The sequence below is a fragment of the Roseateles asaccharophilus genome, assembly GCF_004362405.1.
Lineage (GTDB): Bacteria > Pseudomonadota > Gammaproteobacteria > Burkholderiales > Burkholderiaceae_C > Kinneretia > Kinneretia asaccharophila.
Map to the genome: position 1 here is coordinate 1 of NZ_SNXE01000002.1, position 54,333 is coordinate 54,333.

Here is a 54,333-nt window from a genome sequence, read left to right on the forward strand (position 1 = left end):
GTTTGTCGGCACGATGGCCGTGACGGGGAACTGGCTATGAGTTTTAACCTGTCATTGGAGCGGACCGCCTTCGGCGTCCGCTCACTTTCACGTTATACGTCTCACGGAAGGTTCGCGGCATGAGCACGAAGTTCCTCTTACGGGCGGACGAGATTCGAGAAATCGCTCCCGGACACGGCGCATGCTATGCGTCCGATCACATCACGGTCGACGGGCAGAAGGTTGGTTTCATGTACCGTGAAGAGCCGGACAACGACGTTGACAGTGGCTGGCGTTTCTTGTCTGGTAATGAGAGCCAGGAGTACTTGGACGATTCCAAGAACTTGCAGATCTACGACGTCAACACTATCGCGAACTATGACCAGGGCATCGTTGCCCTTTTGTCTGCGCCTTGTGGATCGGCCTTTGCAAGAACGGCCTCTGGCGAGTTTGTCGTGGATGACCAGCCGCATGACGATGACGTATAACCTTTTGGTCAAGCGGACCTGCGCCAGCTACGCTGGCTGGTCCGCTTACCGCAAACGTTATGCCGCATGAGAGAGGTTTCCGCCGGGCGTTGCGTCCTTGAACCCCAAGTCGCTGCGCACGCACAGGAGATGTTCTGCGTCCTCAGCGACCCGGCCATCTACGAGTTCGAGAACGTGCCACCGGAATCGGAGGCATGGCTGCATCGCCGATTCAAGCTTCTGGAAAGCCGAGGACCCGCGGATGGATCCGAAGACTGGCTGAACTGGGTTGTCAGGCTGCCCAGCGGCCAGCTTGCTGGTTATGTTCAAGCAACTGTCTCGCGTGAGGGTTGGGCGTACGTGGCGTATGAGCTGAACAGCCAGTACTGGCGGCAAGGCATTGGCAAGGCATCGGTGAAGGCCATGCTGCAAGAACTCAGTCTGGCCTACGGAGTGCGTGAGTTCGTCGCGGTACTCAAGGCCAGAAACTTTCGCTCACGAGCGCTGCTGCTTAGTTTGGGCTTTCGGGATGGTTCAGCCGAACAAGTTGAGAGGCATCGCGACGAGCAGGACGAGATCGTCATGGTGTTGGCGTAGCGGAGGGTGGACCATGCGGCATAACCCCTCGCTCGAGAGCGGACTGTCCACGGCAGGCCGTCTTGCCCGCGCTATGCGCCGCGAGCATCATGCATGTCGCGGGCAAGCCGTCCTGCCGCGGCCAGCTGGAACAATCCTTGCCGGCTTCCTGTACGTGTCAGTCCGCAAGAGCCTCGAGCGCAAGAACATGGAATGATCACAGTGGCAACTGTTCTGCCTGGTGCACAACATCGAGAAACTGGCGCACAGCGGCTGGAGGCCGTGAGGGCCAAGGCCAGGGCCCTGATATCCCCCATCAGCAGGCCTTGGTCGCGCTCACGGGCGCCCGCAGTTGGCGCCACAATCACCCGCAATGAAAACCCTGCTGTACCAGCGCCTGTTCCGCCCGCTAACGTCCGTGACGCGTCGGCCATGGGTTATTGGACAGCCTCGTTAGGCGGCTAAGGAGGCAACCAGTGGGCTTCGATGTTGAAAGGTTCAAAGATCAACCCGATGTCTTTCTTGCCGAACACAGCCGCGCTATTCGCGAGATCGAAGCCGGCGGACTCAAATGCACGAGGTTCATTGACCGGGAAAGGTCCTCGGTACTCTATGTATTGAGAATTGACGGGGTGCTGAAGAACCTGGACGAACTCGAAGGCCTGCTGTTTGTTGAATCCATCCCCATCTCATTCAAGGCGAGCCGCTACGGTGGCCATGCCGCCAACAAGATTGAGATAACAAGCGTAGAAGTGCCAACAGGCCTAAAGATCAAACAAGCTGAGGTTGTTAGCCTTCTCGCAGAAGGGCTGGAAACATATAGGCTCTGGTTCGCAGGTGCCTTCTGGGAAGAGTGGTCGTGCTAGGTCCGCGTATCGCGCAACTGTTCTGCCTGGTGCACATCATCGAGAAACTGGCGCACAGCGGCTGGAGGCCGTGAGGGCCACGGCCAGGGCCCTGATATCCCCCATCAGCAGGCCTTGGTCGCGCTCACGGGCGCCCGCAGTTGGCGCCACAATCACCCGCAATGAAAACCCTGCTGTACCAGCGCCTGTTCCGCCCGCGAACGTCCGTGACGCGTCGGCAATGGGTTACTGGACAGCCTTGTTAGGCCGCTCAGGAGGGATTGCGCATGCTGTTCCGCTCGAAGATCGACGCTTGGCTGCTCATTGTCCTTTTGGGCGCCGCGATCCTCACTGTTGTCGCAGCAGGTGCGGCCGTGCGGCAGGCTTCCGGCATGGCTGTGCTGGTACCTGTTCTGGTCATCGCCATCGGCGCGGCACTTCCGATCTGGATCCTCGCGTCCACAAGCTACACGGTCGACGGCGGAACACTGAACGTACGCAGCGGCCCGTTCACCTGGCGCATCCCCGTCTCGTCCATTACAAGCATCAAGCCAAGCAACTCGCCCATTTCAGGGCCCGCCCTCTCTCTTTCCCGTCTTCGCGTGGAGTACGGGAGAGGAAAATCCATCCTCATATCGCCCGCAGACCAGCAAGCCTTCCTGCGGGCGATCGAGAGTGCCAAGAGTGCGGCCTCTCAAGTCGCTGGTGCTGAGCCATTGATTTGAAGAGATTTTTTCGTGCGACTTTCGGGCGATTTGCGGCCTTGGCCCGATTGTTTCGCAAACTAGTCGCTCGAGCCGCCTCGCATCGGCAACCCGTCCATCGAGCGGAGGCGTTGACCTGAGCATTGCATCGTCGAACGCAGGTCTGCGAGGAAGAGCCTGGTCCCCCGCGGATGGCGTTCAGGACGACCAGGCGGCCCCGACGAGCCAAGCCCTCAATGCCTCGACTCTGGCAACAACATCTCATGCTGCAGTCCCCATTGCTCGACCGCGGCGACGAGTACGGCCGATTCGCCGTCATCGACTTTTGCGTCGATCTCGGCGAGGTCCACGCACAGCCGCAGCAACTTGCGCTGAAGCTCAGGATCCTGGATTTCGCCCAGCAGCTTCGTCAGGGTGTAGTCATCGACTGGGCAGGTGTCTGCCCACCGCAGCTGACCGCTAGACAGCAGGTCTTCCAAGAAGATGTCCAGCTGTGCATACAACTCATGCTGGGGCAGGCCCAGCCGGTCGTGTACGGCCAATCGGTCCAGCCACAAGGCCTCTGCATGGCCGATGTCGCCGTCCGCGATCACGATCAGTGCCACGATGCGGGCGACGGCCTCCGGACTGTTGGTGGGATAGCTGCGCATAGTGAGTGCTCCTCGCGAGACGGACTCGCATCGAGTTCAGTGGAGGTTGCGTAGGGGGCGGCGGCGTGGGGATGCCTGCAAGCTCGGTGTGCTCACGAGGTGGCTCCATGAAGCGGTTCTGATCCAGCCATCCGGCGTTCATGGGCGATGAATTGCCGATTCACGCGGCGGGCATCATGGCCGCGGCGCCACAGGCGCATCAAGAGCCGTGCCGCGCGCTCCAGGGCGTTGTCCAGCGCGCTTCGCCAGTCAGCGGCGACGGCGGTGACAAACACCGAGCCCGCGCCATCGGTGCGCAGTTCGACTTGGCAGCGCTTGTCGAGCCCCCCGCGCGGGCCGTTCAGGTCTGACATCTGGACCTCGGCCCGAGGGATGAGCCAGCCCAGACGTCGCAGCACAAAGCGCACGCGGCGCTCGGTCTGCTCTTGCATCTGAGCGGCATGCGGATGGCGGGACTTGAACAGCACTTGCATCATGGGTCTCCAAGGGACGTCGGCAGTGAACTGTTGGATGTTTGAGAACTTCGGAAAAGCAGAGCGCGGAGAAGTCGGGGATCGGTAAAAACTGAGCTTCTCGCGGCGGCGTGGCCTCACACTGTGAGGCTGCGCTTCAGTGCCCCTGGCCCCCACACAGGCCTCTGGTAGATTTCACGCCCCGCTTCGATTTCAGGTAAGCAAGCATGGAAAAAATGCTGTCGAAGGTTGGATCGCTGCTCTACGGCATGCGGTTCACGATGTTGTTCTTCTATGTCGGCCTCGTCACGATCATTCTGGGGATCCTCGGGAAGTTCCTGCTGGAGACCTTCCGGTTGATGAACACCTTGCTCTTTGGCGAGCTGGAGAAGATCGACCTGATCATCAAGGTGCTGGAGCTGGTCGACATGACGATGGTGGCGCAGCTGGTCTGGGTGGTGGCGCTGGCCGGTGTGTCGCTTTTCGTGACCACGGGCCACTTCGATACCAAGGACATGAAAAAGCCCGACTGGCTGGATCACGTCAACACCTACAACCTCAAGTTGAAGCTCGCGTTTGCGATCATCTCGATCTCGGGCGTGCACGCCTTGAAAACCTATCTGGGGGGCGACCTCAGCCTGGAGAACATCCAGATCGTGACCATGGTGGCCATCATCCACTTCACCTTCGTGCTCTCCGCCATCGGGATTTCCTTCGCAGAGCGGCTGACCCGGGAGAAGCCCTGAGGATCTGCCAGCCCATGAGCGCTCCTGGAGATCGGCCTCTCGGCGGCTGGGCTCAGAGCGCGCCGCGATGGCCGGGCCATCGATTCAAGGTTTTCATGGATGGCGCGCAGCTCAGCGTGGGGTGAGTTCGCTTTTCTCTGATTCGGCGTCCATTCAGCCTCGCTTTTTCCGAGATCCTGCTGCGTGCATATTGCGGGCTGTCCTTACGCTTGGAACTCGTCACCATGAAGCTCTCGAAACACCTGGGCCGCCTCCTGCAGCGCTGGCTGGGCCAAGGTCTGTACACGCTGCAGCAAGCTCGCGCTGCCTTGAGCCTGCAGCCGGAACCCAGACTCGTGCCGATTCCGATCGAGCGTGGCCGTGGGACCCGGCGGTGCCAAGGCCAGCTTCCGGGCCGCGGCCGCTGAGTCCGGAACGCCAGCCTGATCCTCAGTCTGAATGTCGGCAACGGAGACTCAATTTGCGCCGCTACCCCCATAACAGTCCGGAGGCCGCTGCTCGCATCGTCGCCCTGGTCCTGCTCTCGGATGGAAAGGTCTGCAGTTCCGAGTTCGAAACCCTGCGCAAGCTGGGCGCGGAGCGGGAGCTCGGCTTGGAGCCTCAGATCCTGCCCCATATCGTTCATACCCTGCGCGAGGAACTGGGCGTGGGCGCCAGCGAGATGGCGTCCCGGATTCAAAGCTTGGATGCGAGCGCATTGGCGGCGCTGATGGCGGAGATCTCGGACCCGGCGCTGCAGAGAATTGTGCTGCGCCTGTGCCTGGCCGCCGCGCGCGCCGATGGTCAGGTGGCGCAGGGCGAGGCCCAGCTTGTCGATGCTGCGCGGCGACACTGGCAGCTGGTCGATGGGGAAGAGCCCATCGGCCGCAAGTCCATCCATCGCCGCGCCACCGTCTGACCGGCTTCGATCAAGATGCGAGCGCGTGCGAGTTCCGCAGGCGCGCGGTCGGTGTGTCAGGAACAGGGCCCTAAGGCACGACGCTATGCTGGCCTGGATTCGGGCCCCTACAGGAAATGACGATGCTTTACGCGACGCTCAAGACGATTCATCTGCTGTCCATCATCGTGTGGATCGGCGGCATGGTGTTTGCCCACTTCTTTCTGCGTCCGGCTGTCGCGCAGCTGGAGCCACCCTTGCGACTGCGCCTGATGCATGAGGTGCTCGGACGCTTCTTCAATGCCGTGCTGGCGGCCTCGCTGCTGACCCTGGGCACCGGTGTGTGGATGCTGGGGCGCGTGGCCAAGCAGGTGGTGCAGTCGGTTGGGAGCTTCGAAATGCCCCTGGCCTGGACCCTCATGGCAACGCTGGGCGTGGTGATGGTGGCGATCTTCATGCACATCCGTTTTGCACTCTTCAAGCGGCTGGGACGCGCCGTGGCCGCGTCCGAGTGGGAGGCCGGTGGGCGTGCGCTGGCGCAGATCCGCACCTGGGTCTCGGTCAATCTGGGTTTGGGTGTCTTGGTCTTGCTGGTGACCTTGATGCCCTGGCGGTCCTGAACTGCTGCTGCAGCTGCTGGGCCCTGGCCCCCACGCAAGCTCAGTAACCCAGGGCCAGGCCGCTGTTGCGGCGCGGGTCATTGGCGCCGTAGAAGCGGTTCTTGCCCACGGGCTTGCCGCCCAGGCTGGGCGCGCCGATCAGGATGGCGGCCATGTGGTTGGGGGGCTGCGGCGCGCCGAATTTGTGGCCCATGGCTTCCAGCAGGCGGGTGGTGTCGGGCGAGAGCGCGAAGCGCTCCAGATTCGTGGCCTCGGGCAGCCACTGCTGGTGAAAGCGCGGCGCGTCCACCGCCTCCTGCACATTCATGCCGTAGTCCACCACGTTCAGGATGCTGTGCAGCACCGCGGTGATGATGCGGCTGCCGCCGGGCGTGCCCACCACCATCACCGGCTGGCCGTCCTTGCTGAGGATGGTGGGGCTCATGGACGAGAGCGGGCGCTTGCCCGGGGCGATGACATTGGCCTCGCCCTGCACCAGGCCGTAGATATTGGGCACGCCGATCTTGACGGTGAAGTCGTCCATCTCGTTGTTGAGCAGCACGCCGGTCTCGGCGGCCGTGACCTTGGCGCCGAACCAGTCGTTCAGCGTGTAGGTCACCGCAACGGCATTGCCCCAACGGTCGGCAATCGAGTAGTGCGTGGTGTTGCTGCCCTCATGCGGGGCCACGCCGGGCTTGATGGCCTGGGAGACGCCGGCCTTGTCCGGCGCGATCACGGCACGGATCTGGGCGGCATAGGCCTTGTCGGTCAGGCGGGCGATGGGGTTCTTGACGAAGTCGGGGTCGCCCAGATAGCTGTTGCGGTCCACATAGGCGTGGCGCATGGCCTCGATCTGGTGGTGCACGGCCTGGGCCGAGCGAAAGCCCCAGTCCTTGAGCGGGTAGCCCTCCAGGATGTTGAGCATCTCGCAGATGATCACGCCGCCGGAGCTGGGCGGCGGGGCTGAGACCATGCGGTAGCCGCGGTAGTCGCATTCCACCGGCGCCATCTCGCGTGTGCTGTATTGGTCCAGATCGGCCTGGGTGATGATGCCGCCGCCCTGCTGGCTGCTCTTGACCAGGGCCGCGGCCACGCGGCCCTTGTAGAAGCCGGCCGTGCCCTGCTCGCTGATGGCCTTGAGCGTGCGTGCCAGGTCTTTCTGCACCAGGGTGTCGCCCACCTCGAAGGGCGCACCGTCCTTCTTCAGGAAGATGGCGGCCGAGGCGGGGTCCTTGCGGAAGTCCTCGGTGGCAGTGCGCAGCATGTCGATATCGCCCTGGTCCAGGGCGAAGCCCTTGTCGGCCAGCGCGATGGCCGGGGCCAGCAGGGTGGCGCGCTTCATCGTGCCGTACTTCTCGCGCGCCAGCTCCAGGCCCGAGACGCTGCCCGGCACGCCCACGGCCAGATGGCCGCGCGTGCTCAGGCCCTTGATCACATGGCCCTCCTTGTCGAGGTACATGTTCGCGGTGGCGGCCAGGGGCGCCTTCTCCCGGAAGTCGAGAAAGGTCTTGCGGCCATCGGCCAGCTGCACGGTCATGAAGCCGCCGCCGCCCAGATTGCCGGCGGCCGGGTAGACCACGGCCAGGGCGTAGCCCACGGCCACCGCGGCGTCCACGGCATTGCCGCCGTCCTTGAGCACCTGCACGCCGACCTTGGTTGCCAGATGCTGGGCCGTGACCACCATGCCGTTCTCGGCCGCCACCGGCGCCACCGAGGCGGCCTGGGCCGCGGGCAGGAAGGCGGCCGGGCTGCAGGCCAGCAGCGCCGCGCTCAGCAAGAGGGTGGGGCGCAGGCGCGCGGAACACAGGAACTTCATCGCTTGTCTCCGAGGTGGGCGCGGGTCGCGGGCGGCGAGCCGTCAAGAGGGTCGGTCGAGTTTAGGCTTGCGTCGGTGCTCGATGCGGCCCGCGCCGGCCCCTAGTCTGTCGTGCGCAGAGCGTTCAATGCGGCGGCTGCAGGCGCCACCAAGCGGGCAGCAGGGCCTGCACCTCGCGCCTGGCATAGCGGTCGTCCATGAGATGCACCACGCCCTGGTCGCTGACGGTGCGGATCACGCGGCCGGCGGCCTGCACCACCTTCTGCAGGCCCGGGTAGAGATAGGTGTAGTCGTAGCCGGCGCCGAAGCGCTGCTGCATGCGGGTGCGGATCTGCTCGTTGATCGGGTTGATCTGGGGCAGGCCCAGGGTGGCGACAAAGGCGCCGATCAGACGCCGGCCCGGCAGGTCTATGCCCTCAGAAAAGGCGCCGCCCAGCACCGCGAAGCCTATGCCCTGGCTGCTGTCCGAGAAGCGGGCCAGGAACTCGCGCTGCTCGGCCTCGCCCATGCGGCGCGACTGGGCCCAGCAGGGCAGGGTCGGGTGTTGCGCCTGCAGCCGGGCGAGGGCCTGCTGTAGGTAGTCGTAGCTGCTGAAGAAGGCCAGGTAGTTGCCGGGCTGCTCGGCGTACTGCCGGGCCATCAGGGCCACGATGGCGTCCAGCGAGGCCTCGCGGTGGGCGTAGCGCGTGGAGATGTGGCCGGCCACATGCACCTGGAGCTGGCGGGCTTCAAAGGGCGAGTCCACCTCCAGGCGCAGGCCGTCCTCGGGCAGGCCCAGCAGATGGGCGTAGTAGTCCATGGGCTGCAGGGTGGCCGAGAAGAGCGTGGCGCTGTGGGCGGTGGCCAGGCGCTGCTTCAGAAAGGGCGCGGGCACGATATTGCGCAGGTTCAGCGTGGACTGCGGCCCGCCCGATTTGGGCCGGGCCCGCCCGGCGTCCAGGCGGCGCTCGCGCGTGCAGTCCACGATGGAGTGGCTGTCCAGCAGCTCGGCCAGGCGCAGCAGCTGCAGCAGCTCGAAGTAAAAGCTCTGCAGCGCGGGATCGGGCTCGGCCGGGTGCTCGCTGAAATGCTCGTTGAGCGTGGCGCTGCATTGCTGCAGGCTTTTGAGCAGGGCCTCGGGCAGGGCGTCCAGCACGCGGTACTCGCTGCTGGAGCCCTCGGGGGCTTCCTGATCGAGCTGGGCCCAGGCGCGGCGCAGCTTGTCCAGCGCGCGCTTGAGCGGCGCATGGGCCTGGGCGCTGGGGCTGCGGCGCGCGCCCTCCAGGCTCAGGGGCTCCAGCGCGGCGCTGTACATCTTGCGGGCGCGCTCCACCAGGTTGTGCGCCTCGTCCACCAGCAGGCCCACCTTCCACTGATTGGCCTGGCTCAGGCCCTGCAGCAGGGCGCCCAGGTCGAAGAAGTAGTTGTAGTCGCCCACCAGCACGTCGGCCCAGCGCGCCAGCTCCTGGCTCAGGTAGTAGGGGCAGACCTGGTGCTCCAGCGCCAGGGTGCGCAGCGCGGCCTGGGTCCAGTCGGCACGGGGGAGGGCGCAGGCCGCGGCGCGCGCGGCGGGCAGGCGGTCGTAGAAGCCGCGCGCCAGCGGGCAGGACTCGCCGTGGCAGGCGCGGTCCGGGTACTCGCAGGCCTTGTCGCGCGCCACCAGCTCCAGCACGCGCAGCGGGCTCGCCGGCAGGCGCTGCAGCGCGTCCAGGGCCAGTTGTCGGCCCGAGGTCTTGGCGGCCAGGAAGAAAAGCTTGTCGAGCTGGGCCACCGGCGCGGCCTTGAGCAGGGGAAAGAGCGTGCCCAGGGTCTTGCCGATGCCCGTGGGCGCCTGGGCCAGCAGGCAGCGGCCGGCGCGCGCGCTCTTGTACACGCCCTCGGCCAGCACGCGCTGGCCGCTGCGGAACTCGCCGAATGGGAAGCGCAGGGCCTGCAGCGCCGCGTCGCGCGCCGCGCGCTGCGCCAGCTGCGCTTGGGCCCAGTGCACAAAGCGCTCGCACTGCGCCTCGAAGAAGGCCTGCAGCTCGGCCGCGCTATGGGCTTCGGTGAACACCGTTTCGCGCTGGCTGCCGATGTCGTAATAGACCAGGGCCAGCTCCAGCCGCGGCAGGGATTGCTGGGCGCAGAGCAGCCAGCCGTAGATGCGGGCCTGGGCCCAGTGCAGCGCGCGGTGCGAGGCGGGTTGGCGTTCGAGATGGCCCTTGTGGGTCTTGATCTCCTCCAGCCGGCCGCGGCGCGGGTCGTAGCCATCGGCGCGGCCGCGCACGCGCAGCAGGCCGCGGTACTCGCCGCTCAGGCTCAGCTCGCTCTGGTAGCCGCTGCCGCGCAGGGCGGCCACGGCGGCGTGGCCCTGCATGCCTTCCTGGGCCGTGGGCGCGGGGGTGAAGCGCAGGTCCAGATCGCCCTGCTTGGCGGTGAACTCGCACAGCTCGCGCACCGCGACGGTGTACATGGCGCCCGGACCCGTGGACGGTTCAGCTCAGCTGCGCCGGCGGCTGGTCCACATCGGCCAGCGCACCCTGGCCGGGCTCGGCCTCGCGCTGCAGCGGCGTGGCCTTGGCCAGGGCCAGCCAGACGGCGAAGGGCAGCTTGCAGGGCTGGTGGCGCGCCGGGCGCAGCAGCTCGAACTGGCCCTCATCCAGATCGCCATGCATGACCCAGACGCCGAATTGCGTGGGGATCTCGTTGGGCTTGGCCACGCCGGCCGGGAAGACGTAATAGACCTCGCTGCACAGCCATTGGTAGGCCTGGCGCTTGGCCGCATGGCGCAGGTCCGAGAGCAGATCGGCCCGGCTGAACTTGATCTCATGCACCATGGGCTGCAGATAGCGCTCCACCGAGGTCTGGCGCACCGAGAAGAGATCGGGCCGGGCCATGCGCCAGACGCGCTTGATGGCGGCGGGCGCGGGTGTCTCGTCCTCGGACCACAGGCCGTGGGCGGTGGGGGCGGGCGCGTCCGGTACGGCGGTTTCGGTCGTGGCCGTGGCAGCGGGTGGCGCGTCCTCATCGTCCACCTGGGCGCGCAGCGAGAGCTCGCGCCAGACGATGCGGCCCATGTCCATCAGGTGCAGGGCAAAGCGCTGGGCCAGGCGGTCGTGGGCGCTGGCCGAGCGCAGGCCGCGCTGGCGCGACTCGGCCAGCAGCTCGATGCCGGCCTCGGTGAGCTTGAGGGTCTCGCGGCCGGCGCCGTCATCCTGCTGGCGCAGCAGGCCGGCGGCCAGCAGATCGATCTCCAGTCCGTCCTTGCAGGGCCAGCCGGCGGAACGCCAGATCTGCAAGAGACGGCTGCGGTGGGAGCGGGTCAGGGTGGGGGCTGACATCGGTCTTGGGTGGCAAATGAACACTGATTATAAATACAGTGTTTCACCTGTTGGCCCGCTGCGACGGTGCTTGCCAGCGCGGCGGCTTCGCGGATATGCTGTATGCACATACAGTGTTTGCATATCCAGTGTTTCGGCGCAGGGCTCAGAGAGCCGGCGCCATCAGCGAGGACCCATCATGCACCAGCCTTCCGCCTACCGCCAGACCTACCAACCCGCTCCCGCCCTGCGCCTGCCGCGCTGGCTGCTGAGCCTCTGGTACTGGTTCTGAGCCGCAGCGGCGCTGCACCGGTCGTGGCACTCAGAGCAGGTCCAGCGCCCGCTCCGGCGGCCGGGCGATCACCGCGCGCCCGCCCCGCACCAGGATGGGCCGCTGCAGCAGGCGCGGATGCTCGGCAATCGCCTGCAGCAGGGCGTCTTCGCTCAGCGCGGGGCGGGCGAGATCCAGCTGGGCATATTCCTCTTCGCCGCTGCGCAGCAACTCGCGCGCCGGCAGGCCCAGCCGGGCCCGCAGCTGGTGCAGCTCGGCCAGGCTGAGCGGCGTTTTCAGATATTCGCGTACCGCCGGTGTCACACCACGTTCCTGCAGAAGCGCCAGGGCCTCGCGGGACTTGGAGCAGCGCGGGTTGTGAAAAAGACAGAAATCCTTATCGCTCATGGCGCTAGGGTAAGCGATAGCGCAAGCCTGGCCGGCCGCTCGCTACCCTCGGCAGCTTCGTCGGGAGCGTTGAGGAGGCCTTGTGGCCGCAAAACAAGAGAGTGACGCTTATCGGTCCCTGCATGCGGCATTCCGCTGGCAGGTGCCGGAATACTTCAGCTGGGCCGAGGCCTGCTGCGGGCGCTGGGCCCGCGAGACGCCGGAAGCTCCGGCCATTCTGTTCGAGAGCGATAGCGGCTGCCGGGCGCAGTACAGCTACGGCCAGCTGCAGCGCGCGGCCAACCGGCTCTCCAATGCCCTGCGCCGTCTGGGCGTGAAGCGCGGCGACCGGGTGGCCCTGATCCTGCCCCAGCGCTTCGAGACCGCGGTGGCCCATATCGCCATCAGCCAGCTGGGCGGTGTGGCCGTGCCCCTGTCCATGCTCTTCGGCCCCGAGGCCCTGGAGTACCGCTTGCAGGACAGCGGCGCGGTGCTGGCCCTGGCCGAGTGCGCTGCCCTGCCGGCCCTGCGCAGCGTGCGCGCGCAGTGCCCCGCGCTGGCGCATGTGCTGGTCGTGGGCGAATGCTCGCCCGGGACGGATGAGATCGCCTGGATGAGCGCCCTGCAGGCCGAGGATGCCCGCTTCACCGCCGAGCGCATGAAGGCCGAGGAGGCCGCGGTGCTGATCTACACCAGCGGCACCACCGGGCCACCCAAGGGTGCCCTGGTGCCCCAGCGGGCCCTGATCGGCAACCTCAGCGGCTTTGTGGCCAGCCAGAACTGGTTTGGCTTCGATCCCGCCGATCCCACCCGGCCCTCCCAGGCCCTGTTCTGGAGCCCGGCCGACTGGGCCTGGACCGGCGGCCTGATGGATGCCCTGCTGCCCACGCTCTACTTTGGCCGCCCCATCCTGGCCTACCAGGGCCGCTTCGATCCGCTCAAGGCCTTTGAGCTGATGGCGGCCTATGGCGTGAGCCACACCTTCCTGTTCCCGACCGCGCTCAAGGCCATGATGAAGGCCGTGCCGCGGCCGCGCGAGCGCTATGCCGGCCTGCGGCTGGAGGCCATCATGAGCGCGGGTGAGGCGGTGGGCGACGCGGTCTTTGCCTATTGCCAGCAGGAGCTGGGCGTCACGGTCAACGAGATGTTTGGCCAGACCGAGATCAACTATGTGGTGGGCAATTGCGCCCGCTTCTGGCCCGCGCGGCCCGGCAGCATGGGCCGCGCCTACCCCGGCCACCGCGTGGCGGTCATCGACGAAGACGGCCAGCCCTGCCCCCCGGGCGTGGTGGGCGATGTGGCCGTGCACCGGCGCGATGTGCATGGCGATCCGGACCCCGTCTTCTTCCTGGGCTACTGGCACAACGAGGGCGCCACCCGCGCCAAGTACAGCGGCGACCCCTCGGACAGCTGGTGCCGCACCGGCGATATGGCGGTTCAGGACGAGGATGGCTACCTCTGGTATCAAGGGCGCAGCGACGATGTGTTCAAGGCCGCCGGCTACCGCATCGGCCCCAGCGAGATCGAGAACTGCCTGGTCAAGCATCCGGCGGTGGCCAATGCGGCCGTGGTGCCCAAGCCCGACCCCGAGCGCGGCGCTCTGGTCAAGGCCTTTGTGGTGCTGGCGCCGGGGCATGCGGGTAACGCCGCCCTGGTGGCCGAGTTGCAGCGGCATGTGAAGGGACGCTTGGCGCCCTATGAATATCCCAAGGAGATCGAGTTCATCGAGACCCTGCCCATGACCACCACGGGCAAGCTGCAGCGACGCGTGCTGCGGGAGCTGGAGCGGGAACGCGCCCTCCAGCGCTAATATGCAAGCGCCAGGGGGCAGCCCGGCCGGGCACAAGACGGTGTTTCAAGCCGTTCCGGCCACGCTTGATCCGGAGGCGTGCCATGCGCGTCCTGAATGCATTGCTGAGGCAGGGCCTGCCCTTGGTGCTGGCGCTGCTTGCCGCTGGCAGCGGAGCCCAGACTCAGGAGCTGCGGCTCTACACCGAGGAGTACGCGCCCTATAACTACACGGTCAAGGGTCGGCCCGCGGGCTTGTCGGTGGAAGTGGTGACCGAGATCAAGCGCCGTCTGGGCCTGTCCGTGCCCATCGAGGTCGTGCCCTGGGCCCGTGGCTACCGAGCAGCTCAAACCGAACCCATGGTGGGGCTGTTTGTCACGGCGCGCACCGCCGAGCGCGAGTCCCTGTTCCAGTGGGTCGGCCCCGTCAGCGCCACGCGTGCCCATCTCTATGCGCGCCGGGGTGAACAGACGGGCATACGCAGCCTGGACGATGCCCGCAAGGTCCAGGGCATTCTGGTGCCGCGCGAGTGGTACATCCACCAGGATCTGCGCGGGCGTGGTTTTACCAATCTGGTGCCGGTGGCCGCGCCGGTGGATGCCATGCGCATGCTGCTGGCCAATCGCAGCGTGGTGATCGCCATGGACGAGAGCACGGTGGCGGAGACCATGCGTCTGGCGGGCATGGTCTCGGACCCGCCGGAGCCCATCGTCAAGATCTCCGAGGCCTTGCTCTACATCGCCTTCTCCCAGGGCACGCCCGCGGCCCTGGTGCAGCGCTGGCAGCAGACCCTGGACGAGATGAAGCGTGATGGCAGCTTTGCCATGATCCACCAGCGCTGGTTGCCCGGCGTCCCGCTGCCGCCGAGCAGCCACAAGCCCTGAGCTCAGCGAGCGTTGAGCAGGCGCACGCTCAGCGTGGTGTCGGCGGGCGCCTCCAGCCTGGCCGCATCCGGCCAGGGCTCATCCCCTCGCAGCACCGTGCAAGGCCTCAGCTCGGCCGCGGGCGTGCTCTTGGCTTGCTCGGGGTCGCGCTCCTTGGACTCGGCGCTCAAGGGCAGTGCCAGCAGGCCGCGGCCGGCCTCGCGCCACTGCAGCTCCCAGGCCGGCTGGCTACTGCACACGCGCACGCCCTCAATCTGCGGGAACATCCAGCGCAGGTACCAGGGCAGCATCTCGCTGCGCAAGCGCCGGCCAAGATCGACGATGCGGCGCACCTCAGCCAGCGTCAGCCGCTCCGGCGGGGTGGTCAGGTAGATGCGCCCCTCCAGGGCCACCTGGCCCTTGGGCATATTGCTCGCCAGCTCGGCCGTCTTGGCCTGCTCTGGCGGCAAGGTGGGTAGCGTGAACCAGCCCTGGGCGTCGCGCACGATGGGCCGGTAGTCCTCGTCCTGCACCAGGGCCAGCTTGGTCTTTTCCATGGACTTGCCGTCCTTGCGGGAGACCTTGAAGCGCATCGCGAACAGGCCCTGGCCATGGGCTTCCAACTGCCGCAGCAACTCGTTCATGCGGGCATAGGGCATGGCAGCCGGGTCCTTGACCATCTCGACCTGCACGCTCTCGAGTTGCTGCACCGCGTCGTCGGCGGCATGGGCGCCGTTCAGGGCGAGTGCCATCAGCAGGGCAAGCAGGGGAGGCAGGGTGTGGGGATGTCGTTTCATGAAGGGTTTTGACGTCTGGGTGGGATGAGGGGATGGCCTGGCATGAGCCTAGCGGCCGCATTTGCCGCGGGCTTCGGCCAGCAGCCAGAAGGGGGCGCTGAGCAGGCCCATGCCGCCGCCCATGAACTCGCCTTTGAGGCAGTCGCCATGCGCGCTGCCTTTCATGCCGCGCTCCAGGCGTTGCTGTGAGCTCTCGGCCTGAGCCTGCAAGGGGCCGGGAGGCGCCTCAAGGGCGGCTTGGCGCACGGCGCGGCGCGTGGCCTCGCTGTCCAGCAGGCGGGGCAGGGGGGCGCTGGCAGGCATGGGGGGCAGCTCGGGGGGCACTTCGGTCTGTGGCGCCATGGCCTGGGCCCTCGGCTCGGCCGGCCTGACGTGGCTTGGGGCTTGATCGTGTCGGGCGCTTGCGGACGAAGGGGCGGCGGGGCGCGCGGGGCCCGGCGGCCGCGCGGCGAGCGGTGTGGCCAGCGGCTTTGGCTTGCTGGGCAGGGGCAATAGATTCAGGGTGATGCTCAGCGGCTCGCGCGCCTGCAGGTGCCGAGGCGGGGATGCCTGCGTCGGTCGGCGGCTCTCGTGCAGCAGCCAGCCCAGCAGCCACAGGTGCAGGCCCAGCACCGCCAGCATCAGCAGGGCCCGGGGCCCAAGTGCGGAGGCTGGCGAGACGCGCATCAGGCTTCGTCCGCGCCGTCGGGCAATTCCGGGCCGGCTTCGTAGCTCAGCAGATCGCCGGGCTGACAGTCCAGCACCTCGCAGATCCGGGCCAGGGTCTCGAAGCGCACGCCGCGCACCTTGCCGGATTTGAGCAGGGAGAGATTGGCCTCGGTGATGCCGATGCGCTCGGCCAGCTCGCGCGAGCGCATCTTGCGCCGCGCCAGCATCAGGTCCAGGGTGACGATGATGGGCATGCGGGGCTGCGGCTCAGACGAAGGACGCGTTCTCGTCCGCCACCCGCGCCGCCTCGTGCATCACCCGTGCCAGCGCCAGCAGGACCAGGCCCGCGAGCAGGCAGGCGAGCTGGTTGAAGTCCAGATTGAGGACCAGCATGCGCTTGCCCGCGGGATTGCCCAAGGTGAGGGCGAGCACGGCCAGGGTGCGGCTGAGCGGCAAGGCCAGCACCAGCAGTAGCAGGGCCGCCCCGCTCTTTTGCAGATACTGGGCCGTGCGTTGACTGAACAACTCGCCCCGGCCCAGGCAGCCGAAGAGCTGCCAGACCTGCCACAGGGCCCAGAGGGCGACGGCGCTGGACAGCAGGCTGGCGGCCAGCCCGCCCAGGCGGGCCAGCCCGTCCAGCTGCAGCGCGGACAGGCCCCATTCGGAACGTGCCACGGACTCCACCCATCCAGGCTGCGCCCAGAACAGGGCGGGCACGCCCAGCATCAGCAAGCCCAGCAGGGCGCAGATCAGGCGCACCCAGCGAGCGAGCCGGGCGATACGGCGCTGAGCGTCCAGGGCTTGGGGCGTGTTCTTCATTTGTTTACTGTAAAACAATAAAAAATAACTGTAAATCAGCAAGCGCTTGTGGGCCCAGCAGCCCGGCCGTGCTTGCGGCACACTGCCGGGCTTGAATGACTTGGGCCGCTCGAGCCCTGCAGCCATGGAATCCACACGCTTGGGACGCTCGTCCCTGAACGTCAGTCGCATCTGCCTGGGCACCATGACCTTTGGCGAGCAGGTGGACGAGGCCGGCAGCCACGCCATCCTGGACCATGCGGTCGCCCGCGGCCTCAACTTCATCGACACCGCCGAGATGTATCCGGTGCCGGCCCGGGCGGACAGCTTTGCCGAGACCGAGCGCCTGATCGGCCGCTGGTTGAAGGGCAGGCCCGGTATGCGCGAGCGCCTGGTGATCGCCACCAAGGTCAGCGGCCCCTCGCGCGGCTATGGCTGGATCCGCAACGGCGCCCAGAACCTGAGTGCTGCCGATATCGTGGCCGCCTGCGAGGACAGCTTGCGGCGCCTGCAGATCGAGACCATCGACCTCTACCAGATCCACTGGCCGCTGCGCCATGTGCCCATGTTCGGTGGACTCTTCTACGAGCCCGAGAAGAATCGTGAGGTGAGCGCCATCGCCGTCCAGCTGGAGGCCCTGGATCGCCTGGTGCGGGCTGGCAAGGTGCGCGAGATCGGCCTGTCCAACGAGACGGCCTATGGGGTGTGCGAGTTCGTGCACCAGGCCGAGCGCCTGGGCCTGCCGCGCATCGTCAGCGTGCAGAACCCCTATGCCCTGGTTAACCGGGTGCTGGAGAACGGCCTGGACGAGGCCATGCATCGCCACGATGTCAGCCTGCTGGCCTACTCGCCTCTGGGCTTTGGAAGCCTGACGGGCAAGTACGACGCGCGAGGCCTGGACGATCCGGCCAAGCCGGGACGGCTGGCGATTTTCGAGGGCATGCGCAAGCAGCGCTGGGCCCGGCCCGAGACCCTTGCGGCCGCACGTCGCTACAACGCCCTGGCCCGGGCGCATGGCATGAGCGCCAGCCGCATGGCGCTGGCCTGGTGCTACGGTCGCTGGCAGACCGCCAGCACCATCATCGGTGTGACCAGCATCGCTCAGCTGGATGAAAACCTCGACGCCTGGGGCACCCGGCTGGCGCCCGAGCTGCTGGCCGAGATCGACCGCATTCGCTGGGAAATTCGCGATCCGGCCCAGTGAGATCGGCCCTGGCTCTTGCAATCGCGGCACTCACCCCCTGATGAGCCAGAGCCCCAAGCGTTCCGGAGTCTTGCCACCATGCACATCGCCTGTCCTCATTGCCTGGCCACCAACCGCGTGCCCGAGTCGCGTCTGCAGGAGCAGCCGGTGTGCGGGCGCTGCGGCAAGGAACTCATGCCCGCCGCGCCGGTCGACCTCGGCGATGCCAGCTTCCAGACCTACATCAGCCGCACCGAGCTGCCGGTGCTGGTGGATTTCTGGGCCGACTGGTGCGGGCCTTGCAAGATGATGGCGCCGCAGTTCGCCCAGGCCGCGGCGCAGCAGCCCCTGATCCGCTTTGCCAAGCTGGATACCGAGGCCCATCGCGCCACGGCCGCGGCCCACCAGATCCGCAGCATTCCCACCCTGATCCTCTTTCTGGGCGGGCGCGAGATCGCCCGGCTGTCCGGTGCCCTGAGCAGCGCCGAGCTGCAACGCTGGTTGCAGCAGCAGCTGGCGGGGCAGCGCTGAAAGCGCGAGGGCCGAGCGCGATCATGGTGCGCGCTCTACAATGAGGCCGTGTTTGCTTGGCTGCGCCTCCTTCTGCTGGCTCTGCTGATTCCCGCCTACGGCTGGGCGGCAGCGCCCTGGGTGGCGGGCACCAGCCCGCAGGCTGTGGCATCGCCCTCGACGCATTGCGCCGCCACGCCGTCGCCGCTGTCGGCAGCGTCCGATAGCGCCGACAACACAAGCCTGCTGGACGTGCAGGACGTCGCTGACACCTCCAGCGAACTGCCCGAGCATGGCCTTCCCGCGGCTGGCGAGCAGACCACCCAGCCCGGCACCCACAAGCCCTCGGCCCCGACCTGGCCCGAGGCACCCGAGGCGCCGCCGCAGCGCCTGCTGCGGCCGCCCATGTACCAGGCCTGATCCGGCCCGATGGGCGTTTGCGCCCTCGACGCCGGCCGCCGACTTCCGGCAGGGCGAGCCCGTCCTGCGCACTGATTCCCCTCGCGGCCCTGTGCCGCTCAACCGCCCTCAGGGCTTATTCATCATGATGAACACTCACGACACCTCCTATGGCGCCATGAGCTATGGCACCACCGTGCTGCCTTCGGTGCAGGAACGCAACCGCGTGCTGCGCAATACCTACTGGCTGCTGGCGCTGTCCATGCTGCCCACCGTGGCCGGCGCCTGGCTGGGCCTGGCCACCGGCATTTCGCGCGCCATGTCGCCCGGCGTGGGCCTGGTGGTCTTCCTGGTCGGCAGCTTCGGCTTCATGTTCCTGATCGAGAAGACCAAGAACTCGGCGGCCGGTGTGCCGGCCCTGCTGGCCTTCACCTTCTTCATGGGCGTGATGCTCTCGCGCATGCTGGCGGTGGTGCTGGGCACGGCCAATGGCGCCGGTCTGATCATGACCGCCTTCAGCGGCACGGCCCTGATCTTCCTGGGCATGGCCACGCTGAGCAGCGTGATCAAGCGCGACCTCAGCGCCATGGGCAAGTGGCTCTTCATCGGCGCCATGATGCTGCTGGTGGCCGGCATCGCCAATATCTTCCTGAAGTCCAGCGCCCTGATGCTGACCCTGGCCGTGTTGGCCATCGGCATCTTCTCGGCCTTCATCCTCTACGACCTGAAGCGCGTGCGTGATGGCGAAGAGACCAACTACATCACCGCCACCCTGGGCGTGTACCTGAGCCTGTACAACGTGTTCCAGGCCCTGCTGGCCCTGTTCGGTTTGGGCGGCAACAACGAGGACTGAAGCCGCGGCGCCAGCCTGAGTCGCCCAGGGCCGATCGCGGGAGCGGCCGGCCCTGGGCGAGAATCGCGGGCATGTCCAAAAAGCATGTCAGCGAAACCCCAGCCACCCAGCTGCTGCGCCGCCAGGGCGTGGCCTTTGGCGAACATGTCTATGACTATGTGGACCATGGCGGCACGGCCGAGAGCTCGCGCCAGCTGGGGGTGCCCGAGCATGAGGTGGTCAAGACCCTGGTGATGCAGGACGAGCGGGCCCAGCCCCTGATCGTGCTGATGCATGGCGACTGCCAGGTCAGCCTCAAGGAGCTGGCGCGCCAGATTCCCTGCAAGAAGGTGGAGCCCTGCAAGCCCGAGGTGGCCCAGCGCCATAGCGGCTATATGGTGGGCGGCACCTCACCCTTCGGCACCCGCAAGACCATGCCGGTCTTTGTGGAGCGCAGCATCCTGGCCCTGCCACGCATCCTGATCAACGGCGGACGGCGCGGCTATCTGCTCAGCCTGGACCCGGCTTGCCTGGAGGGCTTGCTGCAGGCCCGGGCCGTGGATTGCGCCCTGCGCGAGGTCTGAGCCCCACGATACGCGGGTGCGTCCCGAGCCGGGGCGGCCCGCAATGCCGCCACAATAGCGCCCCATGCAAGACACCCTCTATCCCCTGCTGGCCATGCTGGCCGGCTACCTGATCGGATCTCTGTCCTTTGCGGTCATCATCAGCCGCGTGATGGGTCTGTCCGACCCTCGCAGCTACGGTTCGGGCAATCCCGGTGCCACCAATGTGCTGCGCTCGGGCAATAAGGCCGCCGCCATCTTGACCCTGGTGTTCGACGCACTCAAGGGCTATGTGCCGGTGCTGCTGGTGCTGCTCTTCGGTCCCGACGTCGGCCTGGGCGAAGGCACCGCCGCCCTGGTGGGCCTGGCCGCCTTTCTGGGGCATCTGTGGCCGGTGTTCTTCGGCTTCAAGGGCGGCAAGGGCGTGGCCACGGCCGCGGGCGTGCTGCTGGCCGTCAACCCCCTGCTGGGCGCCGCCACCCTGGCCACCTGGCTGATCGTGGCCTTCTTCACCCGCTACTCATCCCTGGCCGCCCTGGTGGCCTCGGTCTTCGCGCCCTTCTACCAGATGCTGATCTGGGGCATGGGTCCGGTGGTACTGACCGCCGGCCTGATGGGCCTGCTGCTGATCTGGCGCCACGAGGCCAATATCCGCAAGCTGCTCAATGGCACCGAAAGCCGCATCGGCCAGAAGGCTGCCGCAGCTGCCACGCCCGCCTCAGCGTCGACCTCCCGCAAGCATTCCAAGCACCGTCACAAGGAACACTGAGATCATGACCCTGCAACGATTCGACGTTGGCGCCCGCCTGTCCGAGATGGCCGTCTACAACGGCGTGGCCTATCTGGCCGGCCAGGTGCCCGAGGACGCCACCCAGGACATCACGGGCCAGACGGCCCAGGTCCTGGCGGCCATCGACAAGCTGCTGGCCCGCGCTGGCAGCGACAAGAGCAAGATCCTGATGGCCCAGATCTTCATCAAGGACTTGGCCGAATTCCCCGGCATGAACGCCGCCTGGGACGCCTGGGTGGCCGAGGGGAATGCGCCCCCGCGTGCCACCGTGCAGGCACAGCTGGCCCGCCCCGAGTGGAAGGTGGAGATCGTCGTCACCGCGGCGGTCTGAGCCTGATGCGCTGAGCGGCCGCGGTCGCCGCCATCTTGAAACGGGTCGCTTCGGCGACCCGTTTGTCTTGGTTGTCTTGGTCTCAGCCCAGGCGCCGCCTCTTGCCGCCGCCAGCCGCCGCCTGAACTTGACAAAAAGCAAGCCGCCTCGGCCCCGCTATCCCTACATTGGCGCCTCCAGTCAACCAGGGAGCGTCAGGAGCCATGTCCATCGAGCTGTTTCGCCAAGGCCGCCATCTATGCCTGATGTTCTCGGATCTGCACGAGGAGGAGGGCGGTGAGGCGGTGCAGAGCAACCAGTTCCTGCTGGTGCACGGCGAGAGCGGCGCCATCCTCGATCCGGGCGGCAATCTGGCCTACAACGAGCTGTATCTGGGCCTGAACCAGCATCTGGCCCCGAGCAAGCTGGCGGCCATCCTGGCCTCGCATGCCGACCCCGACATCATCGCCTCCCTGGATCGCTGGATGACCAGCACCAGCACGGCCAAGGTCTATATCTCCCGGGTCTGGGAACGCTTTGTGCCGCACTTCTGCAAGCCGGGCAAGACGGTGGGACGCATCCACGGTCTGCCGGATGCGGGAGGGCGCTTGCGTCTGGGCGAGGGGGCCGACGAGTTTGAGTTGCTGGCCCTGCCTGCGCACTTCATGCATGCCGAGGGGAACTTCCAGTTCTACGACCCGATCAGCAAGATCCTGTTCTCGGGCGATCTGGGGGCCTCCATGGGAGCGGGTCTGAACCCCGCCAAGCCGGTGAGCAGCCTTCGCGAGCACATCCGGCATATGGAGGGCTTCCACCGCCGCTACATGGTCAGCAACAAGGTGCTGCGCCTGTGGGCGGCCATGGTGCGGGATCTGGAGATCTCCATGATCGTGCCTCAGCACGGCGTGCCGCTCCAGGGCAAGGCCGTGGCTGAGTTCATCGACTGGGTTGAGGGCCTGGCCTGCGGCATTGACCTCATGGGCCCGGATAACTACCGCGTGCCCGACTGAGCGGCACCGGGCTCAGCCCAGATCCGGAGGGGCCAGCCCGAAGGGATCGTCCAGGCTGCGCGAGGGCGGGGTGAACCAGCGCGGCCCGTGCTCCGTCATGTAGAAGTGATCCTCCAGCCGGATGCCGAACTCGCCGGGCAGCACGATCATGGGTTCGTTGCTGAAGCACATGCCGGGCGCCAGCGGGGTGTGGTCGCTGGCCACCAGATAGGGACGCTCGTGGATGCTCAGGCCGATGCCATGGCCGGTGCGGTGCGGCAGGCCGGGCAGGCTGTAGCCCGGTCCCAGGCCGGCTGATTCCAGGCAGGCCCGCGCCGCGGCATCGACCGCGCTGCAGGGCGCTCCCAAGCGCGCGGCCTGGAAGGCGGCGGCCTGGGCCCGCTTCTCCAAACTCCAGATTTCGCGCACGCGTGCACTGGGCGTGCCATAGACATAGCTGCGTGTGAGGTCGGAGGTATAGCCATGCACATAGCAGCCGGTGTCGATCAGCACCACATCGCCTGTGCGCAGGTGCTGGACATGCTTGACGCCATGTGGGTAGGAGCTCGCCTCACCAAAGAGCACGATCACGAAGCTGGAACCCTTGGCCCCCACGCGCCTGTGGGCGGCGTCGATGAACTCGGCCACTTCCTGCGTGCTGATGTCCTCGCGCAGCATGGAGGCCGTGGCGCGCTGAACGGCCAGGGTCATGTCGAAGGCCCGCTGCATCAGCGCGAGCTCATGCTCGGACTTGTGCATGCGGCAGGCGGCCGTCAGCTCGGCCGCACTGAACAGCTGCATCTGCGCGGGCGCGCTGCGCTGCAGCCCGTCCACCATGAAGTAGGGCAGGTTCTCGTCTAGCGCGACCCGGCCCTGCTCGACGCCGGCCGCCGCCAGGGCCGCGTGCACACAGGCATAGGCGTTTTCATGCTCGTGCCAGCTGTGAACAGGGCCGGCGATTTGGAGCAGATCGTTCACCGTGCCCAGCTCGAACCAGGGCGCCACGTAGCGCAGCGCGCCCTCGGCCGGCAGCACGGCGCCCACAAAGCGCTCGCTGGCCGACCAGACCAGGCCGCTGAAATAGCGCAGATTCGCGCCCGCATGCAGCACCAGGGCCGATACGCCCTGCGCCCGCATCAGGGCCTGGACCCGCGCCTGCCGCGCCAGGTACTCGGCCGGCTGGATATCGGGCAGTTCGCCCAGCATGGGGCTCAGACCGTCCAAGGCCTCCTGCGCCGTGCACCGCCCCACTCCCAGGGCCATCTCTATTTCCTGCATCCTGCTCGCTCCATTGGGCTCATCCACAAGCTGATTGTTGCAGGTATTCTATAAATATATTTACATCCTTGAGCCGCTTGCTCGGCTGGGCGGCGGCGGGCCGGGGCGGCCGCGAGGCCGGGGCCTAAGATGGGGGCGTGAACATCCCGATTCCCTCTTGGCTGCGCCGGCATGACCTGTGGGTCTTGCTGCTCCTGATCCTGGTTTTTGCGGGTCTGGCCCGCTGGGCGGGCTCGCGGCAGGCGGCCGATGAGGCCCAGCGCCTGCGCGAGCTGGCGCGGCCCGGCGACATCCTGATGATCTCCTCCGAGACCTGCGTGTTCTGCAAGCGGGCGCGCCTGTGGCTGGATGAGGCGGCCGTGCCCTACCGCGAGTGCCTGATCGAGCGTGACGCGGCCTGCCTGGCCGAGTACCAGGCCCGCGGCGGGCGGGGCACGCCCACCTTTGTGGTGCGCGGTCACACGCTGCTGGGTTTTGACCGCCAGCGCATGCTGACCCTGCTGGGCACGCGCTAAGCCCGGGTTTGGCTCAGAGGCCCAGTTGCTGCGGGTCGCCGCGGCCCAGGCGCACGATTTCGGGCTCGTCCTGGCTCATGTCCACCACGGTGGTGGGCTGCATGGGGCAGGCGCCCGCATCGATGATCAGCTGCAGCAGCTTGTCGTAGCGCTGCGAGATGTCCTGCGCATCATTGAGCGGCTCGCTGTCTTCGGGCGGGATCAGGGTGGTGGCCAGCAGGGGCTGGCCGAAGATGGCCAGCAAGTCCTGAGTGACCCGATGATCCGGCACGCGCAGGCCTATGGTGCGGCGCGAGGGATGCGACACCCGTCGCGGCACCTCCTTGGTGGCCTGCAGGATGAAGGTGAAGGGTCCGGGCGTGGCGTTCTTGATCAGGCGGTACTGGCGGTTGTCCACGCGGGCATAGTTGGCGAGCTCGCTGAGGTCGCGGCACAGCAGGGTCAGGTGATGCCTGTCGTCCACCCCGCGGATGCGGCGCAGGTTTTCCGCGGCGGCCTTGTCGTCCAGATGGCAGACCAGGGCGTAGCTGGAGTCGGTGGGAATGGCCGCGATGCCGCCCTGGTGCAGGATCTGGGCGGCCTGGCGCAGAAAGCGCGCCTGGGGGTTGTCGGGGTGAACTTCAAAGAGTTGGGCCATGGTGGCCCGATTCTGGCCGATTCAATCGGCCACGGTATCGCTGCAGACCCGGGAGGGTGGCGCGCGACGCACATTCAGCCAGGCCGAGGCCGCGCCGCAGGCCGAGAGCACGCCCATGCCCAGCCAGGCATAGCCATCGGGCGCATGGTCGAAGGCCAGATAGCCGATGGCCGCGGCCACCGCGATCTGCACATAGACAAAGGGCATCAGGGAGCCGGTGGGCGCCAGGCCCAGGGCCAGGATCAGCAGCAGATGGCCTACCGTGCCCAGCAGACCGATCAGGGCCAGCATGGCCAGCTGTGCAGAGCTGGCCGCGGCGAGGCTGGCCGCCACATCCAGACCGGGCCAGGCGGCCAGCAGGGGCGTGAGCACCAGGGTGCCGGTGAGGCCGGTGTAGAAATGGGTGGTGTAGGGACTCTCCAGGGCCGAGAGCTTGGCGGTGAGCACCTGGAAGCTGGCGTAGCTCAGCGCGCCGGCCAGCGGAAAGAGCACGGCCCAGCCAAAGAGGCCGCTGCCGGGGCGGATCACGATCAGGGCGCCGGCAAAGCCACCGATCACCAGGGCCCAGCGCAGGCGCGAGACCGGTTCGTGCAGCACGGTGGCCGCCAGCAGGGTCACCACCACCGGGGTCAGCATATTGATGGCGGTGAACTCGGCCACCGGCATGTGCTGCACGCCGTAGAAGCTCATCGCGCTGGTGAAGAGCAGCAGCAGGCCGCGCAAGGCCTGGAAGCGCGGATGCGCGGCGCGAAAGGGCTGGCGCTGCCGGCCGCTGAAGGCCGCCCAGCCCAGCCACAGCGTCATGCTCAGGGCCTGGAAGCTGTAGCGCGCCCAGAGGATCAGCAGCACCGGCAGGAAGCCGCCCAGGTAGCGGATGCTGCTGTCCATGCTGGCAAAGCAGCTGGCCATCAGCACGATCAGCGCAATGCCCAGCAAGGGGCGCTGGCTGCGCGGGTCGGCGGCGCTCACGCGGCGGCGGCCGCGGTGGGACGGTGGATGCGCGGGGCCAGCAGCTCCCAGATGGGGCGCAGGCGGCCCGAGAGCCCGGCGTCCAGCCGGCCCAGATCGGTACGGCTTTCCTCGGGGCTGTGGAAGTCGGAGCCGCGCGAGGCGTAGAGCCCGAACTCCAGCGCGGTCTCGGTGTACTTGGCGGCATCGGCCGCGGTATGGCTGCCGGTCACCACCTCCACGCCACGGCCGCCATGGGCGATGAACTCGGTGAAGAGCGCGTACTCCTCGGTGGGCGTGAAGGGGTAGCGGCCCGGGTGGGCGATCACGGCCTCGCCGCCGGCCTCGCGCACCCAGCGCACAGCGTCACCCAGGCTGGCCCATTTGTGCTCGACATAGCCGGGCTTGCCTTCGGTGAGGAAGCGGCGGAAGACCTCGGGGATGTCGCTGCAGTGACCCGCCTCGACCAGGAAGCGGGCGAAGTGGGTGCGCGAGATCAGCTCGGGGTTGCCCACATACTGCAGCGCGCCCTCGTAGGCGCCCTTGATGCCCACCTGGGCCAGGCTGGCCGCCATTTCGCGGGCGCGCTCGCCGCGCCCGCCGCGGGTGGCGCGCAGGCCGGCGGTGAGCGCCTCGTCGCGGTGCTCGAAGCCCAGGCCCACGATATGCACCACACGGCCGGCGAAGCTCACCGAGATCTCGGTGCCTGTGAGGTAGGGCAGGCCCAGGGCCAGGGCGGCGTCCAGCGCGCGCTGCTGGCCGCTGATCTCGTCATGGTCGGTCAGGGCCCAGAGGTCCACCCCGTTGGCCTTGGCGCGGGCGGCCAGCGCCTCGGGCGCCAGCGTGCCGTCGGAGACCGTGGAGTGGCAATGCAGATCGGCATTGCTGCAGATGTCCAAGGTGGCGCTGGAAGGGGTGGTCGGGTTCACGGCACCATTTTACGGGTGGGGGGCGGCGCGTCCCCGGGCCGGGGGCATTCTGTGCCTTGGGCTGGCCCTGGCCGGGCGCTTGTGTTGCGCTCCTTTTGTGTCCCACAATCATTGAAACAGGCCGGCCTGCGGCGCATGAGGGTTGTGCAATGCACCAGGATGTCGTGTTGTGGAGGGTGGTTTACACCCACCGCGCCAATCTGACCAGCGGTCCCTTTGCCGCAGGCCCCTGGCATCCGGACAAGGGCTATATCGAGCACTGCGCCGCGCAGCTGCGCAACTATGACCTGCAGGTGGGAGTGCAGAGCAACCAGCAGGCCACCAAGGCGGTGTCCACCTGGATCAAGGCGGACTGAGGGCGCTGCGGGCTTGATTGCAGGTTCAGGCCTGGGTCTCTGAGGGCTCTAGCACCGCCAGCAGGGCTGCCAGCCGTGCGTCCAGGCCATCCATGTCGCGCGGCGTCAGCGCTGCCAGGATTCGGGTCTCGTTGGCCACATGGGCACTCAGGGCGCGTTCGATCAACGCGAAGCCCGCCGGGCTCAGCTGGACCAGCATGCTGCGGGCATCCGCTGGATTGGGTAGGCGCTGTACCCAGCCCGCGGCTTCCAGGCGCTGCAGGCGGTTGGTCATGGTGCCCGAGGCCACCATCAGGCTGTTGAATAGGGCCGTTGGCGCCAGGCAATAGGGTTCGCCGCTGCGCCGCAGCGTGGCCAGCACATCGAACTCCCCGCCGTTGAGGCCGAACTCGGCAAAACAGCTGTCCAAGCGTCGCTGCATCAGCTCGCTGCAGCGCTTGAGCCGCCCGATCAGGCCCATGGCCCGCAGATCCAGGTCCGGGCGTTCCTGCCGCCACTGATCGAGGATGCGCTCGACCGCGTCCTGCGGCGCAGCGCCGGCATCCGGGGACTGAGCGAGGTGGCTCTTGGGCATGTTGGGCGTAAGTGATATCTCGACATCGAGATTATCTGCTACATTGATTTATCTCGACATCAAGATAAATGGCCATGTCCAACCCTGCAGTGCACCAGCGCGCCCTCGATATCGGCCTGACCGCCCTGGCGCCTCTGCTTTGGGGCTCCACCTACATCGTCACCACCGAACTGCTGCCGCCCGACCGTCCCTTGGTTGCAGCCTGTCTGCGCACCCTGCCGGCGGGTTTGCTGCTTCTCCTCTGGGTGCGGCAGTGGCCGGCACCCGGGGAATGGCTGCGCTTGCTCGTGCTGGCGGGCCTGAACCTGGCCCTGTTCCAGGCGCTGCTCTTCGTCGCGGCCTACCGGCTGCCCGGCGGGGTGGCGGCGGTGGTGGGTGCCATCCAGCCCCTGCTGGTCATGGGCCTGGCCTGGGCCTGGGACGTACGCCGGCCCAACCCTGTGGCGGTGCTGGCCTCGGTGGTGGGCATCGTCGGCATGGCCTTGCTGCTGCTATCGCCGCAAAGCCGGTGGGATGTGGCGGGTGTGCTGGCGGCCTTGATCGGAGCGGCCAGCATGGCCACGGGCACCTATCTCTCGCGGCGCTGGAAGTCCTCTCTGTCCTTGCTGGGCTTTACCGCTTGGCAGCTCATGTTGGCCGGCCTGATGCTGCTGCCCGCGGCCTGGTGGCTGGACCCGCCGCTGCAGGCCCTGAGCCTGGGCGCTGGGCTGGGCTATGCCTATCTGAGCCTGGCAGGCGCCCTGCTGGCCTATGTGCTGTGGTTCCGAGGCCTGGCCCGGCTCTCGCCGGTGGCCGTCTCGGCGCTTGGCCTGCTCAGCCCCGTCACCGCCGTGCTCCTGGGCTGGGCCCTGTTGGGCCAGGCCCTGCACGGCGCCGCGCTCTGGGGCCTGATGCTGGTGCTGGGCAGCGTGCTGGTGGTGCAGAAGGCCCCGAGCCCGCCGCGCCCCGTGGCCTGAAGCCGCCCCGATCTTGTCCCTATTTCACAACCTGAGCCCGAGAAGGCCCGCATGACCATGTCCCGTCCCGCCATGATCGATCTGATCGAAGCCCGCAAGTCAGTGACCCGCTACCAGGCGGGGGCTGAGATCGATGAGGCCACCGTGGCCGAACTGGTGCGCCTGGCCACCCTGGCCCCATCGGCCTATCACCTGCAGAACTGGCGCTTCATTGCGGTGCGCAGCGCTGCCGCGAAGCAGCGCCTACAGGCCCAGGCCTACGGGCAGGCCCAGGTGGGCGAGGCGGCGGTGACCTTCATCGTCTGCGGTCAGTTGGCGGCGCACCATGGCCTGGCCGCGGCCTTGGCCCCCAGCGTCGAGGCCGGCACCATGGCAGCAGATATCGCCGCGAACTGGGTGGCGCAGGCCAGCCAGGCGCATGAGGCCGATCCGCAGCTGCAGCGCGATGAGGCGCTGCGCTCGGCCTCTCTGGCCGGCATGACCTTGATGTTGGCTGCCCAGGGCATGGGTCTGGCCAGTGGGCCACTGGGCGGCTTCGACGCGGCCGGTGTGGCGCGCGAATTCGACCTGGCACCGCAGGAACTGCCGGTGATGCTGATCACCGTGGGCCATGCGCGCGCGGACAACTGGCCTCAAAAGCCCCGCAAGCCCCTGGCCCAGGTGCTGAGCTACGCCTGAAGCAGATTCGCCGGCCGGGCTGCCTGCTCGCTCATGGCCTCCACAATCATCTGCACCCGCTGCTGGCCCTGGTATTCGTCCAGGGCCAGGCGGTAGGCCAGATGGCCGCGCTCGGGCACCGACTCGATATGGCCGAACCAGATGGCGTCGCGCAGCGGCCCGCTCGGGCCGCCCTGGCGCACCCGCAGCTTGAGATGGCGCTCGCCCACGATGCGCTGCGACACCACCTGCACCGGATCGCAGAACAGCGGCGCCTCGAAGGCTTGGCCCCAGACCTGGGCCTCGAGTTGCTGCACCACTTCGGCGCTGAAGGCCTCGGGCGGCAGGGGGCCGTCGGTGCGCAGTGTGCGGGTCAGGGCCGCGGCGTCCAGCCATTCGCGCGCCACCCGCTCCAGGGCGGCGCCGAAGACCTGTACGCGGTCCTCAGCCTCTTCCGGTGACTCGGCCTGCAGGGTGCAGCCAGCCGCCATGGCGTGGCCGCCGAACTTCTTGAGCAGCTCGGGCTCGCGCTTGGACACCAGGTCCAGCGCGTCGCGCAGATGAAAGCCCGGGATGGAGCGCCCCGAGCCCTTGAGCTGCCCGTCCGCGCCCAGGGCAAAGACAAAGGTGGGGCGGTGCAGCCGGTCCTTGACCCGGCCGGCCACGATGCCCACCACGCCCTCGTGAAACTCGGGTTCGTACAGGCACAGGGCCGCGGGCGGCTCGCCCTGAAGGGCGGGCTCGGCCAGCAGCTGTTCCAGCCGCGCCTCGGCCAGATCGCGCATGCCGGCCTCGATCTCGCGGCGCTCGCGGTTGATGGCGTCCAGCTGGCGGGCCAGTTCCAGGGCGCGGGTAGCATCGTCGGTGGTCAGGCACTCGATGCCCAGGGTCATGTCCGATAGCCGGCCGGCCGCATTGATGCGCGGGCCCAGGGCAAAGCCCAGATCCGTGCTGCTGGCGCGACCGGCATCGCGGCCGGCGGCGCTGAACAGGGCGGCCACGCCGGGCTGCATGCGGCCGGCGCGCATGCGGCGCAGGCCTTGCGCCACCAGGCGGCGGTTGTTGGCGTCCAGACGCACCACATCGGCCACCGTGCCCAGGGCCACCAGGTCCAGCAGGCTGTCCAGGCGGGGTTGCTCGCGCCCCTCGAAGGCGCCGCGCCGGCGCAGCTCGGCACGCAGGGCCAGCAGGGTGTAGAAGGCCACGCCCACGCCGGCCAGATGCTTGCTGGCGAAGCCGCAGCCGGGCTGGTTGGGGTTGACCACGGCATCGGCCTCGGGCACGGCGGTCTCACCCTCCACCAGGGCCGGCAGATGGTGGTCGGTGACCAGCACCTTGAGCCCGCGCTCGCGCGCATGGGCCACACCGGTGAAGCTGGCAATGCCGTTGTCCACCGTCATCAGCAGCTGGGGCTGGAGCGGCAGGGCCAGCTCCACGATGGCGGGCGTGAGGCCATAGCCATGCACCGCGCGGTCGGGCACCACATAGACCACGCTGCCAGGGCGTGCGCCCAGCAGATAGAGGCCGCGCAGGGCCACGCTGCAGGCGGTGGCACCGTCGCAGTCATAGTCGGCCACGATGCAGATGCGCTCGCCCGCCTGCAGGGTATCGGCCAGCAGGACCGCGGCCTCGCTCATGCCCTTGAGGCCTTCGGGCGGCAGCAGCTGGGCCAGACCCTCGTCCAGCTCCTCGGGGCGGGCCACGCCGCGGGCGGCAAAAAGCCGGGCCAGCAGGGGCGGCACCCCGGCCTGCTCCAGGGCCCAGCTGGCACGCGGCGGCACATCGCGCAGGATCAGGCGCGGCGCGTTCACAGGGCCTCCAAGAGCGGCAGTACGGCGGCGGGGCGCGGCCCGGCCAGGCGCTGCCACAGCCCGCCCAGGCCTGTCGCCGGTGCCCGCGGCGCGAACTCGCGCGCCAGGCGCTCGCCCGCCAGGGTCAGGCGCAGGGGCTGGCCGGCGCGCACCCGCTCCAGGGCCTCCGCCACCGGGCCGGCGTCCAGCGCTACCCAGGCCTCGGCCCAGGCAGCCCAGTCCTGGGCCAGCAGGGGCTCGCGCAGGCGCTCGTCCAGGCGCAGCTCGGGCTGGGGTGTCTGGGGCAGGGCCAGCCCGCAGCCGCTGATCCAGACCGAATTGAGCGGCAGCGCACCGCGGGCCTCGCGCGCGTCGTTCAGCGCATGGCCGTGCAGGGCCATCTGCAGCTCGTTTTGCAGGGTGCGCAGGCGCCGGGCTTCGGGCATCCAGGGGTCGACATTGCGGTTGATCACGCGGTCCAGACTGGCCGAGACCAGCCCCGCCAGATCGGCGTGGGCCACATACCAGCGGCCGGGCGCGCCCCAGGCGCGCTGCCAGCCTTCCTCGGCCGGGAAGAGCCAGGCCAGGGCCTCGAAGAAGGCGCGCGATTCGGCCTCGTTCAGGGCCAGGGCGGCGGGATCCAGGGCCGTGACCTGGTCGCTGCCCACCGAGAGGTGCAGGGGGGTGAGCAGGGCCCAGGCCCACTCGCCCACCGCGATGCCATCGGCGCGGGCCTGGGCGACGGCCAGGGCCGGCGGTGTTTCGGTAGGCCAGCCCCAGAGCCGGGCCAGGGCCAGCTCGTGCGGCAACTGCAAGGCGTATTCATCGCTGCCCAGTTGGGCCACGGGCTCCAGCCGGCCCAGCAGCTCGGCCAGGCGCGGCAAGTTCAGGGTCTGCAGGGCCTGGGTGGCGGCCTCGCCCAGGGCGCTGGCATGGGGAATCATCAGATGCATGCTGTGATTATCCCGGGGCCCGCGAATGGTCGCGCCCGAGTCGGGCGCGGCGCTTTGGGGCGTCACCCAATCTTCATTCGGCTGCCATGGGCCGGACATGGCCCGGCCCCATGCTGGCGGCTCATGAAGCCCTCTGCCTACCTTCCGCGCGCCGCCCCCGAGCCCAGCCCGCCCGATGCGGCGGAGGAGGGGGGCTCGCTGCGCGTGCGCACGGTCTGGATCTCGGATCTGCATCTGGGCACGCCGGGCTGCCAGGCCCAGGCCCTGCTGGAGTTTCTGCGCCAGGTGGACTGCGAGCAGCTCTTCCTGGTGGGTGACATCATCGATGGCTGGCAGCTGCGCCGCAGCTGGTACTGGCCGCAGGCCCACAACGATGTGATCCAGAAGATCCTGCGCAAGGCGCGCAAGGGCTGCCGCGTGATCTTCATTCCCGGCAACCACGACGAGTTCGCGCGCCGCTACCTGGACCACAGCTTCGGCGGCGTGGAGGTGGCCGAGGAGTGGATGCACCAGACCGCCGATGGCCGCCGCCTCTGGGTCACCCATGGCGATCTGTATGACGGCGTGATCCAGTGCGCGCGCTGGCTGGCCCTGCTGGGCGACCATCTGTATGAGTTCGCGCTCAAGCTCAACCGCTGGCTGAACTCGGCGCGCGCGCGCCTGGGTCTGCCCTACTGGAGCCTCTCGCGCTATCTCAAGCTCAAGGTCAAGCGTGCGGTCAGCTATGTGTCGGATTTCGAGACCGCCCTGGCCCGTGAAGCCAGGAAACGTGGCGCCGACGGCGTGGTCTGCGGCCATATCCACCACGCCGAGCTGCGCGAGATCGAGGGTGTGCTCTATGCCAATGACGGGGATTGGGTGGAGAGCCTGACGGCTCTGGTGGAGCATGCCGACGGGCGACTGGAAATCCTGGACTGGAGCGCCCTGGCCGCCACGCCCCAGCAGGTCTTGGCGCCGACCCTCTCGGGTCATGGAGTTGTCACCCAATCTTCATAGAATGAAGCGATGACGCAGTTGCCCGCGGTTCCTCCTTCACTGACCCTGCTCAACCGCGAGCAGGCCATTCTTGAGTTCAACCGGCGTGTGCTGGCCCAGGCGCAGCGCGATGATGTTCCATTGCTGGAGCGCCTGCGATACATCTGTATCGTTTCCTCGAATCTGGACGAGTTCTTCGAGGTTCGCTTTGCCGATATGCTGGACGCAGCCCGTGACCCCGGGTCTGGCATCACAGCCCGAGATGTTGAGCGGGTGGGGGCGGCGGCCCATGAGCTGATCGACCAGCAGTACAGCATCTTCAATGAGCAGGTGATGCCGGCGCTCAAGGCCCGGCACATCCTCATCCTTAATCATGCCGACCGCAACGAGGTCCAGCGCGCCTGGGTGGCCCGCTTCTTCGAGCGCGAGGTTCGACCCCTGCTGGTGCCGGTGGGCCTGGATCCGGCCCACCCCTTCCCGCAGGTGGCCAACAAGTCCCTGCATTTCATTGCCCGCATCTCGGGCAAGGACGCGCTGGGCCGCGACACCCGCATTGCCATCGTCAAGGTGCCGCGCGTGCTGCCACGCGTCATCAAGCTGCCGGCCGCGATCGGCGACGGTCGTCAGGCCTATGTGCTCTTGACCAGTGTGATTCGTGCGCACCTGGAAGAGCTGTTCCCGGGGCGTCAGGTGGAGGCCTTCTCGCAGTTTCGCGTCACCCGGGATTCCGACCTGGAGGTCGACGAGGAGGAAGTGGCCAATCTGCGCCACGCCCTGCGCTCGGGCCTGACTACCCGCCATTTCGGCCGCGCGGTGCGACTGGAGGTGGTCAACACCTGCCCGGAAGAGCTGTCCGGTTTTCTGCTGGAACAGTTCCAGCTACCGGCCGCGGCCCTGTACCGGGTGAATGGTCCGGTCAATCTGGTGCGCCTGAACGAACTGATCGACATGACCGAGGCTGATGAGCTGCGCTTCCAGCCTTATGAGCCAGCCTGGCCTCAGCGCCGCCTGCCGCGCGGAAAGAGCATGTTCGAGCAGCTCAAGAAGCACGATGTGCTGCTGCACCACCCCTTCGAGAGTTTTGAGCCGGTGGTGCAGCTCTTGCGCGAGGCAGTCGCCGACCCCGATGTGCTGGCCATCAAGCAGACGGTCTATCGCACCGGCAGCAAATCCGAGTTGATGGACTTGCTGATCGAGGCGGCGCGGCGTGGCAAGGAGGTGATGGTCGTCGTCGAGCTGAAGGCACGCTTCGATGAGGAGGCCAATATCAACTGGGCCGAGCGCCTGGAGGCGGTCGGTGCGCAGGTGGTCTACGGCATCGTCGGGCTCAAGACCCACGCCAAGCTCCTGCTGGTGACGCGTCGCGAGGGCAACAAGTTGCGTCGCTACGTTCACCTCTCGACCGGCAACTACAACCCCAAAACCGCGCGCTTCTACACCGATTTGGGCTATCTGAGTGCCGACCCGGACCTGACTGCAGATGCCGACACGGTGTTCCGGCAGCTGGCATCGCTGTCCAAGTTCAAGGCACCCAAGCGCCTGCTGCTGGCGCCCTTCAATCTGCACAGCCGGATGCTGGAGTTCCTGGGGCGTGTCACAGAGGCGGCACGAGCCGGTTACAAGTCGCGCGTGGTGCTGAAGATCAATGCGCTCACCGATGCCGAGCTGATCCAGGGCCTGATCGTTGCGGCCCAGGCCGGTGCGCGCGTCGACCTGATTGTCCGTGGCGCCTGCATGCTGCCGCCGGGTCTGCCCGGTGTCAGCGACAACATCCTGGTGCGCTCGGTGGTGGGGCGCTTTCTGGAGCATTCACGCATCAGCTACTTCCGCTGGGGTGATGCCGAGGATCAGGAGGTCTTGTACCTCTCCAGCGCCGATTGGATGAGCCGCAATATGCTGCGCCGCATTGAAGTGGCTTGGCCTGTGCTGGACGCCAAGCTGCGTCAGCGCGTGATTGACGAAGCCTTGCAGCCCTATCTGCATGACAGTCTGGATGCCTGGCAGCTGAGCCCGGATGGGCGCTCGCACCGCGTGTCATCCCAGGGGCTCAGTGCCCAGCAGGCTCTGATGGCCCGCTTCGGCGGCGAGTCCTCCGCCTGAGTCTGCCGGGCGGGGTTCAGCTGTCGAGCAGAACGCGCAGCTGCTCGCTCTTGGACCAGGCCTCCGCCTCTTCGCGCAGCAGGTAGACGGCGCGCGGATGGGTGGCCGCCCAGCGCTTGGCGGGTTTGAGCAGCACCTGCTGACGCTCCCGGCTCAGGCTCAGGGCTCGCCCACTGACGGGCTCACGGGCATGGCAGGTCAGCACGGCCAGTCGCAGGGCCAGGACTTGCCACACCAGATGCGGGTCGCTGGCGAACTGGGTGTCCAGCTTGCGCAGGCCACCCCGCTGGCCGAGCACCAGATCGGCCAGGCGGCGTAGCTGGCTCTGCGAGAAGCCCGGCGCATCGACATGGGCCAGCAGATAGGCGCTGTGGCGGTGGTGGTCGTGATGCGAGACCATCATGCCGATTTCGTGCAGATCGGCCGCCCAGCCCAGCTCGCGCCACTGCTCGCGGGTGGCATCCGGCTGTAGCTGCTTGTAGAGGCTCTGCGCCAGCCGGCCGACGCGCCTTGCCTGCTCCACATCCACACCGAAGCGTTGCTGCAACGCCGCTACGGAATGCTCGCGCATATCGCCCTGCCGTCCGGAGCGCTGCACCATCAGACGGGCATCCAGATCGAAGATCACCCCCTGACGCAAGGCGCCCTTGGTGGGCTGCAGGCGTTCGATGCCGAACTGGGTCAGCAAGGTGTAGAGAATACACAGGCCTCCCCCGACCACGGCACGGCGGTCATCCTTGAGGCCGGGCAGATCCAGCTGGTCGATATGGCCGGCGCGCAGGCATTGCTCGATGCACCAGCGCAAGGCCTCGGGCGTGATGCTGCCGTCGGTGATGCCGCTGCCGGCCAGTAGCTGCGCCACCGCACCCACCGTGCCCGACGAGCCCAGGGCCTCCTGCCAGCGACTGCGCTCGAACAAGGCCAGCGCTTCCTCCAGCTCGGCGCCCGCGGCGATCTGGGCGGCCCTGAAGGCCTCGGGCGTGAAGCGACCGTCGGGGAAGAAGCGCAGGGACAGGCTGACACTGCCCACTTGGAAGCTTTCGGCCAGCTCGGGGGTGGTGCCCTGGCCCAGAATCATCTCCGTGGAGCGGCCACCGATGTCGATCACCAGGCGGGGCTGCTCCGAGCGCTGCAGCCTCGCCACCCCGGCGTAGATGAGTCGCGCCTCCTCACGGCCGGAGATCACTTCGATGGGAAAGCCCAGGGCCAGCTCGGCGCGGCGCAGGAAGGCGTCGCGGTTGCGGGCTTCGCGCAGGGTCTGGGTGGCCACGGCGCGTACGCGTTCGGGGGCGTAGCCGCGCAGCTCCACGGCAAAGCGTGCCAGGCAGTTCAGGCCGCGCTCCATGGCGGCCTCGGTGAGCATGCCCTGCTCGTCCAGCCCGGCGCCCAGGCGCACGGTTTCCTTCAGATAGAGCTGACGCCGATACCGGCCTTGCTGCAGCTGGGCGATCTCAAGGCGAAAGCTGTTGGAGCCCATGTCGATGGCGGCAAGGGCGGTGGAGGTGCTGTTCGGCAGGGTCATGGTGGCGGCGATTGTCGCGGCAAACCCATGACGCTTTCCGCACACTGTGGCGCAGCTGCCTAGAATGCTTGCTTTCACGCAAGAATCCTCCCCCAACACAGGAGTCGCTCGCATGCTGAAGAACGATGTGGACAGTCTGGCGCCGGGTCGTGACTTCAATCGGCGCGATTTCGTGCGCACCGCCGTGGGTAGCGGCTTTGCCGCGGCGGTGCTGCCGGTGACGGCCCAAACCATCAAGACCGATGCCCAGGGCCTGGAGCTGGGCGAGGTTGTGATACCCGTCGGCGATTTCAAGCTGCCGGCCTACCGCGCGCAGCCGGCCGGGGCGAGGAACCCACCCGTGGTCCTGGTGATCAGCGAGATCTTTGGCGTGCATGAGCACATTGCCGATGTGGCCCGGCGCTTTGCCAAGCAGGGCTACCTGGCCATTGCGCCCGAGCTCTTCGTGCGTCAGGGTGACGCCGGCAGCTACGGAGAGATCGCGAAGCTGCAGGCCGAAGTCATCATGAAGGTGCCGGATGAGCAGGTCATGCGCGATCTGGACGCCTGCGTGGCCTGGGCTGGCACCCAGGGTGGCGATGTGGCGCGCCTGGGGGTGACCGGCTTTTGCTGGGGTGGGCGCATCACCTGGCTGTACGCCGCGCACAGTCCGGCCGTGAAGGCCGGCGTGGCCTGGTATGGCCGCCTGGTCGGCAACAGCACGGCCTTGCAGCCGCGCCATCCGCTGGAGGTCGCCGATCAGCTGCAGGCCCCGGTCTTGGGCCTCTATGGCGGGCAGGATCAGGGCATCCCGCTTGACACGGTTGATAAGATGAAGGCAGCCCTGGCTCAAGGCTCGGCGGCCGCCCGGCGTAGTGGCTTTCACATCTACCCGGAGGCGCCGCATGCCTTTCATGCCGACTATCGGCCCAGCTACCGCAAGGAAGCTGCCGAGGATGGCTGGAAGCGTTGCCTGGCCTGGTTCAAGGCCCAGGGCGTGGCCTGATTCACCAGGCCTGCCTCGCGAGCAAACCGCGCCGCGTCCCTTGGGGGCGCGGTTTGTTTTTTGTGCCCGACCTTATGTCCATGACCCTTCTCTACATCGTGCTGGCCACCTTGATCGGTGGCCTGCTGTCCGTGGTGATTGCCGCCAGTCTGACCGTGAGCCTGCTCGGGCGCGTGGTCAAGCATCTGGTGAGCCTGTCGACCGGGGTGCTGCTCGGCACGGCGCTGCTGCATGTGCTGCCCGAGGCCTTCGAGGCACAGGCGGGGGCCCACGAGCTCTTCCTGACCCTGCTGGGGGGGCTGATGTTCTTCTTCCTGCTGGAGAAGGCGGAGCTCTACCGGCACACCCATCATCACGAGGGTGATGGTCACCACCACCACCACCACTTCGACCATGAGCAGGCGGGCCGCGGCGGGCTGGCGGTGCTGGTGGGCGACTCCATCCACAACTTCTGCGATGGGGTGATCATTGCCGCCGCCTTTCTGGCGGACACGCATCTGGGCATGGCCACGGCCATGGCCATCATTGCGCACGAGATTCCGCAGGAGGTGGGCGACTACATCGTGCTGCTGAATGCCGGCTTCAGCCGTGCCCGGGCCCTGGTCTACAACGCCATTTCCGGGCTCTCGGCGGTACTGGGCGGCGTGCTCGGCTACTTCGTGGTGGGCGCTTGGGAATCGCTATTCCCCTATCTGCTGGTCGTGGCCTCCAGCAGCTTCATCTATGTGGCCGTGGCGGATCTCATCCCCCAGCTGCAACGCCGTCTGCCCTGGCGTGAAACAGCGGCCCAGCTGGCCTGGCTTGCGGCCGGGCTGGGCCTGGTGCTGGTGGTGTCGGGCGGCGCACACGCCCACTGATACGGTGACGACCCCGGGAGCGCGGCCTGGCCGGGGCTCCCGGGGCGTGCGGCGCGGTCAGCGCACGACCAGCACGGGAATGGTGCAATGGGTCAGCAGCTTCTGGGTCTCGCTGCCCAGCAGCAGGGCCTGGACGCCGCGGCGACCATGCGAGGCCATGACCACCAGATCGGCCTGGCAGTGGCTCACATGCTCGATGATGGCCTCCCAGGCATGCAGGGCTTCCACGGTATGGCCTTCGCAGGGCACATCGGCGGCCTTGGCAGCGTCCATGACCGTCTTGACGCGCGCGCTGGCGATGCGTTCCTGGGCATCGAAGAACTCCTGCGGCGGGGTGGGCTGCATCTCGGACACCGCGCTGTAGGGGAAGGGCTCCTTGACGCTCACCGCGTAGAGCTTGGCGCCATGAGCCTTGGCCATGCCGATGGCGGTCTCGACCGCCTTGGCGGTGATCTCGGAGCCGTCGGTGGGAATCACGATGCGCTTGAACATGGCAGATCTCCTTCTCTTTGTGGCAAGTCCGGGATCGGACGGTGCAGCCATCTTGCCGCAGCGCCCGGGGGCTGTCTTGCTCTAAGTCAAGCCTTGGCCACCGGTCGGCGCGGGTCGGCCGACCACTCGCTCCATGAGCCCGGGTAGAGCCTGGAGCCGCTGAGACCGGCATGCTCCATGGCCAGCAGGTTGTGGCAGGCGGTGACGCCGGAGCCGCATTGGTGAACCACCTCGTGCGGCTCATAGGGCGCGAGCAAGGCCTGGAACTCCTGTCGCAGTTGGTCGGCTGGCTTGAAGCGTCCGTCCTCCTGGAGATTGAGCTTGAACAGCCGATTGCTGGCGCCGGGGATGTGGCCCGCCTGGCGGTCCAGGGGCTCGATCTCGCCGCGAAAGCGCTCCGGCGCACGGGCATCGATCAGGCGCAGACATCCCAGTCCGTCCTGCAGGGCCTGGGCGTCCACGGACGGGGCCAGGCTGTCACGGGGCTGGAAGGGAGCGGCAGGCGCCGGAGCCGGCTGGCCGCGCTCCAGCGCGCCGCCCTGAGCCTGCCAGGCTTGCAGTCCGCCATCGAGCACCGCCACGGCGCCGTGGCCCAGCCAGCGCAGCAGCCACCAGGCGCGCGCCGCATACATGCCGCCCTGGGCGTCGTAGCAGACCACCTGCCGGTCCGGGCTCAGTCCCAGATTGGCCAGGCGTGCGGCCAGGGCTTCGCGCTCTGGCAAAGGGTGGCGACCGCGGAAGCTGCCGTCCGCGGCCGTCTTGCTGCCACTCAGATCGCGGTCCAGATGCAGATAGTGGGCACCGGGCAGGTGGTTCGCGGCATAGCTGCGCTCGCCGGCCTCGGTGTCGGCCAAGTCGGAGCTCAGATCCAGCAACAGCGGCGGATGTGGACCGTCCAGCAGTGCTTGCAGTTGGGTGACGGAGATCAGGGTCTGTTCCATGATGCCTTTCATGATTCGCGCAGGGATTGTTGACTGTCTTTGGGGGTGCTGCGGTTGCGCAGCGCCGTGGCGGCGAGTCCGGCGCCAACGATCATGCCCATGCCCAGCAAGGCGCTCCAGCTGAGCCGGTCCTGGAACACGGCGACACCGTAGATGAAGGAAAACACAATGCCCAGATACTGAAGGCTGGCGTTCACCAGGGTGGAGCCGGTGCCGTAGGCCCGCGTCATCATGAGCTGGGCGGTGCTGGCCAGCAGGCCCACCGCCAGCAGCAGGCCCATGCCACCAAGGCTGTGGTGGGTATGCCAGCTGCTGCCGAGGCTGCTGATCAGCGCACCCGCCAGCACGCCGCCCAGCGAGAAGTAGAAGACGATGCGAATCTCGGGCTCGCCCGCCCGGCCCAGCGCCGTGACCTGCAGATAGGCCATGGCGGCCAGCATGCCCGAAAGCAGCCCGGCCAAGCCATGCCAGAGTTGCTGCTGCTCCAGGGTGGGGCGCAGGATGAAGATGACGCCCAGGAAGCCCAGCAGCACGGCCGCCACAAGCCGGCCGTCCACGCGCGCGCTGCCCAGCATGATGGCGCCCCCGATCAGGAACAGGGCCATCCAGACGGAGGACATGTAGTTCAGCGTCATGGCCGTCGCCAGAGGCAGTCCTCCGATTGCATAGAACCAGAGCGACAGCGCCAGCACGCCCGAGGCGCTGCGCCAGAAGTGCATGGCGGGCACGGGGGTGGCCAGGCTCAGCCCCTGGTGGCGGGCCAGCAAGGCCATCAGCACCACGCCCACCAAGCCGCGGTACATGACGATTTCACTGGCGCTGTAGAACTCGGTCGCCAGCTTCACGCAGACCCCCATGCTGGCAAAGAGGAAGCTGGCGGCAATCATCAGAAGCGGAGCGGGCATGGCCCGATTGTGGCGCCAGCGTCAACAAAAACGCCCCGGCAGCGGGCTGCACGGGGCGTGGGATGTGCGAGTCGCGGCACATGCCGCGGCTGCAGGGGGAGGGCTTAGCCGCCGAAGCGCATCTCGCGGCGGTACCACTCGTGGAAGTGCTGCATGCCATCTTCCATGGGGCTCTGGTAGGGGCCGACCTCGTTGTCCCCGCGCTCCATCAGGGCCTTGCGGCCGGCATCCATGCGCAGGGCGATCTCGTCGTCCTCGATGCAGGTTTCCATATAGGCGGCCTGGTTGGCCTCCACGAAGTCGCGCTCGAAGGCAGCGATCTCCTCAGGATAGTAGAACTCCACGATATTGGTGGTCTTCTGCGGGCCCTTGGGGTGCAGGGTCGAGACCACCAGCACATGGGGGTACCACTCCACCATGATGTGCGGGTAGTAGGTCAGCCAGATCGCGCCCTGCTTGGGCGGCTGGCCATTGCCGAACTGCAGCACCTGCTCGTGCCACTTGGCATAGGTGTTCGAGCCGGGCTTGGACAGACCTTTGTGGATGCCCACGGTCTGCACCGAGTGGTGGTTGCCGAACTCCCAGGCCAGGTCCTCGCAGGTGACGAAATGGCCCAGTCCCGGGTGGAAGGGGCCGACGTGGTAGTCCTCCAGATAGACCTCGATGAAGGTCTTCCAGTTGTAGTCGCACTCATGCACCTGGACCTTGTCCAGCACATAGCCGCTGAAGTCCAGCTCGGCGCCCGGACCCAGCTTGGCCAGCTGGGCGGCTACGTCGTGGCCGTTGTCCTCGAAGAGCAGGCCGTTCCACTCGCGGATCTTGTAGCGGTTCAGGTTCAGGCAGGGGTCCTGCTCGAAATGCGGCGCGCCGATCAGCTGACCCTTGAGGTCGTAGGTCCAGCGATGCAGGGGGCAGACCACGTTCTTGCCGGTATTGCCCCGGCCCTTGAGCATCACGGCCTGGCGGTGACGGCAGACATTGGACAGCAGCTCAATGCCCTGGGCCGTGCGCACCAGGGCGCGGCCTTCGCCCTCCTGGGGCAGGGCGTAGTGATCCCCTACCTCGGGCACGCTCAGGGCGTGACCGAGGTAGCGGGGGCCATGCTGGAAGATCAGTTCCTGCTCCCTGCGGAACAGGTCCTCATCGAAATAGGATGTAACGGGCAGCTGCGTCTTGCTGCGTTCAAGCGCCGAGAGAGTGAAGCTCAGGTCGGACATGATCCAAGAGGTTCTCCAAGAAACCAATGTCAACCCCCCGGCGGCCCTGGTTGTGGCCAGGGAGCCGGGTTTGTGTCAGGAAAGGAAGGAAGCACTGCAGCCACAGGCAGGGCTGCGCAGTGGCGAGGCCGGGATTGTACCCGGGTCGGTTTGCCGCACATTGAGCGAGGGCAAGCTGTCAAGGCTGGGGTGCAGGCGCGGCTGTGGCGCCGGTTTGACAAGCCCCCATGGGGGCGACAGGGTTGGGCAAGACGCCCCGTCTACAATCGACGGTTTCGTGTGACGAGATGAGCAGAGCCACCACCAAGAAGGCGTCCCCGGACGCGATTTCGCCCAGTTACGAGCAAGCGCTCGAGGAACTGGAGCGCTTGGTCGCCTCCATGGAAGGCGGCCAGCTGCCGCTGGACCAGTTGCTGGACAGCTACCGGCGAGGCGCTGAGCTCCTGGGCTTCTGCCGCGAGCGGCTGCAGGCCGTAGAAGAACAGGTGAAGGTGCTGGAGGGTGGGGAGATGAAGTCTTGGGAGGACTCTTAAGCCGTGGACGCAGGTGTGTTTGATCAATGGGTGCAGCGTTCGCTGCATGCCTTCGAGCAGGCGTTGGACGCCTGGGTTCCTGCCGATGCGCCTGCCGGGCTGGGCGACGCCATGCGCTATGCCGTCCTGGGCGGTGGAAAGCGTCTGAGGCCGCTGCTGGTCCTGGCGGGCTGCGATGCGGTGCAGGGGGATGCACAGGCGGCGCTGCGTGCGGCCTGTGCGGTGGAGCTGATCCATGCCTACTCCCTGGTGCACGACGATATGCCTTGCATGGACAACGATGTGCTGCGCCGCGGCAAGCCCACCGTGCACGTGGCATACGGCGAGGCCCAAGCCATGCTGGCGGGTGACGCCATGCAGGCCCTGGCATTTGAGGTCTTGACGCCGGACGAGGGTGTGTCGCCGGCCTTGCAGGCGAGGCTCTGTGCCCTGCTGGCGCGCGCCTCGGGGCATGCAGGCATGGCTGGCGGTCAGGCCATTGACCTGGCCAGCGTGGGCAAATGCCTGGACGAGCAGGCTTTGCGCGATATGCATCGGCGCAAGACCGGTGTGCTGTTGCAGGCCAGCGTGCTGATGGGCGCGGCCTGCGGGCAGACCAGTCCCCAGGCCTGGCAGGCCCTGTCCGATTACGGGGCCGCGATTGGCTTGGCTTTCCAGGTCGTGGACGATATTCTGGATGTGACGCAGGACTCTGCCGTGCTGGGCAAGACCGCCGGCAAGGATCAGGATGCCAACAAGCCGACCTATGTGTCCGTGCTGGGCCTGGAGCAGGCCCATGCTTATGCGTGCCGCTTGCGTGGTCAGGCCCACGAGGCCCTGGCCCGCAGCGGTCTGGCGAGCACCGCCTGGCTGAGCGTGCTGGCCGACAAAGTGGTGGACCGGGATAACTGAGTCCCCCCATCTCTCCCGAACAACTCAAGCAAGCTGGGAATAAGAGCATGAACTATGCCCTGCTGAAGACCGTCAACAGCCCGTCCGATCTGCGTCGCCTGCCGCGCGCCGATCTCAACAAGCTGGCCGACGAATTGCGCGCCTATGTGCTGGAGTCAGTCTCGAAGACCGGTGGTCATCTGGGCTCCAATCTGGGCACGGTGGAACTGACCATCGCGCTGCACTATGTGTTCAACACGCCGCATGACCGCCTGGTCTGGGATGTGGGTCACCAGACCTATCCGCACAAGGTGCTGACCGGCCGCCGCGAGGCCATGGCCAGCCTGCGCCAGCTCGGTGGCATCAGCGGCTTCCCGCGCCGCGACGAGAGCGAGTACGACACCTTCGGCACGGGGCACTCCAGCACCTCGATCTCCGCCGCCCATGGCATGGCCATGGCTGCCAAGCTCAAGGGCGAGGACCGCAAGGCCGTGGCCATCATCGGCGACGGCTCCATGACGGCCGGCATGGCCTTTGAGGCGCTGAACAACGCCGGCGTGGCCCATGGTGGCCTGCTGGGGGATGTGCTGGTGGTGCTGAACGACAACGATATGTCAATCAGCCCGCCGGTGGGCGCCCTCAACAAGTATCTGGCCCGCTTGATGAGCGGCAAGTTTTACGCCGCGGCCCGCGAGGGCGCCAAGTCGGTGCTGAAGAACACGCCGCTCTACGAGTTTGCGCGTCGCTTCGAGGAGCACACCAAGGGCATGGTCGTGCCCGGCACCATCTTCGAGGAATTTGGCTTCAACTATGTAGGCCCCATCGACGGCCACGATCTGGACGCCCTGATCCCCACGCTGGAGAACCTGCGCGACAAGAAGGGCCCGCAGTTCCTGCATGTGGTGACCAAGAAGGGCGCCGGCTACAAGCTGGCCGAGGCCGATCCGGTCAAGTACCACGCGGCTTCGGGCAAGTTCGATCCGGCCGTGGGTTTTGTCAAGCCGGCCACGCCGCCCAAGCCCACCTTCACCCAGATCTTCGGCGAGTGGCTGTGCGATATGGCCGAGCAAGACCAGCGCCTGGTGGGCATCACGCCCGCCATGCGCGAGGGCTCGGGCATGGTGGACTTCCACAAGCGCTTCCCGACCCGTTATCACGATGTGGGCATCGCCGAGCAGCACTCGGTCACCTTCGCCGCCGGCCTGGCCTGCGAAGGGCTCAAGCCGGTGGTGGCGATCTACTCCACCTTCCTGCAGCGCGCCTACGACCAACTGGTCCATGATGTGGCCATCCAGAATCTGCCGGTGCTGTTTGCCCTGGACCGCGCCGGTCTGGTGGGCGCCGACGGCGCCACGCATGCCGGCAACTACGACATCGCCTACACCCGCTGCATTCCCAATATGGCGGTGCTGACCCCGGCCGACGAGAACGAGTGCCGTCAGGCCCTGTTCACCGGCTTCCAGCACAACGGGCCCGTCACGGTGCGTTACCCGCGCGGCAGCGGCGTGGGCAGCGTGGTGCAAAAAGAGATGCAGGCCCTGCCCTGGGGCAAGGGCGAGGTGCGCCGTCCAGGCTCACGCATTGCCATCCTGGCCTTCGGCACCCTGCTGTACCCGGCACTCAAGGCCGCCGAGGCCCTGGACGCGACGGTGGCGAATATGCGCTTCGTCAAGCCGCTGGACACGGCCCTGGTGGCCGAACTGGCGCGCACGCACGAGGCCATCGTCACGGTGGAAGACAGCTGCCTGATGGGCGGTGCGGGTTCTGCCGTGCTGGAAGCCCTGCAGGCCGCCGGCCTGAATGTGCCGGTGCTGCAGCTGGGCCTGCCCGACGAGTTCATCGAGCATGGCGACCCGGCCAAGCTGATGAGCCAGTGCGGCCTGGACGCTGCCGGCATCGAGCAGAGCATCCTCAAGCGCTTTGGCGCTCGCCCGGCCCTGGTGCGCGCGGCGAATCAGTAAGCGACGGGCCCCTCCAGGGCCTGATCCAGCTGGGCGGCCAGCGTCTGCGCCGTGAGGCGCAGGCTGGCCAGCAAGGCCAGCGCCAGGGGCTGGGCCGGCCGGAACTCCGGCAGCAAGGCCTGCACCCGAAAAGGCACCGAGACCCCGAAGCGCCGCAGGCGCAGACCCGGCCCCGCGCAGGCCAGGGCCGTGAGCGGGTTCACCACCGTCAGGCCCAGGCCCTGCTGCACCAATGCGCAGACGGCCACGGCGCTGTGCGTTTCCAGCCGCAGCCGCCGCGCCACCCCGGCCGCGCCGAAGATCGCATCCAGCTGCTGCCGGTAGGGATCTTCCGGCGAGAGGCTGACGAAGTCCTCCCCCGCAAAATCCGCCGGCGTCAGGCAGGGCTTGGCCAGCAGGCGGTGGCCGGCGGGCAGCACGCAGACCTCGTCCAGGGCCAGCAGCGCCTCGCTGCGCGTGCCCGGGGCCGAGAGGCCCGATTCCGACAGGCCCAGATCGAAGCGCTGCGCCCCCATCCATTCCTCCAGCAGGGGCGATTCCTGGGGTGTGATCGCCAGCTCGGCCGCCGGGTGCTGGCGCAGAAAGTCCGCGCACGCGGCGGGTAGCAAGGCATGGCTCAGGGCTGGCAGGCAGAGTACCGACAGCCGCGAGGCCGCCTCCGCGCGCCCCAGCTGCGAGGCCCGCTCCAGCACCCGACCCAGCCCCTGGAAGCTGCGCTGCACCTCGTCGAACAGGGCCAGGGCGCGGGTATTGGGCCGCAGCCGCCCGGCCTGGCGCTCGAAAAGCGCATAGCCCAGCAGCTGCTCCAGCCGCGCCAGCTCGCGGCTCACCGTGGGCTGGCTGCTGTGCAGCAGGGCGGCGGCGCCGGTGACGCTGCCGGCCGTCATCACGGCACGGAAGACCTCGATATGGCGGTGGCTGATGCTCATGGGCTAAACCATATCAGGATTGAATTGATTGAAGAAATCAAAGCATTTGATTGAATGGTTGGGTGCGGGCATGCTGGCGCTCATCAAAAATCCTGCCCGGTCTGCACCATGCCCCGTCCCGTCTCCGCCCCCCTGCTCTGGAATCTGGCCGAACGCTTCGGCACCCCGCTATGGGTTTATGACGCGGCCCTCATCCGCAGCCGCATCGCGGCGCTCCAGGCCTTCGACACTATCCGCTTCGCGCAGAAGGCCTGCTCCAACACCCATATCCTCAAGCTGATGCGCGAGCAGGGTGTGAAGGTGGATGCCGTCTCGCGCGGCGAGATCCTGCGCGCCCTGGCCGCCGGCTACCGCGCCGGGGCGGATGGCGAGATCGTCTTCACCGCCGATCTGCTGGACCGCGAGACCCTGGCCACCGTGGCCGAGCACCGCGTGCCGGTGAATGCCGGCTCCATCGATATGCTGGGCCAGCTGGCCGCTGTCTCGCCCGGCCATCCGGTCTGGCTGCGCATCAACCCGGGCTTCGGCCATGGCCACAGCAACAAGACCAATACCGGCGGCGAGCACAGCAAGCACGGCATCTGGCACAGCGAGCTGGGCGCCGCGCTGGACGTGATCCGCGCCCAGGGCCTGAAGCTGGTCGGCCTGCACATGCACATCGGCTCGGGCGTGGACTACGGCCATCTGGCCCAGGTCTGCGGTGCCATGGTGGATCTGGTGCGCCAAGCCCAGGAGGCCGGCCACGATCTGCAGGCCATCTCGGCCGGCGGCGGGCTCTCCATTCCCTACCGTGAGGGTGGGGCGGTGATCGACACGGCGCATTACTTCGGCCTCTGGGATGCGGCCCGCAAGCAGGCCGAGGCCCTGCTGGGCCATGGCCTGCATCTGGAGATCGAGCCAGGCCGCTTCCTGGTGGCCGAGGCCGGTCTGCTGCTGGCCGAGGTGCGCGCCACCAAGAACGCGGGCGCCAACCATTTCGTGCTGGTGGATGCCGGCTTCAACGAGCTGATGCGCCCCGCCATGTACGGCGCCTTCCACGCCATGGAGATCCTGCCGCGCGACGGCGTGGCGCGCGCCAGTCGGCCCAGCGTGGTGGCCGGGCCGCTGTGCGAGTCGGGCGATGTTTTCACCCAGGAGGACGGCGGCGTGGTGGTGCCGCGCGCGCTGGCCGAGGCCCGGGTGGGTGATCTGCTGCTGATCCATGACACCGGGGCCTATGGCGCCTCCATGTCCAGCAACTACAACAGCCGGCCCCTGATCGCCGAGGTGCTGGTGGAGGGCGATGACCCGGCCACCGCCCGGCTGATCCGTCGCCGTCAGACCGTGGAAGAGCTGCTGGCGCTGGAGGCCGGGCTCTGAGGCTGTGCCTGCCGCGGCGCTTGATTGAGGGAATTCGCAGGGTGGTGCGCGCCCAATAGGCGCAGGCAATCGGGGTGATTTGATTAAACAACCCTGTGGGGGATGGGCCATCGATATGATTCAGCCCATTCTTTCAACCCACAGCGGAGTGCATACATGTCCCTGATCAACACCCAAGTCCAGCCCTTCAAGGCCCAAGCTTTCCACAACGGCAAGTTCATCGAGGTGACCGAGCAGTCCCTGAAGGGCAAGTGGTCCGTGCTGATCTTCATGCCGGCCGCCTTCACCTTCAACTGCCCCACCGAAGTGGAAGACGCTGCCGAGCACTACGCCGAGTTCCAGAAGGCCGACACCGAGGTCTACATCGTCACCACCGACACGCACTTCTCGCACAAGGTGTGGCACGAGACCAGCCCGGCCGTGGGCAAGGCCAAGTTCCCCCTGGTTGGTGACCCGACCCACGCTCTGACCAACGCCTTCGGCGTGCACATTCCGGAAGAAGGCCTGGCCCTGCGTGGCACCTTCGTGATCAACCCGGAAGGCGTGATCAAGACCGCCGAGATCCATTCCAACGAGATCGCCCGCGACGTCAAGGAAACCCTGCGCAAGCTCAAGGCTGCCCAGTACACCGCCAAGAACCCCGGCCAGGTCTGCCCGGCCAAGTGGAACGAAGGCGCCAAGACCATTGCGCCGTCGCTGGACCTGGTCGGCAAGATCTAAGCCTCTTCCAGCCCACCCCGTGTTGAGGCCCGTCCTCATCACCGCCTGCAGCATTTCCGGCGGCCAGCGTGCCGCCGGGATGCCCCTGGCCGCCTGTTCGCAAAGGAGGCCAGCTCTCAAAGTCGCTTGATACAAGAAGGAAGCATCACCATGTTGGACGACACCCTGAAGACTCAGCTCAAGGCCTATCTGGAGCGCGTCACCCTGCCGTTCGAGATCGAGGCTTCCCTGAGCGACTCTGAGAGCTCCCGCGAGTTGCAGCAACTGCTGCAGGACATCGCCGCGATGTCCGACAAGATCACGCTGAAGCTGGACGGTCAGGACGCCCGTCGCCCTTCCTTCAGCCTCATGCGCACCGGTACCGAACAAAGCCTGCGCTTTGCCGCCATCCCCCTGGGCCATGAGTTCACCTCCCTGGTGCTGGCCCTGCTGTGGACCGGTGGCCACCCGCCCAAGGTCGAGCCCGAGCTCATCGAGCAGATCAAGAGCCTGGACGGCGACTACGCCTTCGAGGTGTATATGAGCCTGTCCTGCCACAACTGCCCGGACGTGGTGCAGGCCTTGTCCCTGATGTCGGTGCTCAACCCCAAGGTCAAGACCGTGGTGATCGACGGCGCCCTGTTCCAGGACGAGGTCAATGCCCGCGAGATCATGGCCGTGCCCTCGGTCTACCTGAACGGCCAGGTTTTCGGCTCCGGCCGCATGAGCGTGGAAGAGATCGTGGCCAAGCTGGATACCGGCGCGGCGGCCCGCGACGCCGCCAAGCTCTCCGCCAAGGAGGCCTTCGATGTGCTGATCGTTGGCGGCGGCCCGGCCGGCGCGGCCGCGGCGGTCTATGCCGCCCGCAAGGGCATCCGCACCGGCGTGGCGGCCGAGCGCTTCGGCGGCCAGGTCAACGACACCCTGGCCATCGAGAACTACATCTCGGTGCTGGAGACCGATGGCCCCAAGTTCGCCATGGCCCTGGAGTCCCACGTCAAGCACTATGGCGTGGACATCATGAACCTGCAGCGCGCAGACAAGCTCATCCCTGCCAGCGAGCCCGGCGGCCTCATCGAGGTGCAGCTGGCCAATGGCGGCGTGCTCAAGAGCAAGACCGTGATCCTCTCCACCGGTGCGCGCTGGCGCAATGTCAATGTGCCCGGCGAGCAGGAGTACAAGAACAAGGGCGTGGCCTACTGCCCGCACTGCGACGGTCCGTTGTTCAAGGGCAAGCGCGTGGCGGTGATTGGTGGCGGCAACTCCGGCGTGGAAGCGGCCATCGACCTGGCCGGCATCGTGGCCCATGTCACCCTGCTGGAATTCGGCGAGCAGCTGCGTGCCGACGCGGTGCTGGTGAAGAAGCTTGAAAGCCTGCCCAATGTCACCATCCACACCAATGCCCAGACCACCGAGTTCACCGGAGAGGGCGGCAAGCTTAATGGTCTGAACTACACCGACCGCGCCACCGGTGAAGCCAAGCGCCTCGAACTGGAGGGCGTGTTCGTGCAGATCGGCCTGGTGCCCAACACCGAATGGCTCAAGGGCACGGTGGAGCTGTCCAAGTTCGGCGAGATCATCGTCAACGCCAAGGGTGAAACCTCGGTGCCGGGCGTGTTTGCGGCCGGTGATGCGACGACCGTGCCTTACAAGCAGATCGTGATCGCGGCGGGCGACGGTGCTAAGGCGGCGCTTTCGGCCTTCGATCATCTGATCCGCCACTGATTAGCCGTTGTCGCGGGGGGGCGTACGCTTCCCGCAGCCAGAAGCCAAAAAGCGCCCCGCGGGGCGCTTTTGCATGCGTGCTCAGCCTCGGTATCCCAATGCCTGCGAGATCTGCGAGGCGGTCTCCTTGAGCCGGGCCAGCCAGCCTTCTTCCAGGCGGTCGGCCGGGGCCGAGATGGAGAGGCCGGCCACCAGCTTGCCCTGGTCGTCGTAAATGCCGGCAGCCATGCAGCGCACGCCCAGCTCCAGCTCCTCGTCGTCCCGCGAGAGGCCGCGCTGGCGGATCAGGGCCAGCTCGCGCTCCAGGGCGCCGATCTCGGTGAGGCTGTTCTTGGTGTGGCCGGCCAGGCCGGTGCGGGTGGCGTAGGCACGCACCCGCTGCGGGTCGTCGCTGGCCAGAAAGAGCTTGCCCACCGAAGTCAGGTGCAGGGGGGCGCGGCCGCCCACGGCGCGCACGACCTGCATGCCCGAGCGCTCGCTGTAGGTGCGCTCGATATAGACGATCTCGTCGCCCTGGCGCACCGAGAGATTGACCGGCTGGTGGGTGAATTTGTGCAGCTCGCGCATGGGCGAGAGCGCCGCGTCGCGCACATCCAGGCGGGCCTTCACCAGATTGCCCAGCTCCAGCAGGCGCATGCCCAGGCGGTAGCTGCCGGCCTCCGGCCGGTCGACGAAGCGACCTATGGCCAGGTCGTTGAGAATGCGGTGCGCGGTGGAGGGGTGCAGGCCGGTGGCCTCGCTGATCTGCTTGAGTGACACGGGATCCTGATGGCTGGCCAAGACGTCCAGCAGCGCGAAGCTGCGTTCCAGCACCTGGATGGCGGGCGTTTGCCCCTCTTTGCTCTTCATGGCCCTGCTTGTGTGTTGTTTTCTTCTGCTGTCATGGCCCGGCCGTATCCTGGGACAGGCGGGCTTTCCATGGATGTTTGATTGTGCGGGATTCTGAGTCGATTTTGCATGGCGAAATGCTGCGCCGCATCATTGTGTTGTTTGCAGGTGCCGCCCTGTTCCTGCTGATGGGGCCCGCGCGGGCTCAGCAGGAACCGAGCTGGCTGCGCCTGCCCCAGCCCCAAGGCCGTCTGGTGGCGGCCGATATCGCCGTGGTGATCAATCGCCAGGACCCCTATTCGGTGGCGGTGGGTGCGGAGTATGCGAAGAAGCGCGGCCTCGCGCCCCAGCAGCTGATCACGCTTGATCTGCCGCGCCAGGCGGTGCTGAGCCCGGCCGAGTTCGAGGCCTTCAAGACCCAGCTGGACGAGCGCCTGGGCCCCCAGGTGCAGGCCCTGGTGCTGGCCTGGAGCCAGCCCTATGCCGTGGCCTGCAACTCGATCACCGGCGCCCTGGCTCTGGGCTTCCAGCCCGAGCTGTGCAAGAACAGCTGCGCGGCCTCCAAGCCCTCACCCTATCCGGCCTACACGGGGCACAAGCCCTTCAGCGATCTGGGCCTGCGCCCGGCCATGCTGCTGGCGGCGCGTTCGGTGGAGAGCGCCAAGGCCCTGATCGAGCGCGGCCTGGCGGCCGACCGCTCCCTGCTGGAGCGCGGCACGCCGCCGGTGCAGGCCGTGTTTGCCGCCACCGAGGACAAGGCCCGCAATGTGCGCGAGCCCCTGTTTCCACCCGAGAGCCGGCTCTGGGCCCATGGCCTGCAGACCCGGCGCGTGGCCCAGGCGGCCCTGCCCGAGCTCAGCGAGGTGCTGCTCTTCCAGACCGGTCTGGCGCGGGTGGAGGGGCTGGAGCGCATCCCCTTCATCCCCGGCGCCCTGGCCGACCACCTGACCTCGCTGGGCGGCCAGCTGGAGCGCAGCAGCGGCCCGCAGATGAGCGCGCTGGACTGGATCGAGGCGGGTGCCACGGCCAGCCACGGCGCCGTGAGCGAGCCCTGCAACCATCTGCAGAAGTTCCCGCATCCGCAGCTGCTGCTGTTGAACTATCTGCAGGGCCAGAGCGCCCTCGAAGCCTATTGGCGCAGCGTGCTGTGGCCGGGGCAGAGCGTGTTCGTGGGCGAACCCCTGGCGGCGCCCTACGGCCGCGCCCCGCGCTGAAGAAGCGCAGCTCGGCCTCAGCCTGCCAGCACGGCCTGCGCGGCCGCGCGGCCCGAGCGCACCGCGCCCTCCAGCGTGGCCGGGTAGGGGCCGTCCACATAGTCGCCCGCGGCCCAGAGGCCCGGGGCCACGGCCGCGGCCGGGCGTTGCAGGCCCGGGGTGCAGGCAAAGGTGGCGCGCTTCTCGGCCAGGCAGCGCAGCAGGGTGGGTGGGCTGCGCCAGGCCAGCGCCGCCTGGGCCTGGGCCAGCACGGCCGCGCCGGTGGCCTCCAGGCCGCGCGCCACCCAGGGCGCGGCGCCGCTGATCACAAAGGCAAAGCGCCCCGGTGCATGGCCCAGCTGACCCAGGTCGAAGGCGAACTGGGCGGGCTGCTCCGCGCTCTCATGCAGGGCGACCATGGGCGCGGGCAGGGCGCTGCCGGGGCTCTCCAGATAGACGGTGACGATGGGCTCGAAGCGCAGGGCCGCAGCACGCGCCGCCCAGTCCGGCGCCAGCGGTGCGGCCAGGCGCGCCGCCTCGCCGGCGCTGCAGGCCAGGATCACGGCATCAAAAGCTTCGCCGTCCAGGCGCGGGCCAGCCTCCAGCCGGCTGATGCGGCGCTGCCAGTGCAGCGTGGCATCGCGGGCCTCCAGCCAGGCGGCGGCCGGCTCGGCCAGCAGCTCGCTCAAGGGCCGGCGCGGCAGCAGCAGATCGGCCGAGCCAGGGCCGCTGAAGAGGGCGTCGCGCAGCACGCGCAGAAAGACCTGGGCGCTGGCCTCGCGGGCCGGGGTGTTGAGCGCGGCCACGCACAGGGGATCGATCAGCTCCTGGCGCACGGCGGCGGGCAGGGCCTGGCACAGCGCGTCCACGCTCAGGCGCGGGTCGCAATCAAAGCCGTTCAGGGTCCAGCCCAGGCTGGCGCGCAGCAGGGCCAGGCGGGCGCGCCAGGGCCAGGCGCCATAGCCCAGCACCGCGCGCGCAAAGGCCGGTAGGGGCGGGCCGGGCGGCAGGCGCAGGCCCTCGTGCTGCGGGTAGCGCAGGCGCAGGGGCTTGCGCAGCAGCAGCTCGTCGGGCCGGGCGCCCACCTGGCGCATCAGGTCCAGGCTCTCGCGGTAGGCGCCGATCAGGATGTGCTGGCCATTGTCCAGGCGCGGTTCCTCGCCCCCCAGGCTGCGGGCGCGACCGCCGGGCTGACCCGCCATCTCGAAGAGGCTGACCTGCTGCCCGGCCTGGCTGAGGGTGACGGCCGCGGCCAGACCGGCCCAGCCCCCACCAACAACAGCAATCTTCATGACCGAGCGGCCGCCGCAGCCGGCAAGGGGAGGGGCATCACCGGCCTCGCCAATTGGTCTTCATCGCGATCCAGAGCTTGCGCAGCGGGGTCAGCGAGATGCGCTGCTGCAGCACCTGGAAGTTCTCGGCCTCGATCTCGCGCAGCAGGGCGCGGTAGATATTGGCCATCATCAGCCCGGGCTTCTGGGCGCGGCGATCGGCCTCGGGCAGCAGGGCCAGGGCCTCGTCGTAGAGGGCGTGGGCGCGCGCGGCCTGGAACTGCATCAGGGCTGTGAAGCGCTCGCTATAGCCCCAGGGCTTGTCGCGCTTGAGGATCTCGTGGGCCTTGACGTCGAACTGCTGCAGTTCGGAGACCGGCAGATAGATGCGGCCGCGCCGGGCGTCGTCGCCCACGTCGCGGATGATGTTGGTGAGCTGCATGGCCAGGCCCAGCTTGTGGGCATAGGCCACGGTCTGGGTGTCCGTGCGGCCGAAGATGCCCGAGGCCACCTCGCCCACCACGCCCGCCACCAGATGGCAGTAGCGCTGCAGGCCGGGATAGTCCAGGTAGCGGGTCTGGTCCAGGTCCATCTGGCAGCCCTCGATCACCGCATTCAGGTGCTCGGCGCGGATGTCATAGTCCGCCACATGGGGCATCAGGGCCTTCATCACCGGGTGCTGGGGCTGGCCGGCAAAGGCATTGGCCACCTCCTTGCGCCACCAGGCCAGCTTGGTGGCGGCCACGCCGGGGTCCTGGATCTCGTCCACCACATCGTCAACCTCGCGGCAGAAGGCGTAGAAGGCGGTGATGGCCGCGCGCCGGGGCGGCGGCAGGAAGAGAAAGGCGTAGTAAAAGCTCGAACCGCTCTTGGCCGCCTTGTCCTGGACGTATTGCTCGGGCGTCACGCCTGGCCCTCCGCAGCGCGCATGCGCAGGCTGCCCAGCAGCAGAAATGGCAGGTCCAGGGCGGTGATGCGGGGGCGGTGAATGAGGCTGGCGTGATCCATCCGACGGATTTTCTCAAGAATGCGCAGGCCGCCTTGTACCACCAGACGCAGCTCCCAGCCCGCACGCCCCGGGATGCGGTGCACCAGGGGTGCGCCTTCCAGCATCAGGGCGCGGGCCCAGTCACAGAGCTCGCGGATCAGCGCCCGTGCGGCCGGGCTGTCGCGCCCGGCCAGCAGGTCCTCGGCGCTCAGTCCGTGGCGGGCCAGATCGCCGGCCGGGGCATAGACGCGGCCGCGCGGTAGGTCGCGGCT

General features: G+C 67.6%; 59 protein-coding genes (1 of these 59 only partly in view). 32 read left to right on the top strand and 27 right to left on the bottom strand.

Annotated features, from left to right (window positions below):
• The first annotated feature begins 119 nt into the window (after positions 1–119).
• The 4 genes from DFR39_RS04760 (at position 120) to DFR39_RS04775 (ending at position 2,592) form a co-directional block, all read left to right on the top strand.
• Positions 120–467 carry a DUF2185 domain-containing protein gene (locus tag DFR39_RS04760; RefSeq protein ID WP_133602423.1) on the top strand — a complete coding sequence of 116 codons (348 nt, stop codon included), beginning with the start codon at positions 120–122 and terminating at the stop codon, positions 465–467.
• Positions 468–533: 66 nt separating this feature from the next.
• A complete protein-coding gene (locus DFR39_RS04765; RefSeq protein ID WP_133602424.1) occupies positions 534–1,043 on the top strand; it encodes a GNAT family N-acetyltransferase in 510 nt (169 codons plus the stop codon).
• A 455-nt stretch (positions 1,044–1,498) separates the two neighbouring features.
• Positions 1,499–1,888: a hypothetical protein gene (locus DFR39_RS04770; protein WP_133602425.1), complete on the top strand. Its 390-nt coding sequence runs from the start codon at positions 1,499–1,501 to the stop codon at positions 1,886–1,888.
• Between the two features lie 266 nt (positions 1,889–2,154).
• Positions 2,155–2,592 carry a PH domain-containing protein gene (locus DFR39_RS04775; protein WP_133602426.1) on the top strand — a complete coding sequence of 146 codons (438 nt, stop codon included), beginning with the start codon at positions 2,155–2,157 and terminating at the stop codon, positions 2,590–2,592.
• Between the two features lie 212 nt (positions 2,593–2,804).
• Here the strand turns inward: DFR39_RS04775 and DFR39_RS04780 are convergent, their stop codons facing one another.
• Both DFR39_RS04780 and DFR39_RS04785 read right to left on the bottom strand, forming a co-directional pair.
• Positions 2,805–3,221 (bottom strand): TerB family tellurite resistance protein, encoded by a 417-nt coding sequence (locus DFR39_RS04780; RefSeq protein ID WP_133602427.1) that lies wholly within the window; start codon positions 3,219–3,221, stop codon positions 2,805–2,807.
• A gap of 92 nt (positions 3,222–3,313) precedes the next feature.
• Positions 3,314–3,694, bottom strand: a complete 381-nt coding sequence (locus DFR39_RS04785) for an HPF/RaiA family ribosome-associated protein (RefSeq protein WP_133602428.1) — start codon at positions 3,692–3,694, stop codon at positions 3,314–3,316.
• A gap of 206 nt (positions 3,695–3,900) precedes the next feature.
• Here DFR39_RS04785 and DFR39_RS04790 point away from each other — a divergent pair, with 206 nt between their 5' ends.
• From DFR39_RS04790 to DFR39_RS04800, 3 genes are all read left to right on the top strand, one after another.
• Complete coding sequence (locus DFR39_RS04790) at positions 3,901–4,419, top strand: YqhA family protein (RefSeq protein WP_133602429.1); 519 nt, start codon at positions 3,901–3,903, stop codon at positions 4,417–4,419.
• A gap of 460 nt (positions 4,420–4,879) precedes the next feature.
• Positions 4,880–5,317 carry a TerB family tellurite resistance protein gene (locus tag DFR39_RS04795; RefSeq protein ID WP_133602430.1) on the top strand — a complete coding sequence of 146 codons (438 nt, stop codon included), beginning with the start codon at positions 4,880–4,882 and terminating at the stop codon, positions 5,315–5,317.
• A gap of 122 nt (positions 5,318–5,439) precedes the next feature.
• Positions 5,440–5,916 carry a CopD family protein gene (locus DFR39_RS04800; RefSeq protein WP_133602431.1) on the top strand — a complete coding sequence of 159 codons (477 nt, stop codon included), beginning with the start codon at positions 5,440–5,442 and terminating at the stop codon, positions 5,914–5,916.
• A 40-nt stretch (positions 5,917–5,956) separates the two neighbouring features.
• On the opposite strand, the gene ggt is transcribed toward DFR39_RS04800, so the two are convergent.
• The 4 genes from ggt to arsC all read right to left on the bottom strand — a co-directional run bounded on the left by ggt (position 5,957) and on the right by arsC (position 11,668).
• The gene (gene ggt / locus DFR39_RS04805; protein WP_133602432.1) at positions 5,957–7,711 is read right to left on the bottom strand and encodes a gamma-glutamyltransferase; all 1,755 of its coding nucleotides are present in this window, start codon (positions 7,709–7,711) and stop codon (positions 5,957–5,959) included.
• 124 nt (positions 7,712–7,835) lie between these two features.
• Positions 7,836–10,142 carry an ATP-dependent DNA helicase gene (locus DFR39_RS04810; protein ID WP_133602433.1) on the bottom strand — a complete coding sequence of 769 codons (2,307 nt, stop codon included), beginning with the start codon at positions 10,140–10,142 and terminating at the stop codon, positions 7,836–7,838.
• 22 nt (positions 10,143–10,164) lie between these two features.
• The gene (locus tag DFR39_RS04815) at positions 10,165–11,010 is read right to left on the bottom strand and encodes a hypothetical protein (protein ID WP_133602434.1); all 846 of its coding nucleotides are present in this window, start codon (positions 11,008–11,010) and stop codon (positions 10,165–10,167) included.
• Between the two features lie 301 nt (positions 11,011–11,311).
• Positions 11,312–11,668 (bottom strand): arsenate reductase (glutaredoxin), encoded by a 357-nt coding sequence (arsC, locus tag DFR39_RS04820; protein WP_133602435.1) that lies wholly within the window; start codon positions 11,666–11,668, stop codon positions 11,312–11,314.
• Positions 11,669–11,750: 82 nt separating this feature from the next.
• On the opposite strand from arsC, the gene DFR39_RS04825 reads away from it, so the two are divergent.
• Together DFR39_RS04825 and DFR39_RS04830 are read left to right on the top strand one after the other, a co-directional pair.
• Complete coding sequence (locus tag DFR39_RS04825) at positions 11,751–13,457, top strand: acetate--CoA ligase (RefSeq protein ID WP_246030696.1); 1,707 nt, start codon at positions 11,751–11,753, stop codon at positions 13,455–13,457.
• A gap of 83 nt (positions 13,458–13,540) precedes the next feature.
• Positions 13,541–14,320, top strand: a complete 780-nt coding sequence (locus DFR39_RS04830; protein ID WP_133602436.1) for a substrate-binding periplasmic protein — start codon at positions 13,541–13,543, stop codon at positions 14,318–14,320.
• Positions 14,321–14,322: 2 nt separating this feature from the next.
• Here the strand turns inward: DFR39_RS04830 and DFR39_RS04835 are convergent, their stop codons facing one another.
• Genes DFR39_RS04835 through DFR39_RS04850 form a run of 4 tightly spaced genes read right to left on the bottom strand, consistent with a single transcriptional unit; the run spans position 14,323 to position 16,563 of the window.
• On the bottom strand, positions 14,323–15,096 hold the full coding sequence (locus tag DFR39_RS04835) for a hypothetical protein (RefSeq protein WP_133602437.1): 774 nt from the start codon (positions 15,094–15,096) through the stop codon (positions 14,323–14,325).
• 48 nt (positions 15,097–15,144) lie between these two features.
• On the bottom strand, positions 15,145–15,762 hold the full coding sequence (locus tag DFR39_RS04840; RefSeq protein WP_133602438.1) for a hypothetical protein: 618 nt from the start codon (positions 15,760–15,762) through the stop codon (positions 15,145–15,147).
• Positions 15,762–15,998, bottom strand: a complete 237-nt coding sequence (locus tag DFR39_RS04845) for a helix-turn-helix domain-containing protein (RefSeq protein WP_133602439.1) — start codon at positions 15,996–15,998, stop codon at positions 15,762–15,764. Before DFR39_RS04845 ends, DFR39_RS04840 begins: the two co-directional genes overlap by 1 nt.
• 13 nt (positions 15,999–16,011) lie before the next feature.
• Entirely contained in the window at positions 16,012–16,563 is a 552-nt protein-coding gene (locus DFR39_RS04850; protein WP_133602440.1) for a DUF2975 domain-containing protein, read from the bottom strand.
• Between the two features lie 124 nt (positions 16,564–16,687).
• Here DFR39_RS04850 and DFR39_RS04855 point away from each other — a divergent pair, with 124 nt between their 5' ends.
• From DFR39_RS04855 to DFR39_RS04890, 8 genes are all read left to right on the top strand, one after another.
• Positions 16,688–17,746, top strand: a complete 1,059-nt coding sequence (locus DFR39_RS04855) for an aldo/keto reductase (RefSeq protein WP_133602441.1) — start codon at positions 16,688–16,690, stop codon at positions 17,744–17,746.
• A 78-nt stretch (positions 17,747–17,824) separates the two neighbouring features.
• The gene (trxC, locus tag DFR39_RS04860; RefSeq protein ID WP_133602442.1) at positions 17,825–18,256 is read left to right on the top strand and encodes a thioredoxin TrxC; all 432 of its coding nucleotides are present in this window, start codon (positions 17,825–17,827) and stop codon (positions 18,254–18,256) included.
• 48 nt (positions 18,257–18,304) lie between these two features.
• The gene (locus tag DFR39_RS04865; RefSeq protein WP_133602443.1) at positions 18,305–18,655 is read left to right on the top strand and encodes a hypothetical protein; all 351 of its coding nucleotides are present in this window, start codon (positions 18,305–18,307) and stop codon (positions 18,653–18,655) included.
• Positions 18,656–18,782: 127 nt separating this feature from the next.
• Positions 18,783–19,487, top strand: a complete 705-nt coding sequence (locus tag DFR39_RS04870; protein WP_133602955.1) for a Bax inhibitor-1/YccA family protein — start codon at positions 18,783–18,785, stop codon at positions 19,485–19,487.
• Between the two features lie 71 nt (positions 19,488–19,558).
• Entirely contained in the window at positions 19,559–20,050 is a 492-nt protein-coding gene (locus DFR39_RS04875; protein WP_133602444.1) for an aminoacyl-tRNA deacylase, read from the top strand.
• A 64-nt stretch (positions 20,051–20,114) separates the two neighbouring features.
• Positions 20,115–20,798, top strand: coding sequence for a glycerol-3-phosphate 1-O-acyltransferase PlsY (gene plsY / locus DFR39_RS04880; RefSeq protein WP_133602445.1), 684 nt, complete (start codon positions 20,115–20,117; stop codon positions 20,796–20,798).
• 4 nt (positions 20,799–20,802) lie between these two features.
• Positions 20,803–21,150, top strand: coding sequence for a RidA family protein (locus DFR39_RS04885; RefSeq protein ID WP_133602446.1), 348 nt, complete (start codon positions 20,803–20,805; stop codon positions 21,148–21,150).
• A gap of 203 nt (positions 21,151–21,353) precedes the next feature.
• Positions 21,354–22,139 (top strand): oxygen-binding di-iron domain-containing protein, encoded by a 786-nt coding sequence (locus tag DFR39_RS04890; RefSeq protein WP_133602447.1) that lies wholly within the window; start codon positions 21,354–21,356, stop codon positions 22,137–22,139.
• Between the two features lie 12 nt (positions 22,140–22,151).
• On the opposite strand, the gene DFR39_RS04895 is transcribed toward DFR39_RS04890, so the two are convergent.
• Complete coding sequence (locus DFR39_RS04895; protein WP_133602448.1) at positions 22,152–23,381, bottom strand: M24 family metallopeptidase; 1,230 nt, start codon at positions 23,379–23,381, stop codon at positions 22,152–22,154.
• Positions 23,382–23,533: 152 nt separating this feature from the next.
• Between DFR39_RS04895 and DFR39_RS04900 the strand changes: the two genes are divergently transcribed.
• Complete coding sequence (locus DFR39_RS04900) at positions 23,534–23,911, top strand: glutaredoxin family protein (protein ID WP_133602449.1); 378 nt, start codon at positions 23,534–23,536, stop codon at positions 23,909–23,911.
• A gap of 13 nt (positions 23,912–23,924) precedes the next feature.
• Here the strand turns inward: DFR39_RS04900 and DFR39_RS04905 are convergent, their stop codons facing one another.
• Genes DFR39_RS04905 through DFR39_RS04915 form a run of 3 tightly spaced genes read right to left on the bottom strand, consistent with a single transcriptional unit; the run spans position 23,925 to position 26,425 of the window.
• Complete coding sequence (locus DFR39_RS04905; RefSeq protein WP_133602450.1) at positions 23,925–24,548, bottom strand: L-threonylcarbamoyladenylate synthase; 624 nt, start codon at positions 24,546–24,548, stop codon at positions 23,925–23,927.
• A 21-nt stretch (positions 24,549–24,569) separates the two neighbouring features.
• Complete coding sequence (locus tag DFR39_RS04910) at positions 24,570–25,517, bottom strand: DMT family transporter (protein ID WP_133602451.1); 948 nt, start codon at positions 25,515–25,517, stop codon at positions 24,570–24,572.
• Entirely contained in the window at positions 25,514–26,425 is a 912-nt protein-coding gene (locus DFR39_RS04915) for a 3',5'-nucleoside bisphosphate phosphatase (RefSeq protein ID WP_246030697.1), read from the bottom strand. The genes DFR39_RS04910 and DFR39_RS04915 overlap by 4 nt, the downstream gene beginning before the upstream one ends.
• Before the next feature lie 149 nt (positions 26,426–26,574).
• Here DFR39_RS04915 and DFR39_RS04920 point away from each other — a divergent pair, with 149 nt between their 5' ends.
• The gene (locus DFR39_RS04920) at positions 26,575–26,781 is read left to right on the top strand and encodes a hypothetical protein (RefSeq protein WP_133602452.1); all 207 of its coding nucleotides are present in this window, start codon (positions 26,575–26,577) and stop codon (positions 26,779–26,781) included.
• Between the two features lie 25 nt (positions 26,782–26,806).
• Here the strand turns inward: DFR39_RS04920 and DFR39_RS04925 are convergent, their stop codons facing one another.
• Entirely contained in the window at positions 26,807–27,355 is a 549-nt protein-coding gene (locus tag DFR39_RS04925; protein WP_133602453.1) for a MarR family winged helix-turn-helix transcriptional regulator, read from the bottom strand.
• Positions 27,356–27,423: 68 nt separating this feature from the next.
• Between DFR39_RS04925 and DFR39_RS04930 the strand changes: the two genes are divergently transcribed.
• Positions 27,424–28,311 (top strand): EamA family transporter, encoded by an 888-nt coding sequence (locus DFR39_RS04930; RefSeq protein WP_409845988.1) that lies wholly within the window; start codon positions 27,424–27,426, stop codon positions 28,309–28,311.
• 57 nt (positions 28,312–28,368) lie between these two features.
• Entirely contained in the window at positions 28,369–28,989 is a 621-nt protein-coding gene (locus DFR39_RS04935; RefSeq protein ID WP_133602957.1) for a nitroreductase family protein, read from the top strand.
• Here DFR39_RS04935 and recJ read toward each other — a convergent pair.
• Together recJ and DFR39_RS04945 are read right to left on the bottom strand one after the other, a co-directional pair.
• Entirely contained in the window at positions 28,980–30,779 is a 1,800-nt protein-coding gene (gene recJ / locus DFR39_RS04940; protein WP_246030698.1) for a single-stranded-DNA-specific exonuclease RecJ, read from the bottom strand. The two genes, DFR39_RS04935 and recJ, sit on opposite strands and share 10 nt — an antisense overlap.
• Positions 30,776–31,711, bottom strand: coding sequence for a hypothetical protein (locus DFR39_RS04945; protein WP_133602455.1), 936 nt, complete (start codon positions 31,709–31,711; stop codon positions 30,776–30,778). The genes recJ and DFR39_RS04945 overlap by 4 nt, the downstream gene beginning before the upstream one ends.
• Before the next feature lie 123 nt (positions 31,712–31,834).
• Here DFR39_RS04945 and DFR39_RS04950 point away from each other — a divergent pair, with 123 nt between their 5' ends.
• Positions 31,835–32,707, top strand: a complete 873-nt coding sequence (locus DFR39_RS04950; protein WP_133602456.1) for a UDP-2,3-diacylglucosamine diphosphatase — start codon at positions 31,835–31,837, stop codon at positions 32,705–32,707.
• A 9-nt stretch (positions 32,708–32,716) separates the two neighbouring features.
• Entirely contained in the window at positions 32,717–34,786 is a 2,070-nt protein-coding gene (gene ppk1, locus DFR39_RS04955) for a polyphosphate kinase 1 (protein ID WP_133602457.1), read from the top strand.
• A 16-nt stretch (positions 34,787–34,802) separates the two neighbouring features.
• Here ppk1 and ppx read toward each other — a convergent pair whose 3' ends face one another.
• Positions 34,803–36,308 (bottom strand): exopolyphosphatase, encoded by a 1,506-nt coding sequence (gene ppx, locus DFR39_RS04960; RefSeq protein WP_133602458.1) that lies wholly within the window; start codon positions 36,306–36,308, stop codon positions 34,803–34,805.
• A 112-nt stretch (positions 36,309–36,420) separates the two neighbouring features.
• Between ppx and DFR39_RS04965 the strand changes: the two genes are divergently transcribed.
• Together DFR39_RS04965 and DFR39_RS04970 are read left to right on the top strand one after the other, a co-directional pair.
• The gene (locus tag DFR39_RS04965) at positions 36,421–37,293 is read left to right on the top strand and encodes a dienelactone hydrolase family protein (protein ID WP_133602459.1); all 873 of its coding nucleotides are present in this window, start codon (positions 36,421–36,423) and stop codon (positions 37,291–37,293) included.
• An 80-nt stretch (positions 37,294–37,373) separates the two neighbouring features.
• The gene (locus DFR39_RS04970; protein ID WP_133602959.1) at positions 37,374–38,150 is read left to right on the top strand and encodes a ZIP family metal transporter; all 777 of its coding nucleotides are present in this window, start codon (positions 37,374–37,376) and stop codon (positions 38,148–38,150) included.
• A 57-nt stretch (positions 38,151–38,207) separates the two neighbouring features.
• Here DFR39_RS04970 and DFR39_RS04975 read toward each other — a convergent pair whose 3' ends face one another.
• The 4 genes from DFR39_RS04975 to DFR39_RS04990 form a co-directional block, all read right to left on the bottom strand.
• Entirely contained in the window at positions 38,208–38,642 is a 435-nt protein-coding gene (locus tag DFR39_RS04975; protein WP_133602460.1) for a universal stress protein, read from the bottom strand.
• Between the two features lie 86 nt (positions 38,643–38,728).
• The gene (locus DFR39_RS04980) at positions 38,729–39,583 is read right to left on the bottom strand and encodes a sulfurtransferase (protein ID WP_133602461.1); all 855 of its coding nucleotides are present in this window, start codon (positions 39,581–39,583) and stop codon (positions 38,729–38,731) included.
• Between the two features lie 8 nt (positions 39,584–39,591).
• Complete coding sequence (locus DFR39_RS04985; RefSeq protein WP_162849429.1) at positions 39,592–40,488, bottom strand: DMT family transporter; 897 nt, start codon at positions 40,486–40,488, stop codon at positions 39,592–39,594.
• 104 nt (positions 40,489–40,592) lie between these two features.
• Positions 40,593–41,705, bottom strand: a complete 1,113-nt coding sequence (locus DFR39_RS04990) for an aromatic ring-hydroxylating oxygenase subunit alpha (RefSeq protein WP_133602462.1) — start codon at positions 41,703–41,705, stop codon at positions 40,593–40,595.
• Between the two features lie 287 nt (positions 41,706–41,992).
• Here DFR39_RS04990 and xseB point away from each other — a divergent pair, with 287 nt between their 5' ends.
• From xseB to dxs, 3 genes are read left to right on the top strand one after another with little or no spacing between them, the layout of a single operon-like run.
• A complete protein-coding gene (gene xseB, locus DFR39_RS04995; protein WP_133602463.1) occupies positions 41,993–42,238 on the top strand; it encodes an exodeoxyribonuclease VII small subunit in 246 nt (81 codons plus the stop codon).
• A 3-nt stretch (positions 42,239–42,241) separates the two neighbouring features.
• Entirely contained in the window at positions 42,242–43,129 is an 888-nt protein-coding gene (locus tag DFR39_RS05000; protein ID WP_133602464.1) for a polyprenyl synthetase family protein, read from the top strand.
• 47 nt (positions 43,130–43,176) lie between these two features.
• A complete protein-coding gene (gene dxs, locus DFR39_RS05005) occupies positions 43,177–45,069 on the top strand; it encodes a 1-deoxy-D-xylulose-5-phosphate synthase (protein WP_133602465.1) in 1,893 nt (630 codons plus the stop codon).
• On the opposite strand, the gene DFR39_RS05010 is transcribed toward dxs, so the two are convergent.
• Positions 45,063–45,998, bottom strand: a complete 936-nt coding sequence (locus DFR39_RS05010) for a LysR family transcriptional regulator (protein WP_133602466.1) — start codon at positions 45,996–45,998, stop codon at positions 45,063–45,065. The two genes, dxs and DFR39_RS05010, sit on opposite strands and share 7 nt — an antisense overlap.
• 108 nt (positions 45,999–46,106) lie before the next feature.
• Between DFR39_RS05010 and lysA the strand changes: the two genes are divergently transcribed.
• The 3 genes from lysA to ahpF all read left to right on the top strand — a co-directional run bounded on the left by lysA (position 46,107) and on the right by ahpF (position 49,781).
• Positions 46,107–47,357: a diaminopimelate decarboxylase gene (gene lysA / locus DFR39_RS05015; protein ID WP_133602467.1), complete on the top strand. Its 1,251-nt coding sequence runs from the start codon at positions 46,107–46,109 to the stop codon at positions 47,355–47,357.
• A gap of 156 nt (positions 47,358–47,513) precedes the next feature.
• Positions 47,514–48,077 (top strand): alkyl hydroperoxide reductase subunit C, encoded by a 564-nt coding sequence (ahpC, locus tag DFR39_RS05020; RefSeq protein WP_133602468.1) that lies wholly within the window; start codon positions 47,514–47,516, stop codon positions 48,075–48,077.
• Between the two features lie 150 nt (positions 48,078–48,227).
• Entirely contained in the window at positions 48,228–49,781 is a 1,554-nt protein-coding gene (ahpF, locus tag DFR39_RS05025) for an alkyl hydroperoxide reductase subunit F (protein ID WP_133602469.1), read from the top strand.
• Between the two features lie 81 nt (positions 49,782–49,862).
• Here the strand turns inward: ahpF and DFR39_RS05030 are convergent, their stop codons facing one another.
• Positions 49,863–50,630, bottom strand: a complete 768-nt coding sequence (locus tag DFR39_RS05030) for an IclR family transcriptional regulator (protein WP_133602470.1) — start codon at positions 50,628–50,630, stop codon at positions 49,863–49,865.
• A gap of 116 nt (positions 50,631–50,746) precedes the next feature.
• Here DFR39_RS05030 and DFR39_RS05035 point away from each other — a divergent pair, with 116 nt between their 5' ends.
• A complete protein-coding gene (locus tag DFR39_RS05035; protein WP_246030699.1) occupies positions 50,747–51,823 on the top strand; it encodes a TIGR03790 family protein in 1,077 nt (358 codons plus the stop codon).
• 17 nt (positions 51,824–51,840) lie between these two features.
• On the opposite strand, the gene hpnE is transcribed toward DFR39_RS05035, so the two are convergent.
• The 3 genes in view from hpnE to hpnC are tightly spaced (at most 37 nt apart) and all read right to left on the bottom strand, a layout consistent with a single transcriptional unit that may run on beyond the window.
• Positions 51,841–53,094, bottom strand: a complete 1,254-nt coding sequence (gene hpnE / locus DFR39_RS05040; protein ID WP_133602471.1) for a hydroxysqualene dehydroxylase HpnE — start codon at positions 53,092–53,094, stop codon at positions 51,841–51,843.
• Between the two features lie 37 nt (positions 53,095–53,131).
• Entirely contained in the window at positions 53,132–53,980 is an 849-nt protein-coding gene (gene hpnD, locus DFR39_RS05045; RefSeq protein ID WP_133602472.1) for a presqualene diphosphate synthase HpnD, read from the bottom strand.
• A protein-coding gene (gene hpnC, locus DFR39_RS05050) for a squalene synthase HpnC (RefSeq protein ID WP_133602473.1) crosses the window boundary here: on the bottom strand, positions 53,977–54,333 show its final stretch. It continues 495 nt past the right edge of the window; the window shows 357 of its 852 coding nt (coding positions 496–852); the start codon falls outside the window, past its right edge — the gene reads right to left on this strand; it ends in the stop codon at positions 53,977–53,979. Before hpnC ends, hpnD begins: the two co-directional genes overlap by 4 nt.

Coding starts and splice junctions, on each gene's coding strand:
- DFR39_RS04760 (WP_133602423.1), top strand. CDS start 120: ATGAGCACGAAGTTCCTCTTACGGGCGGACGAGATTCGAGAAATCGCT.
- DFR39_RS04765 (WP_133602424.1), top strand. CDS start 534: ATGAGAGAGGTTTCCGCCGGGCGTTGCGTCCTTGAACCCCAAGTCGCT.
- DFR39_RS04775 (WP_133602426.1), top strand. CDS start 2,155: ATGCTGTTCCGCTCGAAGATCGACGCTTGGCTGCTCATTGTCCTTTTG.
- DFR39_RS04780 (WP_133602427.1), bottom strand. CDS start 3,221: ATGCGCAGCTATCCCACCAACAGTCCGGAGGCCGTCGCCCGCATCGTG.
- DFR39_RS04785 (WP_133602428.1), bottom strand. CDS start 3,694: ATGCAAGTGCTGTTCAAGTCCCGCCATCCGCATGCCGCTCAGATGCAA.
- DFR39_RS04790 (WP_133602429.1), top strand. CDS start 3,901: ATGGAAAAAATGCTGTCGAAGGTTGGATCGCTGCTCTACGGCATGCGG.
- DFR39_RS04800 (WP_133602431.1), top strand. CDS start 5,440: ATGCTTTACGCGACGCTCAAGACGATTCATCTGCTGTCCATCATCGTG.
- ggt (WP_133602432.1), bottom strand. CDS start 7,711: ATGAAGTTCCTGTGTTCCGCGCGCCTGCGCCCCACCCTCTTGCTGAGC.
- DFR39_RS04810 (WP_133602433.1), bottom strand. CDS start 10,142: ATGTACACCGTCGCGGTGCGCGAGCTGTGCGAGTTCACCGCCAAGCAG.
- DFR39_RS04815 (WP_133602434.1), bottom strand. CDS start 11,010: ATGTCAGCCCCCACCCTGACCCGCTCCCACCGCAGCCGTCTCTTGCAG.
- arsC (WP_133602435.1), bottom strand. CDS start 11,668: ATGAGCGATAAGGATTTCTGTCTTTTTCACAACCCGCGCTGCTCCAAG.
- DFR39_RS04830 (WP_133602436.1), top strand. CDS start 13,541: ATGCGCGTCCTGAATGCATTGCTGAGGCAGGGCCTGCCCTTGGTGCTG.
- DFR39_RS04835 (WP_133602437.1), bottom strand. CDS start 15,096: ATGAAACGACATCCCCACACCCTGCCTCCCCTGCTTGCCCTGCTGATG.
- DFR39_RS04840 (WP_133602438.1), bottom strand. CDS start 15,762: ATGCGCGTCTCGCCAGCCTCCGCACTTGGGCCCCGGGCCCTGCTGATG.
- DFR39_RS04845 (WP_133602439.1), bottom strand. CDS start 15,998: ATGCCCATCATCGTCACCCTGGACCTGATGCTGGCGCGGCGCAAGATG.
- DFR39_RS04850 (WP_133602440.1), bottom strand. CDS start 16,563: ATGAAGAACACGCCCCAAGCCCTGGACGCTCAGCGCCGTATCGCCCGG.
- DFR39_RS04855 (WP_133602441.1), top strand. CDS start 16,688: ATGGAATCCACACGCTTGGGACGCTCGTCCCTGAACGTCAGTCGCATC.
- trxC (WP_133602442.1), top strand. CDS start 17,825: ATGCACATCGCCTGTCCTCATTGCCTGGCCACCAACCGCGTGCCCGAG.
- DFR39_RS04870 (WP_133602955.1), top strand. CDS start 18,783: ATGAACACTCACGACACCTCCTATGGCGCCATGAGCTATGGCACCACC.
- DFR39_RS04875 (WP_133602444.1), top strand. CDS start 19,559: ATGTCCAAAAAGCATGTCAGCGAAACCCCAGCCACCCAGCTGCTGCGC.
- plsY (WP_133602445.1), top strand. CDS start 20,115: ATGCAAGACACCCTCTATCCCCTGCTGGCCATGCTGGCCGGCTACCTG.
- DFR39_RS04885 (WP_133602446.1), top strand. CDS start 20,803: ATGACCCTGCAACGATTCGACGTTGGCGCCCGCCTGTCCGAGATGGCC.
- DFR39_RS04890 (WP_133602447.1), top strand. CDS start 21,354: ATGTCCATCGAGCTGTTTCGCCAAGGCCGCCATCTATGCCTGATGTTC.
- DFR39_RS04895 (WP_133602448.1), bottom strand. CDS start 23,381: ATGGCCCTGGGAGTGGGGCGGTGCACGGCGCAGGAGGCCTTGGACGGT.
- DFR39_RS04905 (WP_133602450.1), bottom strand. CDS start 24,548: ATGGCCCAACTCTTTGAAGTTCACCCCGACAACCCCCAGGCGCGCTTT.
- DFR39_RS04920 (WP_133602452.1), top strand. CDS start 26,575: ATGCACCAGGATGTCGTGTTGTGGAGGGTGGTTTACACCCACCGCGCC.
- DFR39_RS04925 (WP_133602453.1), bottom strand. CDS start 27,355: ATGCCCAAGAGCCACCTCGCTCAGTCCCCGGATGCCGGCGCTGCGCCG.
- DFR39_RS04930 (WP_409845988.1), top strand. CDS start 27,424: ATGGCCATGTCCAACCCTGCAGTGCACCAGCGCGCCCTCGATATCGGC.
- DFR39_RS04935 (WP_133602957.1), top strand. CDS start 28,369: ATGTCCCGTCCCGCCATGATCGATCTGATCGAAGCCCGCAAGTCAGTG.
- DFR39_RS04945 (WP_133602455.1), bottom strand. CDS start 31,711: ATGCATCTGATGATTCCCCATGCCAGCGCCCTGGGCGAGGCCGCCACC.
- DFR39_RS04950 (WP_133602456.1), top strand. CDS start 31,835: ATGAAGCCCTCTGCCTACCTTCCGCGCGCCGCCCCCGAGCCCAGCCCG.
- ppk1 (WP_133602457.1), top strand. CDS start 32,717: ATGACGCAGTTGCCCGCGGTTCCTCCTTCACTGACCCTGCTCAACCGC.
- ppx (WP_133602458.1), bottom strand. CDS start 36,308: ATGACCCTGCCGAACAGCACCTCCACCGCCCTTGCCGCCATCGACATG.
- DFR39_RS04965 (WP_133602459.1), top strand. CDS start 36,421: ATGCTGAAGAACGATGTGGACAGTCTGGCGCCGGGTCGTGACTTCAAT.
- DFR39_RS04970 (WP_133602959.1), top strand. CDS start 37,374: ATGACCCTTCTCTACATCGTGCTGGCCACCTTGATCGGTGGCCTGCTG.
- DFR39_RS04975 (WP_133602460.1), bottom strand. CDS start 38,642: ATGTTCAAGCGCATCGTGATTCCCACCGACGGCTCCGAGATCACCGCC.
- DFR39_RS04980 (WP_133602461.1), bottom strand. CDS start 39,583: ATGGAACAGACCCTGATCTCCGTCACCCAACTGCAAGCACTGCTGGAC.
- DFR39_RS04985 (WP_162849429.1), bottom strand. CDS start 40,488: ATGCCCGCTCCGCTTCTGATGATTGCCGCCAGCTTCCTCTTTGCCAGC.
- DFR39_RS04990 (WP_133602462.1), bottom strand. CDS start 41,705: ATGTCCGACCTGAGCTTCACTCTCTCGGCGCTTGAACGCAGCAAGACG.
- xseB (WP_133602463.1), top strand. CDS start 41,993: ATGAGCAGAGCCACCACCAAGAAGGCGTCCCCGGACGCGATTTCGCCC.
- dxs (WP_133602465.1), top strand. CDS start 43,177: ATGAACTATGCCCTGCTGAAGACCGTCAACAGCCCGTCCGATCTGCGT.
- DFR39_RS05010 (WP_133602466.1), bottom strand. CDS start 45,998: ATGAGCATCAGCCACCGCCATATCGAGGTCTTCCGTGCCGTGATGACG.
- lysA (WP_133602467.1), top strand. CDS start 46,107: ATGCCCCGTCCCGTCTCCGCCCCCCTGCTCTGGAATCTGGCCGAACGC.
- ahpC (WP_133602468.1), top strand. CDS start 47,514: ATGTCCCTGATCAACACCCAAGTCCAGCCCTTCAAGGCCCAAGCTTTC.
- ahpF (WP_133602469.1), top strand. CDS start 48,228: ATGTTGGACGACACCCTGAAGACTCAGCTCAAGGCCTATCTGGAGCGC.
- DFR39_RS05030 (WP_133602470.1), bottom strand. CDS start 50,630: ATGAAGAGCAAAGAGGGGCAAACGCCCGCCATCCAGGTGCTGGAACGC.
- DFR39_RS05035 (WP_246030699.1), top strand. CDS start 50,747: ATGCTGCGCCGCATCATTGTGTTGTTTGCAGGTGCCGCCCTGTTCCTG.
- hpnE (WP_133602471.1), bottom strand. CDS start 53,094: ATGAAGATTGCTGTTGTTGGTGGGGGCTGGGCCGGTCTGGCCGCGGCC.